55 protein-coding genes, 2 tRNA genes and 2 riboswitches (1 of these 59 cut by a window edge) are annotated in these 56,006 nt (G+C 57.5%); of the genes, 24 read left to right on the top strand and 33 right to left on the bottom strand.

Annotation, left to right across the window (positions count from 1 at the left end; genetic code table 11):
• On the bottom strand, positions 1–607 hold the beginning of the coding sequence (gene nifJ / locus H8709_RS07640) for a pyruvate:ferredoxin (flavodoxin) oxidoreductase (RefSeq protein ID WP_262397790.1). 2,939 nt of this gene lie to the left of the window's left edge; the window shows 607 of its 3,546 coding nt (coding positions 1–607); it begins with the start codon at positions 605–607; its stop codon lies beyond the left edge, outside the window.
• Positions 608–1,437: 830 nt separating this feature from the next.
• Here nifJ and H8709_RS07635 point away from each other — a divergent pair.
• The 4 genes from H8709_RS07635 to H8709_RS07620 all read left to right on the top strand — a co-directional run bounded on the left by H8709_RS07635 (position 1,438) and on the right by H8709_RS07620 (position 6,022).
• Complete coding sequence (locus tag H8709_RS07635) at positions 1,438–2,796, top strand: hemolysin family protein (protein WP_262397789.1); 1,359 nt, start codon at positions 1,438–1,440, stop codon at positions 2,794–2,796.
• Between the two features lie 160 nt (positions 2,797–2,956).
• Positions 2,957–3,041: riboswitch (cyclic di-GMP riboswitch) on the top strand.
• 96 nt (positions 3,042–3,137) lie between these two features.
• Positions 3,138–3,220, top strand: a riboswitch (cyclic di-GMP riboswitch).
• An 84-nt stretch (positions 3,221–3,304) separates the two neighbouring features.
• Positions 3,305–4,945, top strand: a complete 1,641-nt coding sequence (locus H8709_RS07630; protein WP_262397788.1) for a hypothetical protein — start codon at positions 3,305–3,307, stop codon at positions 4,943–4,945.
• 346 nt (positions 4,946–5,291) lie between these two features.
• Positions 5,292–5,783, top strand: a complete 492-nt coding sequence (locus H8709_RS07625; RefSeq protein ID WP_262397787.1) for a helix-turn-helix domain-containing protein — start codon at positions 5,292–5,294, stop codon at positions 5,781–5,783.
• Positions 5,780–6,022 (top strand): hypothetical protein, encoded by a 243-nt coding sequence (locus H8709_RS07620; protein ID WP_262397786.1) that lies wholly within the window; start codon positions 5,780–5,782, stop codon positions 6,020–6,022. The genes H8709_RS07625 and H8709_RS07620 overlap by 4 nt, the downstream gene beginning before the upstream one ends.
• Positions 6,023–6,109: 87 nt before the next feature.
• On the opposite strand, the gene H8709_RS07615 is transcribed toward H8709_RS07620, so the two are convergent.
• From H8709_RS07615 to H8709_RS07605, 3 genes are read right to left on the bottom strand one after another with little or no spacing between them, the layout of a single operon-like run.
• The gene (locus tag H8709_RS07615) at positions 6,110–6,262 is read right to left on the bottom strand and encodes a hypothetical protein (RefSeq protein ID WP_262397785.1); all 153 of its coding nucleotides are present in this window, start codon (positions 6,260–6,262) and stop codon (positions 6,110–6,112) included.
• 37 nt (positions 6,263–6,299) lie between these two features.
• Positions 6,300–7,445 (bottom strand): nitrilase-related carbon-nitrogen hydrolase, encoded by a 1,146-nt coding sequence (locus H8709_RS07610; RefSeq protein ID WP_262397784.1) that lies wholly within the window; start codon positions 7,443–7,445, stop codon positions 6,300–6,302.
• The gene (locus H8709_RS07605) at positions 7,442–8,158 is read right to left on the bottom strand and encodes a hypothetical protein (RefSeq protein ID WP_262397783.1); all 717 of its coding nucleotides are present in this window, start codon (positions 8,156–8,158) and stop codon (positions 7,442–7,444) included. Before H8709_RS07605 ends, H8709_RS07610 begins: the two co-directional genes overlap by 4 nt.
• 599 nt (positions 8,159–8,757) lie before the next feature.
• Here H8709_RS07605 and H8709_RS07600 point away from each other — a divergent pair.
• The 6 genes from H8709_RS07600 to H8709_RS07575 all read left to right on the top strand — a co-directional run bounded on the left by H8709_RS07600 (position 8,758) and on the right by H8709_RS07575 (position 12,803).
• Positions 8,758–9,111: a DRTGG domain-containing protein gene (locus H8709_RS07600; protein WP_262397782.1), complete on the top strand. Its 354-nt coding sequence runs from the start codon at positions 8,758–8,760 to the stop codon at positions 9,109–9,111.
• Entirely contained in the window at positions 9,108–9,536 is a 429-nt protein-coding gene (locus H8709_RS07595) for an ATP-binding protein (protein ID WP_262397781.1), read from the top strand. Before H8709_RS07600 ends, H8709_RS07595 begins: the two co-directional genes overlap by 4 nt.
• 71 nt (positions 9,537–9,607) lie before the next feature.
• Positions 9,608–10,936: a [Fe-Fe] hydrogenase large subunit C-terminal domain-containing protein gene (locus H8709_RS07590; RefSeq protein ID WP_262397780.1), complete on the top strand. Its 1,329-nt coding sequence runs from the start codon at positions 9,608–9,610 to the stop codon at positions 10,934–10,936.
• Positions 10,933–11,283, top strand: a complete 351-nt coding sequence (locus H8709_RS07585) for a hypothetical protein (RefSeq protein WP_262397779.1) — start codon at positions 10,933–10,935, stop codon at positions 11,281–11,283. Before H8709_RS07590 ends, H8709_RS07585 begins: the two co-directional genes overlap by 4 nt.
• Positions 11,284–11,464: 181 nt before the next feature.
• Complete coding sequence (locus H8709_RS07580; protein WP_262397778.1) at positions 11,465–12,004, top strand: flavodoxin family protein; 540 nt, start codon at positions 11,465–11,467, stop codon at positions 12,002–12,004.
• A 136-nt stretch (positions 12,005–12,140) separates the two neighbouring features.
• A complete protein-coding gene (locus H8709_RS07575; RefSeq protein ID WP_262397777.1) occupies positions 12,141–12,803 on the top strand; it encodes a PHP domain-containing protein in 663 nt (220 codons plus the stop codon).
• A 301-nt stretch (positions 12,804–13,104) separates the two neighbouring features.
• Here the strand turns inward: H8709_RS07575 and H8709_RS07570 are convergent, their stop codons facing one another.
• The gene (locus tag H8709_RS07570) at positions 13,105–14,004 is read right to left on the bottom strand and encodes a M14 family metallopeptidase (RefSeq protein WP_262397776.1); all 900 of its coding nucleotides are present in this window, start codon (positions 14,002–14,004) and stop codon (positions 13,105–13,107) included.
• 536 nt (positions 14,005–14,540) lie between these two features.
• Here H8709_RS07570 and H8709_RS07565 point away from each other — a divergent pair.
• From H8709_RS07565 to H8709_RS07540, 6 genes are all read left to right on the top strand, one after another.
• Complete coding sequence (locus tag H8709_RS07565; protein WP_262397775.1) at positions 14,541–15,086, top strand: NUDIX domain-containing protein; 546 nt, start codon at positions 14,541–14,543, stop codon at positions 15,084–15,086.
• A 555-nt stretch (positions 15,087–15,641) separates the two neighbouring features.
• Positions 15,642–16,139, top strand: a complete 498-nt coding sequence (locus H8709_RS07560) for an NADH-quinone oxidoreductase subunit NuoE family protein (protein ID WP_262397774.1) — start codon at positions 15,642–15,644, stop codon at positions 16,137–16,139.
• 3 nt (positions 16,140–16,142) lie between these two features.
• Positions 16,143–16,700, top strand: coding sequence for an ATP-binding protein (locus H8709_RS07555; protein ID WP_262397773.1), 558 nt, complete (start codon positions 16,143–16,145; stop codon positions 16,698–16,700).
• Positions 16,701–17,078 carry a (2Fe-2S) ferredoxin domain-containing protein gene (locus tag H8709_RS07550; protein WP_262397772.1) on the top strand — a complete coding sequence of 126 codons (378 nt, stop codon included), beginning with the start codon at positions 16,701–16,703 and terminating at the stop codon, positions 17,076–17,078.
• 18 nt (positions 17,079–17,096) lie between these two features.
• Entirely contained in the window at positions 17,097–18,887 is a 1,791-nt protein-coding gene (gene nuoF / locus H8709_RS07545) for an NADH-quinone oxidoreductase subunit NuoF (protein ID WP_262397771.1), read from the top strand.
• A gap of 21 nt (positions 18,888–18,908) precedes the next feature.
• Positions 18,909–20,648 (top strand): NADH-dependent [FeFe] hydrogenase, group A6, encoded by a 1,740-nt coding sequence (locus H8709_RS07540; RefSeq protein ID WP_262397770.1) that lies wholly within the window; start codon positions 18,909–18,911, stop codon positions 20,646–20,648.
• 323 nt (positions 20,649–20,971) lie between these two features.
• Here the strand turns inward: H8709_RS07540 and H8709_RS07535 are convergent, their stop codons facing one another.
• From H8709_RS07535 to H8709_RS07525, 3 genes are all read right to left on the bottom strand, one after another.
• The gene (locus H8709_RS07535) at positions 20,972–21,418 is read right to left on the bottom strand and encodes a hypothetical protein (RefSeq protein ID WP_262397769.1); all 447 of its coding nucleotides are present in this window, start codon (positions 21,416–21,418) and stop codon (positions 20,972–20,974) included.
• 14 nt (positions 21,419–21,432) lie between these two features.
• Positions 21,433–21,882 (bottom strand): LytTR family DNA-binding domain-containing protein, encoded by a 450-nt coding sequence (locus H8709_RS07530; RefSeq protein ID WP_262397768.1) that lies wholly within the window; start codon positions 21,880–21,882, stop codon positions 21,433–21,435.
• Between the two features lie 145 nt (positions 21,883–22,027).
• Complete coding sequence (locus H8709_RS07525; protein WP_262397767.1) at positions 22,028–22,918, bottom strand: class B sortase; 891 nt, start codon at positions 22,916–22,918, stop codon at positions 22,028–22,030.
• A gap of 361 nt (positions 22,919–23,279) precedes the next feature.
• Here H8709_RS07525 and H8709_RS07520 point away from each other — a divergent pair, with 361 nt between their 5' ends.
• Positions 23,280–23,441 (top strand): hypothetical protein, encoded by a 162-nt coding sequence (locus H8709_RS07520; protein ID WP_262397766.1) that lies wholly within the window; start codon positions 23,280–23,282, stop codon positions 23,439–23,441.
• Between the two features lie 248 nt (positions 23,442–23,689).
• Here the strand turns inward: H8709_RS07520 and H8709_RS07515 are convergent, their stop codons facing one another.
• The 7 genes from H8709_RS07515 to H8709_RS07485 all read right to left on the bottom strand — a co-directional run bounded on the left by H8709_RS07515 (position 23,690) and on the right by H8709_RS07485 (position 31,024).
• Positions 23,690–25,453: a sensor histidine kinase gene (locus H8709_RS07515; protein WP_262397765.1), complete on the bottom strand. Its 1,764-nt coding sequence runs from the start codon at positions 25,451–25,453 to the stop codon at positions 23,690–23,692.
• 44 nt (positions 25,454–25,497) lie between these two features.
• Positions 25,498–26,187, bottom strand: coding sequence for a response regulator transcription factor (locus H8709_RS07510; RefSeq protein ID WP_262397764.1), 690 nt, complete (start codon positions 26,185–26,187; stop codon positions 25,498–25,500).
• A 340-nt stretch (positions 26,188–26,527) separates the two neighbouring features.
• The gene (gene phoU / locus H8709_RS07505) at positions 26,528–27,190 is read right to left on the bottom strand and encodes a phosphate signaling complex protein PhoU (protein ID WP_262397763.1); all 663 of its coding nucleotides are present in this window, start codon (positions 27,188–27,190) and stop codon (positions 26,528–26,530) included.
• A gap of 33 nt (positions 27,191–27,223) precedes the next feature.
• Positions 27,224–27,967 (bottom strand): phosphate ABC transporter ATP-binding protein PstB, encoded by a 744-nt coding sequence (gene pstB / locus H8709_RS07500; RefSeq protein ID WP_449354451.1) that lies wholly within the window; start codon positions 27,965–27,967, stop codon positions 27,224–27,226.
• 229 nt (positions 27,968–28,196) lie between these two features.
• On the bottom strand, positions 28,197–29,051 hold the full coding sequence (gene pstA / locus H8709_RS07495; protein WP_262397761.1) for a phosphate ABC transporter permease PstA: 855 nt from the start codon (positions 29,049–29,051) through the stop codon (positions 28,197–28,199).
• Positions 29,052–29,966, bottom strand: coding sequence for a phosphate ABC transporter permease subunit PstC (gene pstC / locus H8709_RS07490; protein ID WP_392391671.1), 915 nt, complete (start codon positions 29,964–29,966; stop codon positions 29,052–29,054). It lies immediately after the preceding gene.
• Between the two features lie 191 nt (positions 29,967–30,157).
• Positions 30,158–31,024, bottom strand: coding sequence for a phosphate ABC transporter substrate-binding protein (locus H8709_RS07485; protein WP_262397759.1), 867 nt, complete (start codon positions 31,022–31,024; stop codon positions 30,158–30,160).
• Positions 31,025–31,531: 507 nt separating this feature from the next.
• Between H8709_RS07485 and H8709_RS07480 the strand changes: the two genes are divergently transcribed.
• The 4 genes from H8709_RS07480 to H8709_RS07465 all read left to right on the top strand — a co-directional run bounded on the left by H8709_RS07480 (position 31,532) and on the right by H8709_RS07465 (position 33,834).
• Positions 31,532–32,005 (top strand): PH domain-containing protein, encoded by a 474-nt coding sequence (locus tag H8709_RS07480; RefSeq protein WP_262397758.1) that lies wholly within the window; start codon positions 31,532–31,534, stop codon positions 32,003–32,005.
• On the top strand, positions 32,002–33,513 hold the full coding sequence (locus tag H8709_RS07475) for a PH domain-containing protein (protein WP_262397757.1): 1,512 nt from the start codon (positions 32,002–32,004) through the stop codon (positions 33,511–33,513). The genes H8709_RS07480 and H8709_RS07475 overlap by 4 nt, the downstream gene beginning before the upstream one ends.
• 134 nt (positions 33,514–33,647) lie before the next feature.
• Positions 33,648–33,724, top strand: a tRNA-Met gene (locus H8709_RS07470).
• A gap of 35 nt (positions 33,725–33,759) precedes the next feature.
• Positions 33,760–33,834, top strand: a tRNA-Glu gene (locus H8709_RS07465).
• A gap of 336 nt (positions 33,835–34,170) precedes the next feature.
• Here the strand turns inward: H8709_RS07465 and H8709_RS07460 are convergent.
• Together H8709_RS07460 and H8709_RS07455 are read right to left on the bottom strand one after the other, a co-directional pair.
• Entirely contained in the window at positions 34,171–34,878 is a 708-nt protein-coding gene (locus H8709_RS07460; protein WP_262397756.1) for an ABC transporter ATP-binding protein, read from the bottom strand.
• Between the two features lie 382 nt (positions 34,879–35,260).
• Positions 35,261–35,449, bottom strand: coding sequence for a hypothetical protein (locus H8709_RS07455; protein ID WP_262397755.1), 189 nt, complete (start codon positions 35,447–35,449; stop codon positions 35,261–35,263).
• Between the two features lie 107 nt (positions 35,450–35,556).
• Between H8709_RS07455 and H8709_RS07450 the strand changes: the two genes are divergently transcribed.
• Positions 35,557–35,829 (top strand): helix-turn-helix domain-containing protein, encoded by a 273-nt coding sequence (locus tag H8709_RS07450; RefSeq protein WP_262397754.1) that lies wholly within the window; start codon positions 35,557–35,559, stop codon positions 35,827–35,829.
• A 119-nt stretch (positions 35,830–35,948) separates the two neighbouring features.
• Here H8709_RS07450 and aroE read toward each other — a convergent pair whose 3' ends face one another.
• The gene (aroE, locus tag H8709_RS07445) at positions 35,949–36,803 is read right to left on the bottom strand and encodes a shikimate dehydrogenase (RefSeq protein ID WP_262397753.1); all 855 of its coding nucleotides are present in this window, start codon (positions 36,801–36,803) and stop codon (positions 35,949–35,951) included.
• Between the two features lie 362 nt (positions 36,804–37,165).
• Between aroE and H8709_RS07440 the strand changes: the two genes are divergently transcribed.
• Complete coding sequence (locus H8709_RS07440) at positions 37,166–38,668, top strand: hypothetical protein (RefSeq protein ID WP_262397752.1); 1,503 nt, start codon at positions 37,166–37,168, stop codon at positions 38,666–38,668.
• A 170-nt stretch (positions 38,669–38,838) separates the two neighbouring features.
• Here H8709_RS07440 and guaB read toward each other — a convergent pair whose 3' ends face one another.
• The 15 genes from guaB to H8709_RS07365 all read right to left on the bottom strand — a co-directional run bounded on the left by guaB (position 38,839) and on the right by H8709_RS07365 (position 54,165).
• Positions 38,839–40,317 carry an IMP dehydrogenase gene (guaB, locus tag H8709_RS07435; RefSeq protein WP_262397801.1) on the bottom strand — a complete coding sequence of 493 codons (1,479 nt, stop codon included), beginning with the start codon at positions 40,315–40,317 and terminating at the stop codon, positions 38,839–38,841.
• 443 nt (positions 40,318–40,760) lie between these two features.
• Positions 40,761–41,507: an acyl-[acyl-carrier-protein] thioesterase gene (locus H8709_RS07430; protein WP_262397751.1), complete on the bottom strand. Its 747-nt coding sequence runs from the start codon at positions 41,505–41,507 to the stop codon at positions 40,761–40,763.
• Between the two features lie 273 nt (positions 41,508–41,780).
• Positions 41,781–43,052: a serine--tRNA ligase gene (gene serS / locus H8709_RS07425; RefSeq protein ID WP_262397750.1), complete on the bottom strand. Its 1,272-nt coding sequence runs from the start codon at positions 43,050–43,052 to the stop codon at positions 41,781–41,783.
• Positions 43,053–43,066: 14 nt separating this feature from the next.
• Positions 43,067–43,924 carry a ParB/RepB/Spo0J family partition protein gene (locus H8709_RS07420; RefSeq protein ID WP_262397749.1) on the bottom strand — a complete coding sequence of 286 codons (858 nt, stop codon included), beginning with the start codon at positions 43,922–43,924 and terminating at the stop codon, positions 43,067–43,069.
• 12 nt (positions 43,925–43,936) lie between these two features.
• Positions 43,937–44,704 (bottom strand): ParA family protein, encoded by a 768-nt coding sequence (locus H8709_RS07415; protein ID WP_262397748.1) that lies wholly within the window; start codon positions 44,702–44,704, stop codon positions 43,937–43,939.
• 353 nt (positions 44,705–45,057) lie between these two features.
• Positions 45,058–45,891: a ParB/RepB/Spo0J family partition protein gene (locus H8709_RS07410; protein ID WP_262397747.1), complete on the bottom strand. Its 834-nt coding sequence runs from the start codon at positions 45,889–45,891 to the stop codon at positions 45,058–45,060.
• A gap of 147 nt (positions 45,892–46,038) precedes the next feature.
• Complete coding sequence (gene rsmG / locus H8709_RS07405) at positions 46,039–46,755, bottom strand: 16S rRNA (guanine(527)-N(7))-methyltransferase RsmG (RefSeq protein WP_262397746.1); 717 nt, start codon at positions 46,753–46,755, stop codon at positions 46,039–46,041.
• Positions 46,748–48,640 carry a tRNA uridine-5-carboxymethylaminomethyl(34) synthesis enzyme MnmG gene (mnmG, locus tag H8709_RS07400; protein ID WP_262397745.1) on the bottom strand — a complete coding sequence of 631 codons (1,893 nt, stop codon included), beginning with the start codon at positions 48,638–48,640 and terminating at the stop codon, positions 46,748–46,750. The genes rsmG and mnmG overlap by 8 nt, the downstream gene beginning before the upstream one ends.
• Positions 48,641–49,277: 637 nt before the next feature.
• Positions 49,278–50,645, bottom strand: a complete 1,368-nt coding sequence (gene mnmE / locus H8709_RS07395) for a tRNA uridine-5-carboxymethylaminomethyl(34) synthesis GTPase MnmE (RefSeq protein WP_262397744.1) — start codon at positions 50,643–50,645, stop codon at positions 49,278–49,280.
• Between the two features lie 127 nt (positions 50,646–50,772).
• Complete coding sequence (gene jag / locus H8709_RS07390; protein ID WP_262397743.1) at positions 50,773–51,648, bottom strand: RNA-binding cell elongation regulator Jag/EloR; 876 nt, start codon at positions 51,646–51,648, stop codon at positions 50,773–50,775.
• Between the two features lie 61 nt (positions 51,649–51,709).
• A complete protein-coding gene (locus H8709_RS07385; RefSeq protein ID WP_262397742.1) occupies positions 51,710–52,831 on the bottom strand; it encodes a YidC/Oxa1 family membrane protein insertase in 1,122 nt (373 codons plus the stop codon).
• Positions 52,832–52,899: 68 nt separating this feature from the next.
• Entirely contained in the window at positions 52,900–53,166 is a 267-nt protein-coding gene (yidD, locus tag H8709_RS07380) for a membrane protein insertion efficiency factor YidD (protein ID WP_262397741.1), read from the bottom strand.
• A 7-nt stretch (positions 53,167–53,173) separates the two neighbouring features.
• Positions 53,174–53,698 (bottom strand): ribonuclease P protein component, encoded by a 525-nt coding sequence (gene rnpA, locus H8709_RS07375; protein ID WP_262397740.1) that lies wholly within the window; start codon positions 53,696–53,698, stop codon positions 53,174–53,176.
• Positions 53,699–53,841: 143 nt separating this feature from the next.
• Positions 53,842–53,976 carry a 50S ribosomal protein L34 gene (gene rpmH, locus H8709_RS07370; RefSeq protein WP_262397739.1) on the bottom strand — a complete coding sequence of 45 codons (135 nt, stop codon included), beginning with the start codon at positions 53,974–53,976 and terminating at the stop codon, positions 53,842–53,844.
• Positions 53,977–54,018: 42 nt separating this feature from the next.
• The gene (locus H8709_RS07365; RefSeq protein WP_262397738.1) at positions 54,019–54,165 is read right to left on the bottom strand and encodes a hypothetical protein; all 147 of its coding nucleotides are present in this window, start codon (positions 54,163–54,165) and stop codon (positions 54,019–54,021) included.
• 426 nt (positions 54,166–54,591) lie between these two features.
• Here H8709_RS07365 and dnaA point away from each other — a divergent pair, with 426 nt between their 5' ends.
• A complete protein-coding gene (dnaA, locus tag H8709_RS07360) occupies positions 54,592–55,932 on the top strand; it encodes a chromosomal replication initiator protein DnaA (protein WP_262397737.1) in 1,341 nt (446 codons plus the stop codon).
• Positions 55,933–56,006: the final 74 nt, after the last annotated feature.

Here is a 56,006-nt window from a genome sequence, read left to right as displayed (position 1 = left end):
ACTCTGCCACAGCGTCCATATCCAGCATCTCAGCCAGATCGTCCTGATCCCACATCTCGATCTTCTGGATCTCATGGGAGGTGCGGAAGCCGTCGAAGAAGTGCAGGAACGGGACCTTGCCTTTGATAGCGGCCAGATGGGCGACAGCGCCCAGGTCCATGACCTCCTGGGGGTTGGTGGCGCACAGCATCGCAAAGCCGGTCTGACGGCAGGCATAGATGTCGGAGTGGTCGCCGAAGATGCTAAGCGCGTGGCTTGCCACCGCACGGGCGGAGCAGTGGATGACGCCGGGCAGCTGCTCGCCGGCGATTTTATACATGTTGGGGATCATTAAGAGTAAGCCCTGCGAAGCGGTATAGGTGGTGGTCAGCGCGCCTGCTGCCAGAGAACCGTGTACGGTACCGGCGGCGCCCGCCTCGGACTGCATCTCTACGACCTTGACCTGCTGGCCGAAGATGTTTTTGCGGCCCTCCGCACTCCACTTGTCAGTGACCTCTGCCATAACGGAAGAGGGAGTGATCGGATAGATGGCCGCCAAATCGGTGAACGAATAGGATACGTACGCCGCGGCGTTATTGCCGTCCATGGTCTTCATTTTTCTTGCCATGTTTGTTGTTCCTCCCTTTTGGAATTCTTTTGGCCGGATGGAAATTCCACCCTGTGCGCATTTAACCCTGTCCCAAGCGCCGGGCATTGGCGCAAAAAGACAAGGTCCACATGAAAAGGGCCTCCAGGGCCTGCTTCCACTTGTGTTTGCTACCTTCAAATTTTATCATCTTTATGGCGCAAAGTAAAGTATCTCTCACTCTTATTTTCCCCCTTTTTCAGAAATCTTCCACCTACCGGTGGAGGATGTCGCGCTGTGGTGCGTCGGCAACCCAAGCGCGGGGAACGCGACGGTGGACCTACCGGTCAGGACATCGCGCTGTGGCGCGTCTGCGACTTTAACGCGAGGAACGCGGCGGTGTCCTCGATCAAACTCAGGGCGCGTCATCCCGCCCCGGAGGGGCCCACCTGCCGGTGGAGGACATCGCGCTGTGGTGCGTCGGCAACCCAAGCGCGGGGAACGCGGCGGTGGACCTACCGGTCAGGACATCGCGCTGTGGCGCGTCTGCGACTTTAACGCGAGGAACGCGGCGGTGTCCTCGATCAAACTCAGGGCGCGTCATCCCGCCCCGGAGGGGCCCACCTGCCGGTGGAGGACATCGCGCTGTGGTGCGTCGGCAACCCAAGAGCGGGGAACGCGGCGGTGGCCTCGATCAAACCAAGAGCGCGACATGCCGACCGCAGGTCCGCGTCATGCCCGCCGCAGGTCCGCGTCGTCCCGCCGGCAGGCGGCGGGCAGGGGTTTGACGGGGGCGGCGGCACGATGTATAATATAAGGTAATTGTAGCTGTATCTAAGCCCTAAATTATCTACAACGAAGGAGTTTTGTGAGTGGACCCCGACGGAAATCTGATTCTCTGTTTGATTCTGCTGGCTGTGGCCTTATTTCTCAAGGCCTTCATCATGTGCAGCAAGACCGCCATTGTCCTGTTCCCCGACGCCCGCATCCGCAAATTGTGCGAGGAGGGTGACGAGCGTGCCCAGCGCATCGCCCGTCTGACGGGGGAGCCGACCCATTACAATGACGCGACGCTGCTGCTCTCCCACTTTTTCACCGTCCTCATCGCCATCCTGGCCACCCTGGTCGCCTACCGCACCGCCTGGCCCTGGCTCATTTCCCTCTCCCTGCCCCAGAGTGCGGCCGGTGTGGTGCTGGTGGCCGCGGCCGCTCTCCTCACCTGCTTTTTGGTACTGGTGCTGGCCACCTACCTGCCCAAGAACATCGCGGGGAAAAACCCGGAGCGGATCTCCTTGTCCACCGTGGGCCTGCTCTCGGTCATCTTGCAGATCACCCGGCCCTTCCGCTTTTTCACCGTCAAATGCGCCGACGCCCTCTCCAAGCTGCTGGGCTTTGACCCGGCCAGCCAGGTGGAACTGGTCACCGAGGAAGAAATCCGCATGATGGTGGATGTGGGCAATGAAAAGGGCGTCATCGAAGAGAGCCAGAAGGAAATGATCAACAACATCTTCGAGTTCGACGACACCACCGCAGAGGAGATCATGACCCACCGCACCGAAATTTCCGCCGTGCCCGTGGACTGCTCCTTAAACGATATTCTGGACATTGCCATCACCGACGGCTATTCCCGCATCCCGGCCTACCGGGAGGACATCGACAACATCGTGGGCGTCATCTATGTCAAGGACCTGCTCAAGCTCCTGGGCGGCGGCGCTCCGGAAGAGTTTCACGTGGAAAGCTATCTGCGGCCGGTCTTTTTTGTCCCCGAATCCAACCGCCTGCGGGAGCTCTTTACCCAGTTCACCGAGCGCAAGGTCCAGTTGGCCGTGGTAGTGGATGAATACGGCGGCACCTCCGGCATCGTCACCATGGAGGACGTGCTGGAATCCATCGTGGGCAATATCCAGGACGAATACGACAACGAGGAGGAGGAATTCTCCCGCATCGACGAGAACACCTGGTCCATCGACGGCGGCGCCTCTCTGGACGACGTGTCCAAGGCGCTGGGGGTGGAATTGGTGGAGGAAGACGCCGACGTGGACGTGGATACCTTGGGCGGACTCATCATCGACACCTTGGGCCGCATCCCCGGGGAGGAGGAAACTCCCACCGTGGAAATCGCGGGGGTACGCCTCACCGCTGTGAGCATTGTGGACCGGCGCATCGCCAGAGTCAAGGCCGTCATCCTGCCTCCCCCGGAAGGCCCGGAAAAAGCGGGCAAAGACGCTTAATCTACCGGTCACAGATTTCACACGCCCCATGGCTATAGATACAATTGCTGATTATGTGACTAGAATTTCTATAAAACTCGTCCCCTTTCCGATTGACATTTCGCCTCACCGCGCATAGAATGAGGGCATAGGATGGCTGCCGTGCGTGACAGTCCTCCGAGTCAATATTTGGCAAACCCGGCGAAAGCCGGCGGCGCAAAGCTAAAGGGCCTTACCTCTCACCAGGTTGGCAGCCAGTTGCAATCGGAATACAGGAACGTACCCTTTCTGTTTTTGATTCTACCAAAGGCTTTGCGCTGTGCGCAAAGCCTTTTTTGGCGTCAGAATTTGTGCAATACAAGAGGTGATTTTGGCAAACCCGGCGAAAGCCGGCGACGCAAAGCTAGAGGGCCTTACCTTCCCCGGTTGGCAGCCAGCTGCACTGAGGGGCAAAATTCATCTGTGCTTCCTCAGTCGAAAGCGAAACGCACCCGCAAAGCTATCCGCGTTTCGTAGAAAGGGGAAAACCATGAAAAAGAATAAAAGATATTTCGTCATCGCGCTCGTTCTTTTGCTCATGCTCTGCATCGCTCCGGTGCTTAACGCATTCCAGACCACCGTCGAGATGCCCGCATCCGATCCCGCCTCCCGCCATCTGACCCAGATTGGCGATGAGGAAACCCCGCTGGCGCAGCTCCCCACCACCTTAAACGGCGAGGACGCTTCCATGGCGGCCCCTGCCGCTCAAGCCGTCGCCGTCCAGCGGACCCAGCCTTTGGCAAACACGGTCGCGCAGATCACCGCCCCCCGGGTGGAAGCGGCCGAGACCGCCTACCAGCAGGCCGAAACCGCGTCCTCCAGCGCCTCCATCCAGGCGTCGGACGCAGCGGCCAAACGGGAAGAAGCACGCCAGAAGGCAGAAGCAGCAAAAGAGCAGGTACGCATCGCAGAGGAAGCACTCTCTCAGGCGCAGATAGCCGCCGACGAGAAGGCGCAGGCATTGGAAGATGCCCTCTCCGCGAAAGATGCAACCGCCGATCAGGTGGAAGCCGCGAAATATGAGGCGAAAAAAGCCGCCCAGGCGAAAGACGACGCCACAAAGGCCGCCGATGAGAAGGCGAATGCCGCCAAAGACGCCCAGGCCGCTGCCGACAAGGCGGCTGCCGAAGCGAGCGACGCCCGCGCAAAGGCCGATGAGGCCGCTCAGAAGGCCGCCCAGGCAAAAAAAGCCTACGACGATGCGGTCGCAGCCGCCGGCAAGGCGCAAGACGCCGCCAAAGACGCGGAGCAGTCCCTGGCCGACGCCAAAGCGGACAGCAAAGTCTACGATGTCATCGCCTGCCTGCTGACTGGTATCGACGAATCTGAGATCAATGCGCTCTCCCACGTCTATCACGATGGGAAAGACTACTTTGAGTGGATCAATTCTCTCAATTCCAACGGCCAGATCTATGCGGTGGCACTCAACGAATATCTGGACAACAGCGGTATCCTGGCCGATGGCGACGCATACACCTATCGCCTTTTCAAATGCGATGGCAGAACGGAAAAGGGCTTTAACGTATTCATCACCATGACTTCCGTCGTCGACGAGGCCAAAGGCACCACCGTCGCCCATGTCATCAAGTACAACACCGCGACCGGAGTTTATTCTGACGGCTCCACCGAGGTGGACTACGACAATCAAAACAACAAGATCATCAGCGGCGGAAAATACACCGTCGAGAAGGACGTCACCGACGAAGCCAACGCGGCCATCCAGGCCAAACAGGACGCCCAGACCCAGCTCGATGAAAAAAATGCCGCCGTCAAAGACGCAGAATCTGCAAAAGAAGAGGCTCTCATCGCCTACAACGACGCACAGGCGAAGGCAGACGAGGCCGATCAGAACGCAGCTTCTAAAGAAGATGCCGCCAAACACGCCCAGGACAAGGCTGATGCGGCAGCCGCCGACGCCGAGGCCGCGCAGAAAGACGCCGAAGATGCCGCGCAGGCTTCCGACAGCGCCGAGGAGCGGGTAAACGACGCCATTGCCGCCGATCAGGACGCCCAGCAGACCGTTTCCGACGCACAGTCGGAGAAGGACACTGCCGACGAGGCCGTTTCCGACGCACAGTCGAACCTGGAGAGCGCCCATGAGGCTCTCAGGGACGCGGAAGCGGCTCTATAACCCATCATGACTAACAGCCGCCATCAGGCGGCTGTTTTTCTGCCGCCTGCCGGCGGGGCGGCAAGTTGCCGCTGACACACCGCGTTTGAACGTATTCGCGACCCAACGCGGGTCACGCGACAGTGGTTCGAACTAGACCCAGAACGCGTCATGCCGACCACAGGTCCGCGCTATCCCGCACCGGCAGGTGCATTTTTAGGGAAAATACGGCAATAACAACCAATGGTTTCATATTTTGCAACTAACGGTAGGGCAGTTCAACCGCCACTCCCTTCCTTTTTGCCCGGCTATCCCCTATGATAAGGATACGGACAACAACCGATGAATGAATGAAAGAGGTAACGATATGAAAAGAACCATTGGCGAAAAAATTAATGATCTGAGAAAACAGAAAAATATGACCCAAGACGAGCTGGCGGAAAAGATGGGGGTCTCCTCCCAGGCAGTGAGCAAGTGGGAGAAGGACCTGAGCATCCCCGATCTTCCCGTCCTCATCGAGCTGGCCGACTTTTTCCACATCTCCCTGGACGATCTGGTCCGGGAACGGAAGGACATCGTGGAGTTTGTGCCCGCCGAACAGCGCAAGAATATCAACGAAATGTTTTTGCGGGTCAACGTCCAGACGGTGAAGGGGGATAAAGTCAAGATCAACCTGCCCCTGGCCTTCGTAAAAATCGCGGCGGACATGAAGATCGAAATTCCTCAGTTTAACGGCAGCGATATCCTCAAAGCGCTGGATCTGGATATGATCATCACCCTCATTGAAAGCGGGATGATGGGCAAAATCGTGGAAGTGGAAAGCAGCGAGGGGGATATCGTGGAAGTCACGGCCGAATGATGAAAATTAAAATCCATACCGAAGAAATGCGCGCCACCTTTTATCTCCCCACCTCCCTGGTGCTCAGCCGCCTGGGCCTCTCCATTGGGCTATATGTGGGCAGAAACTATGTCAGCGTCCCCGACGAGAAAAAAGCCGGTCTGCTGCTGCAGCTCAGGACGCTGCGCAGGCGGCACCGGGGGCTGTGCCTTGTGGACATCCACACCAGCGAGGGAGAAGAAATCGTCGTGACTCTGTAATTTACTCCCTTGCTGCGTGCCTTAATCAATCTCAGCTTTCCACCAAAAACCCCCGGGCAAGCCGTTGGCTTGCCCGGGGGTTTCTCTTTATTCCTGTGTAATACAGGCTGTCAGCGAGAAGACGAGCCCCAATCCCCCCACCACATAGGAAAGGGGCGTCTGGGTCATCACGGCCAGCAGCAGTCCGAACAATAACAGGGAAATGCCCCCAAGGGCTAGCTTCTGCGCTAAATTTTTCATAGAGCCTCCCTTTATTCACGGAGCTTTTCGCGTCTTCCTAGCGGACGCCCGCCGTCTCCCGGCGGGACGGCTCCTGTTCCTCCCTGTCTTCCGTTTCCTCCCGCGGGCCGTTTATTTTAGGCGCGGCGGGCGGCGCCACCGATAGGAGCATGTATCCCCGGGGCGCGTTCTTCCGGCAGAGAGCCGGGTTGTGGTCGGAGGTATAGATGTCCCTCGCATACTCCAGCCGGCTCAAATCCAGGCTGGCTGTGAGAACCGCGTCGTGCTTATAGCTGTCCGACTGCGCCAGCACCCCGGACAGGTCGCTGGTACAGGAGAAGGGGGCGTAGATGCCCGATTTGGCGTAGAGCTTCACATCAAAGGGCAGTTCTCCCAAGAGCACCGACTTGACCCCAAAGACGCCGGTTTCCTGCACCCGCATCTCCATGCCCACCTGGGCGCTGTAGGGATTAAACGGCCCCATGGAGAGGTCGCAGCCCAAGAGAATCTGCGCTCCTTTTTTTACGGCGATGTCCGCTACCTCGAAATAGTTGGCGTCCGCCCCAATAAGGATGGCGAGCTTCCCGATTTCGGTGTCGGCAACCACCGTCTCCTTGCCGCAGGAGAGCCCCATTCTCTGCTCCAAAGCGGAGAGGAAGATTTTGTCCTGGGTGGCGGCCAGATAGCCGAAGTGGTCAAAGAGGTAGGCCCGGTTATAAAGCCGGTCCTCCTCCCTCGTCAGGATGGAACCGCTGAGGATATAGAGATCGTGAAGTCTCGCAAGTTCTGAAAAGACGGTGAGATAGACTTCCGACACCGCTTCCGAGAGCTCCTCCATCATGTCCAGCGCCCGCCCGAGTCCCTCCTCCAGATCCCCGGCGGAGAGCACTTCCTTCTGGAATTTATGCCACACCGGCAGGGCGGAGAGAATCAGCATCCCGGCGTACTCGGGGAAGACCACCAGCTGAGCGCCCTCCTCCCGGGCCTTTTGGATGTAGGCGTTCATGTCCGCGATATAGTCAAACAGGCTCTGATAGGGCTTGACCGTCATGCTTACGGCGCTGACCCGGATGTCCTGGGGGCTAAAGCGGGCCATATTGCCGCTGGGGGTAATTTCTAGGTTATCAATGAGCTCCAAGAGCTTCTTGGGCTTTGCTTTGGAGAGGATCTTTTTTCGCGCCATGCGCAGGGAAAATCCATTCATCTGCCCTTCCCTCCCATCAGATACTCGGCGTTTTGTTTGACAAATCCATGGGCTGTCAATCCCGGAAGGGAGTAGTCAAAGATGGCGGGCGCGGACGCGGTGACGTCCACCGAAGCCGTCAGCTCCAGGGTGGGGGTGGGATAGACCACAAACCCGCTTTTGTCCTCAGTGGCCTCGCAGGGCGCGGTGACGCAGCATCGCTTATTGCTGACGCTGACCACCGTGAGATTGTTCTGCTGGGCCGCGTTCCAGGGTCCGGAGAGAATCCGTCCCCGGTTGTAGTCCCGGTTCTGTAAATGCTGGGCGGAGACGAGCAGCTGGGCCCCCATCATTTTGAGCATCCGCACCTGGAAGGGGTGATAGATGTCCACATCCACGCACAGGGCGATAGCGCCCAGCTCGGTGGGAAAAATCTTGAGATTTTCCGCCTTGCGGAAATGGCTCAGGGAAAGGGAGTTCAAATGGACCGCCCGCTGGGCGCCCAGGATATTCCCCTCCCGGTCGATCAGGGTCATGCATAGGTAGTCGAAGGCGGAAAACACCGACGGCACCAGATAAACCGCATATTTCATAGCGTATTCCATGCACTGGGAGAGATAATTCTTGGTATCGTATTCGGGGATGTAGTCCTTGGCCGGAGAAAACACCACCAGATCGCTGGCAGGGTCCGGCTTTTCAAAGGGCGGCACCACGGCTATCTTACATTCTTTCATGCGTACCTCCATCCGCCGCTGGCAAAACCCATCCCCCCATAGGGGGCTGGGCTTCCCGGCCGGCTGCCGCTGACGCGGGAGCTTTCACATCGGTTCTAGTGAAATGACCGCGTGAGATTCACGCGATCATTGTTGTCATTCCTGGTTGTCCCAGCCGCTGACAGGTTTATCCCAACGGCCGGTGCTGCCTCTTTCCCCATCCAGGGAAAGCGACAAAACTATACAAATTAAATTATACATGCTCGTTCCATAGAGTGCAATATTTTTCCTGGATTTCTTCCCCGCTTCTCCCCCTGGAAACATTTTCCCACCTGCCGGTGGAGGGTGTCGCGCTGTGGTGCGCCACCTGCCGGTGGGGGGTATCGCGCCGTGGTGCGTCGGTAACGGCGGCGCGGGTGACGCGACGGTGTCTCGAATAAACTCAAGTCGCGTCATGCCGACCGCAGGTCCGCGTCATCCCCCAGCGGTAGCTGGAAATATGAGTTGCCCCGGTGGGAAGTCAATGGTATAATCGAAGGTAAGAGAAACAGGCGTGTCCCGATGCCTGGAATAAGGTTTCAAAAGCATCCACCATTTTGCATCAAGCTAGGAGGATCCATATGACAGTATCTGATGTTCAAAAGATTTTAAAGGCACAGGTCATCTGCGGGGAAGACAGCATGGACCGTGAAGTGCACACGGCGTGCGGCAGCGATATGATGAGCGATGTCCTGGCCTTTGTCAAGGACCAGTCGGTGCTGCTGACCGGCCTTGTCAACCCCCAGGTGGTGCGCACCGCCGACATGATGGATATGGTCTGCATCATTTTCGTCCGGGGCAAACAGCCCGACGACGCCATCATTTCGTTGGCCAAAGAGCGGGACATCGTACTGATGGCCACTCCTTACCGCATGTTTACCGCTTGCGGCCTGCTCTATGAAAATGGCCTGAAGGGAGGCTGTGACATCGTATGAGTGCTCCAGTCAAACTCAAATACACGGTGCCCGGCGACGATTTCACCCGGGCGGGAGAAGCCTCCGGTTCCGTCAAAAAAGCCCTCAAAAAGCTGGGCGTGTGCCCCGACGCCGTGCGCAAGGTAGCCATCGCCATGTACGAGGGCGAAATCAACATGGTCATTCACGCAAACGGCGGCGAGATCACCGTGGAGATCACCCCCGAGGCCGTGGACATGGTCCTACGGGACCAGGGCCCCGGCATCGAGAACATCGACCTGGCCATGCAGGAAGGATATTCCACCGCGCCGGACAATGTCAGAGCCCTGGGCTTTGGCGCGGGCATGGGCCTGCCCAACATGAAAAAGTACACCGACGAGATGAAGGTGGAAAGCGAAGTTGGCGTGGGCACCACCGTGACAATGCGGGTCTATATCAAACAATAGCCCCTTTTGCCGCGAGCACAACGGCCGTCTTCTATGAAAAATAGGACGGCGGTGAGGAGTGACACGAAGGAATGGGAAATAGATTTCATTCGGTGACTTTGGACACCGACGCCTGCAAGGGCTGCATCAACTGCATCAAGCGGTGCCCCACCGAAGCCATCCGCGTGCGAAATGGAAAAGCGCACATCATCACAGAACGCTGCATCGACTGCGGGGAGTGCATCCGCGTCTGCCCCAACCACGCCAAGAAAGCGGTCTATGACAGCCTCTCCATCCTGGACAATTTTACTTATACCATCGCCCTGCCCGCCCCCTCCCTGTACGGACAGTTTAATAACCTCGACGACAAGGAGATCGTGCTGGACGCGCTCATTAAAATGGGGTTCGATTCGGTCTACGAGGTGGCGGCCGCCGCCGAAATCGTCTCCGACGCCACCCGCAAGCTGATGAAGCAGGGGGCGCTTAAGCTCCCGGTCATCAGCTCCGCCTGTCCGGCGGTGGTCCGCCTCATCCGGGTCCGGTTCCACGAGCTGATCCCCAACATCCTGCCCATCCACGCCCCAATTGAGCTGGCCGCCCGCATCGCCAAAAAGAAGGCCGCCCGTCTCACCGGGCTCCCCATGTCCGAGATCGGCGCCATCTTCATCTCCCCCTGTCCGGCCAAGGTGTCGGCCATCCGCTACCCGCTGGGCACGGAAAAAAGCTACGTGGATGGCGCCGTGGCCATCAGCGAGGTCTACCCGCCCCTCATCCACCTGATGAAGGAGGTCCAGGGCGAGGAAGAATCGGAATACGTGGTGGGCGCCGGGCGCATGGGTGTCGGCTGGGGCTCTTCCGGTGGAGAAGCCGCGGCCCTCATCAACGAAAAGTACCTGGCGGCCGACGGCATCGAAAACGTCATCAAGGTGCTGGAGGATTTGGAGGACGAGAAGTTCTCCGACCTGGAGTTTGTGGAGCTCAACGCCTGCAGCGCGGGCTGTGTGGGCGGCGTCCTGACGGTGGAAAATCCCTACATCGCCAAGGCGAAGCTCAAACGCCTGCGGAAGTATCTGCCCGTCTCCTGCAACCATCTCCGGGACGAGCGGATGAGCACCCTGGAATGGGACGAGGAGCTCAAACAGAGCAACGCCCTTCAGCTCGCCGACGACATGGCGGGAGCCATGGAGAAGCTCAACGAAATGGAAGAGATCGTCGCCCGGCTCCACGGCTTGGACTGCGGCTCCTGCGGCGCGCCCTCCTGTATGGCGCTGGCCGAGGATGTGGTCCGGGGTTTTGCCACCGAAGACGCGTGTATCTTTAATATGAAGGAACAGATGCAGGGCATCCTACAAAAGATGACCCAGGAACAAAGCTACATCAAGCCCCCGTTTTCCGTCGCTCACGAGGAGGAGAAAAAATGACTGTCAAAGAACTCATAGAACGTACCGGTTTCTCCCCCATCTGCGAGGGGGACCTGACAAGAGAGATCCAAAGCGTCTACTGCTGCGACATGCTTTCCATCGCCATGGGCCGGGCCCCTGCCGACAGCGCCTGGGTCACCGTCATGGGCAATGTAAACTCTGTGGCGGTGGGCGCCTTGGCCGACGTCAGCTGTATCCTCTACGCCGAGGGCGTACAGCCCGACGCCGAGTGCAAAACCCGGGCCGCTCAACAGGGGATTACCCTGCTGGGCGCTGATCTGCCCGTCTTCGACGCGGCCCTCAAAATCCACCAGCACCTACTGGCGCGGGAGGATGAGGCGCTCTAGGTTTTTATTCAAGTCACAGCCGCGCCAGCTGACACTGGAGGACGACGCGCTCTAGGTTTTTATTCAAGTCACCGCCGACCCAGCTGCCACTGGAGGACGACGCGCTCTGGGTTTTTATTCAAGTCACCGCCGACCCAGCTGCCGCCGCGATCAGGAAACAGCACGATAAGGAGGTATTGTCATGAAAATATTGGTTCTCACTGGAAGTCCTCACAAAGAGGGAACATCGGCACTGCTAGCCGATGCGTTCATCGCAGGGGCCAGGGAAGCGGGCCACGAGGTCTCTCGCTTTGACGCTGCGTTTCATATGATCAATCCCTGCCTTGGCTGTGACCACTGCATGGAGCATAACGGCAAATGCGTCTACCGGGACGATATGGACGCTTTGCGGCGGGTGATTGTGGACGCGGAACTCATTGCCTTTGTGACGCCGCTCTACTACTTTGGCATGACGGCCCAACTCAAACGAGTCTTGGACCGGTTCTATGCCTTTAACGGTCAGCTCATGGACTCGCCCAAGAAGGCGGTGCTCTTGGCCACCGGTGCGGACACCGACCCCGCCGCCTTTGGGGCACTCGTTTCCCACTACGCCGCCAACTGCCGTTATCTGGGCTGGGAGGACGCCGGACAGGTGCTGGCCTTGGGCGTGGGCGTGCGCTCCGACATCGAAGCCACCCACTTCCCCCAAGCGGCCCGGGATTTGGGGAAATCGATCAAATAGCACGAAGAGGGCCCGGGAATCCTATCCCGGGCCCTCCGCCTAAAAGTCCGATTTTGCAAAGGAGGGAACCGCCATCAACCGGGTATTCTATGATCTCCATATCCATTCGGCCCTTTCCCCCTGCGGGGACAACGATATGACCCCGGGTAACATCGCCGGAATGGCGGCCCTCAAGGAGCTGGACGTCATCGCCCTGACCGACCACAATTCTTCCAAAAACTGCGGGGCTCTGATGAAGGCCGCCACCCCCTATCCGCTGATTGTCCTGCCGGGGATGGAGCTTTGTACCAGCGAGGAAATCCATGTGGTTTGCCTGTTCGATACTTTAGAAAAAGCCATGGCCTTCGACGCCTATGTGGCCGCACACTCCCCCGATGTGAAGAACCGGCCCGATATCTTCGGGGAGCAGCGCATTCTCGATGAGAACGACGAAATCGTGGGTGCTGTGGATCAGCTACTCATCAACGCCTCCCTCATTTCGGTCATGGAGGTGGGGCCTCTGGTGGAGTCCTTCGGCGGCGTGGCCTATCCGGCCCACATCGACAAAAGCGCCTATTCCCTACTCTCGAATTTGGGCTTTATTCCACCGGAGTGGCGGTTTCCCCTCTTTGAAGTCAAGGATAAAGGGAAGCTACCCAAACTACGGGAGGAGCACGACTATCTGGGCACCATCAACAGCGTCACCAGCTCCGACGCCCATTATTTACAGGACATCTCCGAGCGGGAAAACTCGGTGGAGTTGGGGAATCTTACCACGCAAGAATTTTTTACGGCGCTCAAAAACGGCTTCCAATTATAATAGGAAGGAAGAAGCCGCCGGGCCATATGGCCCGGCGGCTTCTTCCTTTATGTTGTGAGGGCCTTTTGGGCCCGTTGCTCCTCTTCCCGGCGTACGAAGATATGATATTCTTCATTCCCGACCCGTGTGGCTATGATGCCCGAGGGAACGGCGGCCCGGGCCGTCATACCCGCAGTCTTCACCCGAGCGGCAAGTTGCCGCTGACACGCCGCGCTTGAACGCATTCGCAACCGCAACGCGGGTCACGCAACAGTGGTTTGAACTAGAAGACCCAGGGTGCGTCATCCCGTCCCGGTAGGGACTAGAGAATCATGGCCAGAGTGAGCATCTCCCGGATTTTCTCGTAGATGGCGGGGGCGTCGGAATCGGGGAGGGGATTGCGTCCCTTCCCCACTTCGATAGTAAAGCCTGGACGGCTGTACTTCTGGATAAAATAGTCCTTGAGCCCGCCGTGGGAGGCAATCCCCTCCGGCTCGGACAGGGTATATCCGCTGGACGAGGCCAGAATCTGGGCCATCAGCTTGGACTGGTGGGGGGTATTGGGGCCGTAGTGGTAGTAAATTTCCTCCCCCTGGCTGTGAAAGCTATAAAGCGTCTTGACGTCAAAGGAGGAAATGAGCTGGGCGATGGCCTTGGTTTCCGGCTCGCTCATGGGCCGGTGCCCGCCGAACCGGGTGGGAGCGGGTTTGAGGATGTCGTAGGAAATCTCCATCTGTTTGAGGATATCCCAGCCCGCATCAAAATTGTGGTTGAGGTCCACGCCCCGGGCATTGGCCTGCCACTTTTCAAAGTGCCCGTCGCAGATCTCATAAATGCGTTTGGCCAAATGCATGCATCCCTTGGCCCCATGTTGGGCGATCTCTACCCCGTCGGGGTTGAGCATGGGCACGATGATGAGGCCTCTAGTCTCCTCCACCTTGCGCGGGTCCACGGCGCACAGACTTTTCCCTTCTTCCAGCGCCTCCATCAGCTCACCGGCAAACATCATGAGCAGACGGGACGTGACCCACTCCAAGCCGTGGGTGGCGCCCACCATTAGCGCCGCCTGACGCAGCTTCCCCATACCCAGCGCGTAAATATTGCGCCCCAGCACCGTCTTTCCTATGGTAAAAGCCTTCACCGGGCCGCCCTTTTTCTTGATGGCTAAAATTTGCTCCTCCAGCTGCGCGTATCCAAACGGTTGTTCCCTCGATTGTTCCATGGCAGACACCTTTTCCTCGTTTCGTTAGTACCCATTCTATGAAAAAAAGCTTGTCTATATTCAACTATCCCCGGAATATGCTATAATACAAGCATCGCCACCTGCTGAAGGGCAGCGGGCAATGCCCGCTCCTACACCGCGCTGCGGGCACAAATCAAAACATAAACGCGGGCGACGCGGCACTGTTGCCGATAAGGCCGAAGGGCGCGGCATGCCCGTCCCGGCAGGGGCCCCGCCGGTAGGCACAGCGGGCAATGCCCGCTCCTACACCGCGCTGCGGGCACAAATCAAAACATAAACGCGGGTGACGCGGCACTGTTGCCGATAAGGCCGAAGGGCGCGGCATGCCCGTCCCGGCAGGGGCCCCGCCGGTAGGCACAGCGGGCAATGCCCGCTCCTACACCGCGCTGCGGGCACAAATCAAAACATAAACGCGGGTGACGCGGCACTGTTGCCGATAAGGCCGAAGGGCGCGGCATGCCCGTCCCGGCAGGGACCCCGCCGGTAGGCGCGGTAGGCGCAAAGAGGATATCAATATGAAAACTTTATATGAAGAAACCATTGGCAGCGAACGCATCTATGAAGGCAGGGTCATCAACCTGCGCCGGGATACGGCCCGGCTCCAAAACGGCGCCGAAGTCACCCGGGAAGTGATCGAGCATCCCGGCGGCGTGTCGGTGGCGGCCTTTTTGGGCGACGATCTGCTCATGGTGCGCCAGTTCCGCTACGCGCCCAAAAAAGTGCTGCTGGAAATCCCCGCCGGCAAGCTCAACTACGGCGAGGACCCCCTTGATTGCGGAAAACGGGAGCTGGAGGAGGAAACCGGCTACCAGGCGGATGAGTTCATCTCCCTGGGCAAGATGCTCCCCACCTGCGCCTACGACGAGGAGGTCATCCACCTCTACCTGGCCAAGGGCCTGCACAAGACCCATCAGCACTTGGACGACGACGAATTCCTGGACGTGGAACCCATGAACTTCGAAAAGCTGGTGGACATGGTGCTCGCAAACGAGATCGAGGACGCCAAGACCCAGGTCATCATTTTAAAGCTCAAGCTGCTCCGGGATGCCGGAAGAATATAAGCCTCAGAGGGCGGACGGTGTCCGCTAACATATCGCGCTGTTCTCGTCGGCAACGGCAGTGCGGGTGACGCGGCAGTGCTGCGAACAAAACTTAAGTCGCGTCCTGCCCGCCGCAGGCGCCCCACCTGCCGGGCGGACGGTGTCCGCTGACATATCGTGCTGTGGCTCGTCGGCAACGGCAGTGCGGGCCACGCGGCAGTGTTACCAACAAAACTAAAGTCGCGTCATGCCCGCCGCAGGTCCGTGATGAACAGGACAATTGTTTAAAAATTCACAATCTTCGTCTGTCGCTTTTCGTAAAAGGCCGGGCGCAAAGAATGGAAAAAATATGAAATCTGTCCGGGATTCCGTTGTTTTGTGGGGGATTTTACCTGAACCTTTGTCTATTTTCCACAGAATTTCTGCTTTTGTTTGTGGCGCGGCGATATGGATTTTTATGAACCCCTATGATATAATTTTCATAATGCGCCGGGACTGCCATGGGGGTGTTGGGCCCATGGATCGTTATGAATTTAACAACCCCCGGCTACATCCGCTAAGGAGGTTAAACTTAAAATGGCTAAAAGCAATTCGACTGTTCCATTTAAAGGAACAAAAGAGCAGGAAGCACAGCTTAAACAGGTCATTGCAGAGCACAAAGAGCAAAAAGGTGCTTTGATGCCCGTGCTGCAAAAGGCACAGGACATCTATGGCTACCTTCCCCTGGAAGTGCAGGAAATGATCGCGCTGGGGCTGGACATTCCCCTGGAAGAGGTGTACGGCGTCGTCACCTTCTATTCCCAGTTCTCCCTTTATCCCAAGGGCCAGTACAAAATTTCCGTATGTCTTGGAACCGCTTGCTACGTCAAGGGCTCGGGCGACGTCTATGACAAGCTCAGCAGGAGCCTGGGCATCAAGGGCGGCGAGTGCACCCCCGACGGCAAGTTCTCCCTGGAAGCCTGCCGCTGCATCGGCGCGTGTGGTCTGGCCCCTGTTATGACCATCAACGACGATGTCTACGGACGTCTCACCACCGATGAAATCGACGGCATCCTGGCAAAATATCAGGACTAAGCCATGCAAGAGCTATCTTTAAACGTGCTGGACATTGCCCAAAACTCGGTCGTCGCGGGGGCGACCCTCATCCGCGTCAGCGTGGAGGAGGACCGCAGGGCGCACCGCATGGTCATCGTCATCGCGGACAACGGCTGCGGCATGGATGAAGAGACGGTCAAAAGGGTCATGGACCCGTTTTATACCACCCGCACCACCCGCAAGGTGGGTCTGGGCATCCCGTTTTATTCCATGCAGGCCAAAATGACCGGCGGCGATTTCTCCATTCAGTCGAAAGTGGGCGAGGGCACCACGGTGACCGCGTCCTTTGTGACAAATCACATTGACTGTCTGCCCCTGGGAGACATCAATGCGACAATTGTCTCCTTAGTCCAGTGCAATCCGGATATTGATTTTCTCTTTACCCGGAAGATCGACAGCCAAGCGCTTGAGATGGATACCCGGGTCTTCCGGGAAATTTTGGAGGGGGTTCCCCTCAATACGCCCGAGGTCATCGCCTATATCAGCGATTACCTCACCGAACAAACCCAAATCATCCAAGGCGAAAGGAATGAATCGTAGATGAAAAGTTTAGCTGAGCTTCAGGCAATCAGAGATAAAATGAAAGGCTCCGTCGGACTGCGCAAGGAGGATGGCGAAGACACTATCCGCGTCGTGGTCGGTATGGCTACCTGCGGCATCGCCGCCGGCGCCCGTCCGGTCCTGGCCGCCTTCACCGAAGAGGTCGCCAAGAGAAACCTGCACAACGTCATGGTCACCCAGACCGGCTGCATCGGCATCTGCCAGTATGAGCCCGTCGTGGAAGTCATGGCCCCGGGCAAGGACAAGGTCACCTATGTCAAAATGACCCCGGATAAGGTCGCCCGCATTGTCAGCGACCACCTGGTCAACGGCAATGTGGTCACTGAGTACACCATCGGCGCCAGCGCCAAGGCATAAGAAGAAGGAGGAAATCACATGTTTCGTTCTCATGTACTGGTCTGCGGCGGTACCGGTTGTACCTCCTCAGGCTCCGAGCAGATTATTGCGACTCTCGAAAAAGAGATTGAGCGCAATGGTCTGAAAGATGAAGTCAAGGTCATCAAAACTGGATGCTTCGGCCTTTGCGCGCTGGGTCCCATCATGATCGTCTATCCTGAGGGCTCCTTTTACAGCATGGTCAAACCCGAGGACATCCCCGAAATCGTCACCGAGCATCTGCTGAAAGGACGCATCGTCAAACGCCTGCTCTATCAGGAAACCGTGCAGGAAGACGACACCATCGAATCGCTCAACAACACCAATTTCTATAAAAAGCAGCACCGCGTCGCCCTGCGCAACTGCGGTGTCATCAACCCCGAAAACATCGACGAGTACATCGGTGTGGACGGCTACCAGGCGCTGGGTAAAGTCCTGACCGAAATGACCCCGGAAGAGGTCATCCAGGTGGTTCTCGATTCCGGGCTTCGCGGCCGCGGCGGCGCGGGCTTCCCCACCGGCCGGAAATGGTCCTTTGCCAGAGCCAGCGTCAATGAGCAAAAATACGTGGCCTGTAACGCCGACGAGGGCGACCCTGGCGCGTTTATGGACCGCTCCGTTTTGGAAGGCGACCCCCATGCGCTCATCGAGGCCATGGCCATTGCCGGTTACGCCATTGGCGCCAACCAGGGCTATGTCTACGTGCGCGCGGAGTACCCCATCGCGGTCAAACGCCTCCAAATCGCCATCGACCAGGCCAAGGAATACGGCCTTCTGGGTAAAAACATCTTCGACTCCGGCTTCGACTTCGACTTGGAGCTGCGGCTGGGCGCGGGCGCTTTCGTCTGCGGCGAGGAAACCGCGCTGATGACCTCCATCGAAGGCCACCGCGGCGAGCCGAGATGCCGTCCTCCCTTCCCGGCGGTCAAGGGCCTGTTCGGCAAGCCCACCGTCCTCAACAACGTGGAAACCTACGCCAACATCCCCCAGATCATCCTCAATGGGGCGGATTGGTTTAACTCCATGGGCACCGAGAAGTCCAAGGGCACCAAGGTCTTCGCCCTGGGCGGCAAGATCAACAACACCGGCCTTGTGGAAGTTCCCATGGGCACCACCCTCCGGGAGATCGTCGAAGAAATCGGCGGCGGCATCCCGGGCGGCAAGAAGTTCAAAGCGGCCCAGACCGGCGGCCCCTCCGGCGGCTGTATCCCGGCCGAGCATTTTGACATTCCTATCGACTACGACAACCTCCTCTCCATCGGCTCCATGATGGGTTCCGGCGGACTCATCGTCATGGACGAGGACACTTGTATGGTAGACATCGCGAAATTTTTCCTGGAATTTACCGTCGATGAATCCTGTGGTAAGTGCTCTCCCTGCCGCATCGGCACCAAGCGTCTTCTCGAGATGCTCGACAAGATCACCAAGGGCAACGCCACGCTGGAAGACCTGGATAAGCTGGAAGAGCTGTGCCACTACATCAAGGAAAACGCTCTGTGCGGCCTGGGCCAGACGGCCCCCAACCCCGTCCTTTCCACCCTGCACTTCTTTAGAGACGAGTATGTGGCCCACATCGTGGACAAAAAATGTCCCTCCGGCGTGTGCAAGGCCCTCTTAAGCTACGAGATTCAGGCCGATAAGTGCAAGGGCTGTACTTTGTGCTCGAGAATCTGCCCGGCGGGAGCCATCTCCGGCGAAGTCAAGAAAGTACATACCATCGACAAGCAGAAATGCGTCAAGTGCGGCGCATGTATGGAAAAATGCCGCTTCGGTGCCATCGTCAAGAAGTAAGAAAAGGAGTGTACCTCACCCATGGAGAATGTAAATATCAAAATTAACGGTATGCCCCTGTCCGTGCCGCAGGGCTCTACCATTCTTGAAGCTGCACGGTATGCGGGTATCCATATTCCCACCCTTTGCTACATGAAGGAAATCAACGCCATCGGCGCCTGCCGTATCTGCATGGTGGAAGTCAAGGGCGCCAGAAGCCTGGTTGCCTCCTGCGTCTACCCGGTCAACGAGGGCATGGAAGTCTTCACCAACACCCCCAAGGTGCTCTCCTCCCGGAAAATGACCTTGGAGCTCATCCTTTCCACCCACAACAAGGCGTGCCTCTCCTGCGTGCGCTCGGGCAAATGCGAACTGCAGACCCTGTCCCAGGAGTTTGGCTGCGACGCCAACTACTTCCAGGGCGAAAACGAAGTCTATCCCATTGACGACTCCGCCGCCCACATGATCCGCGACAACTCCAAGTGCGTGCTCTGCCGCCGCTGCTCCGCCGCCTGCGCCAATCTGCAGGACATCGCGGTCATCGGCCCCAACGAGCGCGGCTTTAAGACCCACATCGGCTGCGCCTTTGAAAACAATTTGGCCGACGTGGCCTGCATCTCCTGCGGCCAGTGCATCGTGGCCTGCCCCACCGGCGCCCTGCACGAGAAGGACCAGACCGACAAGGTTTGGGAGGCCCTCAGCGATCCCACCAAGACCGTCATCGTCAACACCGCCCCTTCCATCCGCGTCACCCTGGGCGAGAGCTTCGGCATGCCCATCGGCACCAACGTCAAGGGCAAGATGGCCGCGGCGCTCCGCCGTCTTGGATTTGCCGGTGTATTTGACTGCGACGTGGGCGCGGACCTGACCATCATCGAGGAGGCCAACGAGCTCATCGAGCGGGTCCAGAACGGCGGCAAGCTCCCGATGATCACCTCCTGCTCCCCCGGCTGGGTCAAATACTGCGAGCACTACTTCCCCGAGTTCATCGACAACCTCTCCTCCTGCAAATCGCCCCAGCAGATGTTCGGCGCGGTCGCCAAGACCTGGTACGCCGAAAAGATGGGCATCGATCCCAAGGATCTGGTGGTTGTCTCCGTCATGCCCTGCACCGCCAAGAAGTTCGAGACCGGCCGTGACGACCAGGATGCGGCGGGCGTTCCCGACGTAGACGTGGCTCTCACCACCAGAGAGCTGGCGCGGATGATTCAGCGCGCGGGCATCGACTTTGTGAACCTTCCCGACGAGGACTTTGACGCGCCTCTCGGCATTACCACCGGCGCGGGCGCTATCTTCGGAGCCACCGGCGGCGTCATGGAAGCGGCGCTTCGCACCGCTGTCGAAACCCTCACCGGCGAAGAGCTGCAGAAACTGGAATTTAACGAAGTGCGCGGCACCGCCGGCATCAAAGAGGCCTCTTACAACGTGGCCGGTATGGATGTCAAGGTGGCTGTTGCTTCCGGCATCAAGAACGCGAGAAAACTGCTGGAAAACATCCGCGACGGCAAAGCGGACTACCAGTTCGTCGAGATCATGGCCTGCCCCGGCGGCTGTGTCAACGGCGGCGGTCAGCCCACCCAGCCCGCGGAGGTCCGCAACAATGTGGACCTGAAAGCCAAGCGCGCGGCCGCCCTCTATGCGGAGGACGAGAACCTGCCGCTGAGAAAGTCTCATGAGAGCCCGGTCTGCAAGGTCCTCTACGACGAGTACTTTGGCAAGCCCGGCAGCCACAAAGCCCACGAAGTGCTCCACACTTCCTATGTCAAACGCGATAGATTCTAAGCCATATTATAAAGTTTAACCAAAGAAGAGGGCCGGTCTCCATCTGGAGACCGGCCCTCTTCCCACCTACCGGTGGGGGATGCCGCGCTGTGGCGCATCAGAAACAAAAAACGCGTGTGACGCGGCGGTGTCGCCAATGGAACCCAAGGGCGCGACATGTCCGCCGCAGGCGCGGCGGCGAGTCGCCGCTCCCATACCGCGCCACGGCCCGTAGGAAGCCTAAGCGCGAACAACGCGGCGGTGTCGCCAATGGAACCAAGGGCGCGACATGCCGACCGCAGGTCCGCGACATGCTGACCGCAGGCGCGGCGGCAGGCGCGGCACTAGGCGCGCGGCTGGGACTTTTTATAGGCGTCGAGCATCTGGGTGTACTTCTTGCCCGCCAGTTGGAAGCTGATCTGGAACGCGGCGGTGATGATGGCGATCAGTGCGGCCGCAATCAGGAGGAAGATCATCCAGTCTCCCAGCTTTTCCAGCGGGAACCAGTGAAACAGCACCGCGTACAGGCACAGCACCGCCAACATGGTCAGACTGCTCAGGAGAATTCGGCAGCCGTAGGCCATCCGCTTGATGACCACATCAGAAAACGCGATGAAGTGGAGCACCGCCGCGGTGGCGGCCACGACCAGAATTTCCAATAGACGCAGATAGGAGATGGCGGTGACGCCGCAGAACAAAAATGAGACCACGCCGTAGACAATGAGGATGCCGCCGAAAACCAAGGCCATGTAGCTTTTGATTCCCAGCACGATTTCTATAAACTTTTTCATGGATGTACCTCCCCCTATGCAATCCCGATTTTCTCTCGGAGCGCGGGCGCGTACTGTCGGGATACCAGCACCCGTTCCCCATTTTCCAGACTGAGCTCCAACCGTCCTCCAAACTCCGGACGCAGGGAGCTCACCCGTGCCAGGTTGACGATGGCCGACTTGCTGATGCGGATAAAGTCGGACCCCGAGAGCCTTTCTTCCAGCTCATAGAGCCGCAATGGCGTCTCATAGACCTCTTTGTCCTGATAGAGGAATGTCTTTTTATCCACCGTATCAATATAAAGGACCTCCCTCGTGTCCAACAGGAAGGTGCGGCCCTCCCGCCATCCGGTGAGCTTGTGCTCGAACATCCGCAGGGCCGCCAGCATCCGCAAAACCTCCGCGCTTGTCTCCCGGCACTTGATGACGATCTCCGTCTCTTCCAGTTGGGGCACCTCTTTGATCTCGATTTTCAGTACCCTCACCGCCCTTCTCTATTTCTCTCAGCTGATGCCCTTATCATAGCCCGGTTTCCCCGCCCTGACAAGGGCTTTTTCCCCAGCTGCACTGGGGCGCTCCTAAGATGCAAAAAAGCCCGCGCTTGTCAGCGCGGGCTTTTCTTTCTTTATCTTACAGGTTCGGTCGGACGGGATCGGGATTGGCGGTCACCGCATAGGGAACGGCCTTTTCCTCCTGGCGCAGAAGTCTCGCCATCACCACAAAGCGCTGGCGGTCGGTGCGGCCGAAACGGCGGGTACAGGTGGACAGGGTGATGATCTTGTCGTCCTTGTCGACCAGCACGTCATAGTCGTGTTCGCTGCGCTCACGGGCGCTTTCCACCACGGCCATGAACTCCTCGTCGGACTGGTTGGGGTAATAGTATGGAAAGGTGTCCTCGGTATAGAAAGACGCGAAAATCTTGTAGGTCATGCTCTGTTCTTCGGTGGTAAAGTGGATAAACAGATTTTCTTTGGCAAAATCTAAGTGCTGGAACGCCGTCAGCTGGGCGAACATGACGTCGTTTTCGTTGCCAATGCGAGGATCAGCGCTGTAATTGGTCCAGTTGTGCCCGTAGATGACCATATTGCGGGACATCTGGGAAGCATTGCCAAGGATATCCTCGTAATCGGCCCAGATGACGCCGTTGAAGCTATAATTTTTATCGTAGCCCAGGGACAGATAGGTGCTGTTGTTCTTATAATGGACTACGGGATAATCGATATTCGTGCCCTCTACCGTCAGCCAGCCCTTAACATCGCTGTTCTTGTCGCTGTATTCCTTGATTTTCTCAAACATGGTAGCATCCACATAGGGGGAATTTTCTAAGTTGCCGGACCCAGGCAGCATCTCCGCTTCGGTCAGCTCCGGCTTCGAGCTGGAAGAAGACGAGGAAATGGAGGAAGAACTGCTCGACGAACTGGAACTGGGCTCCTCCGGGGCTTTGAATACCACGTGGAAGACAAAACGATCCAAGACGGCGGCCAATAGAAGGAAGAGGACAAAGGCTGTGACAATCAGCACATTCCGATTGCGGAAGAACGCGCAAATCTTATTCCAAGGATCACTGGGGGACTTTTTATTCACTTTTTTCTTCAACTCCTACCCAAAGTATGATATCATTTCCGCCCATCAGGCTTTTTGGCAGAATCTTGTTCTATTATAGCACAAAATGGCCCTGCAATCGCGGTTTACAGCGAAATTTTTACAATTTATTTGTAAATTCCGGGCCGTCTTTGGTGGAAAAATTTTCATAATACATGTATTTCTTTTACATAATTCCCGTATCAATTTTACATCCATCGCATATACTAATAACTAGCCCGTCAAAAAGGGCGTCTATCATGACATGAAAGGAGTTTTCCCTCAGGGGGCGATGAACACAATGGAACACAACAATACTACAACTTATGCGGCCAGCCAGAACAATAATTACTCCACGTTGCATCAAAACCGATGGTTTGCCGTATCCGGCGACATCGACGACTTTATCTTTTATGATGAAACCGAGGATGGATATGAACATACTTACGTCAGTGAGAAATAGTCCTGCCGCCGATCCCCATGAATAAACCCGGAAGAAATGAAGTTTCATTTCTTCCGGGTTTTTTTATAGCCTTCAGCGGACCTGCGGTCCGCATGTCGCGCAATGGGCTTTCTACACCGCCGCCGCGCCCACGCTCAAGATTTTAACGAGCTATGCCGCGGTTTCCCCCGGCGGAGCCAGCCGGCATGACGCGCCCTTGGTTTTAGTCGCGACACCGCTGCGGCGCCCGCGCTCAGGGTTGCATCGTATCACAGCGCGATCTCCCCCCCACCGGTAGGTGGTGGCTGGGGTAAGGTGATGGTAATGGTAGTGCCCTTGCCCTCCCGGCTGCGCACGGAGATCTCCCCGCCCAGGCTGGCCGCCACGTGCTTAACGATAGAGAGCCCCAGTCCGGTGCCGCCGACCTTCCGGCTGCGGCCCTTGTCCACCCGGTAAAACCGCTCGAAGATACGGCCCTGGTGCTCGGGCGCAATGCCGATGCCATTGTCCTCCACCACGATCTTGGCCTTGTCTCCCACGCGGTGGACTCGCACCTTTACATAGCCCCCGGGGCGGTTATATTTGATGGCGTTATCCATGAGGTTGGAGATCATCTGATAGATGTCCTCCCGGCAGGCGGTCAGGGTGATATTTTCCCCCTCCACGGTGACGGCCACCTGGGCCTTTTCCGCTTCCGGAGCCATATGTTCCGCCGCCTCTTTGGACACGTCGATGAGATCCACCTGGCTTCGCGGCGGATGGTATTCTTCGGCTTCCAGGCTGGAGAGCTTCAATATGTCCTCGATGATGCTGGTCATCCGCTGTGATTCATCCCGTATCCGCAGGAGGTATTCATGGGCCTTCCTATCGTCCCGCACCAGCCCCGCCGCCAAAAGCTCCGCAAAGCCTTTGATGGAAGTGATGGGGGTCTTGAGCTCATGGGAGGCGTTGGCCACAAACTCCCGGCGCATTTCGTCCATCTGGCGGGACTGGGTCACGTCGGTGAGCACCACCACCGCGCCCCGACGCTCCGCTTTGCCCCCGCCAATCCAGCTTTCCCGCACCGGCGAAACCCGAACTTCCACAATGGCGCCCGCCGTGCGCCGCAAATCTAAGTCAAAGATGCAGGAACGCCCCTCCTTGACAGCCAGGGAAACGCTGTCATACAGCTTCATCTCCCGGGTCAGGTGGATAAAGTCCAAGCCCTCGGCCTCGCCCTGCTCCCCTAGAAAGCTGCGGGCGCTCACGTTGACTAAGATGACTTTCATGCCCGGGTCCACAAAAATGAGGCCCTGCTCCATACTGTCGAGAATGAACCGGTTTTGGTCCCGCTGGGTGGAGAGCTTGTTCCGGGCCCGGGTGATGTCCTCGTTCATCTCATCGATGGTCCGGATGAGGGGTGAAATTTCCTCCAAGGAGCTGGTGTCCACCGTCCCGATCCGATCGCCGGTCGGGTTCATCTGGACCGTGACCGCATCCACCGTCTCTAAGAGAGGCCGCATGGCCCGGTTGGCCGCGTACCGGGAGAGGAGGAGGGCCACTGCCAAGGCAACGCCTACGGCCACCAGCGCCATGGGCCAAAGCCCCAGCAGGGTCTGGGTCACCTCCCCGTTAGTGCGGGCCATCCGGTAGATGTTGTCCCCCGATTTGACCGCCACATAGACCATCCGTGTCAAAAAGGTGTCGGACCGGCGCTTGGCAACGCCGATGCCCTTGGTTTTGGCCTCCTTGATTTCCTCCCGGCCGCCATGGTTTTCTAGCGCCTGGGCGTTTTCGTCCGAGTCCCCCAGCACCGTGCCGTCGGGCCCCACGATGGTAATGCGGCTCCCCGAAAGCTCCTTCATCCGGGCGGCCAGCGTCTCCCCGTCGGCCGTGGTGTCACACGCGCCGATCATGATGCCTAGGCTTTCTCTCATGTTGTCCACGATATCCCGTTCCTTGGTGACTGCAAACATGCCCGCCATCACCGCGCACACCAACAAAATTACCACGGCGCAGGTGATGAATATGCGCAAAAAGATGTCTTTTTTCAAGCTTCACTTCTCCCCCCTTGTTCCCGGGCACTGGGTCCGGCCCGCTAGCCGATAAACCGATACCCCACGCCCCGGACGGTTTTGATATAGCGCTGGGTTTCCCCGTTGTCCCCCAGCTTATTGCGCAGGGTCCTGACATGCATGTCCAGGGTGCGGGTCTCCCCCACATAGTCATAACCCCAGATTTCGTCGAGGAGGGTCTCCCGAGGCAGCACCCGGTCCTTGTTCTCCATGAGCATTTTGAGCAGCGCAAACTCCTTGAGGGTGAGTTCCACCGGCGCTCCCGCTTTGGATACCGTCCGCTTGTCCACGTCCAGGGTGATTTCGCCCAAGGTGATGACCTCGGGCTTTTGCGCCATGGTCTCCCCCTTCCGCAGCGCCGCCCGGACCCGGGCCGCCAGCTCCAGTATGCCAAAGGGCTTGGTGATGTAATCGTCCGCGCCGCTGTCGAGCCCCGTCACCTTGTCCACCTCGCTGGACTTAGCCGTGAGCATGATGACCGGCACCGGCGCGGTTTTCTTCTGTGCCTTGAGCTTCTTGAGAGCCGCAATGCCGTCCATTCCCGGTAGCATGATGTCCATGAGAATGAGGTCCGGCGGGCTTTGTTCCGCAGCCGCCAAACACTCCTCCGCGCTTTCAAACGCCTCGATCTCATAGGAAAAGGACTCCAGCGTGCACTGGATCACTTCCCGGATATCCTCTTCATCCTCCGTGATGAATATTCTCTTGGACAATCCTTCTCACCCTTTTCATTATTCTTAACCACCTACCGGTGGGGGATATCGCGCCCTTGATTTTCTCCGCGACACTGTCGCGTCACCCGCGCCAGGGTTCCTGCGAGACGCAACGCGGCTTCCCGTCCCGGCAGGGGCCGCGGACCTGCGGTCGGCATGACGCGCCCTTGGTTTTCTTTGCAACACCGCCGTGGCACCCGCACCCAGGGTTCCTGCGAGACACAGCGCGGCTTCCCGCCCCGGCAGGGGCCGCGCCCTTGGTTTCCTTCGCAACACTGCCGCGTGGCCCACGCTCGGGGTTCCATCGCGCTACAGCGCGGCATCCTCCGGCGGTAGGCGGTTAGAGGATTTGGGTCTTTTTGTGCAGACCGGTGGAATAGAAAATCACCCACTCGCAGACATTGACGGCGTGATCGGCAATGCGTTCCAGATATTTGGCCACCATGAGCGTGTCAATGGCGTCGTCGGCCAGGTCCTGGTTTTGAGAAATCTTTTCAATCAAGTCGTTTTTGACACTGACAAACAAGGCGTCCACCTCGTCGTCCCGCTTGATGATGGCGCCCGCGTGGGCGGGGTCGTTATGAATATAGCTTTCCACACTCTCATGCACCATGGCGCTGGCAATGGAGGCCATGGCCTCCAGATGCTCGGAGACCTGCATGGCGCTCTCCTCTTCAAAGCGCATGGAGAGGTCGGCGATGTCCGCCGCCTGGTCCCCGATGCGCTCTAGGTCCGTGATCATCTTCAGCGTGGTGGAGATGGCCCGCAGATCCCGGGCCACCGGCTGCTGGCGCATGAGCAGGCGCAGGCTTCTCGCTTCGATGGCCTTCTCTATATCGTCCACCTGCCGGTCCTGGTCGATGATCTCCCGCGCCATGTCGCGATTACTGGTGCCCAGCGCCTCGATGGATTTGGTGATGGCCTCCTCCACCATGGCCGCCATTTTGATAAGGTCTGTATTCAGAAGCTCCAGCTCCCGGTCAAAACTGAGTCTAGCTGACATCTGTGTTCCTCCATTATATCATAATCAGCGCTTTTATCCAAAGCGACCGGTGATGTAATCCTCGGTGCGCTTGTCGCTGGGCATGGAGAACATCTTCTCCGTGTCCGCATACTCCACCATCTCCCCCACTAGGAAAAAGGCGGTGTAATCGGAGATGCGGGCCGCCTGCTGCATGTTATGGGTGACAATGGCCACTGTGTATTTCTCCTTGAGCTCCACCATGAGGTCCTCGATCTTCATGGTGGAGATGGGATCCAAGGCGGAGGTGGGTTCGTCCATCAGGAGCACCTGGGGGGATACCGCCAGGGCTCTGGCGATGCACAGCCGCTGCTGCTGCCCGCCGGAGAGTCCCATGGCGCTTTTTTTAAGCCGGTCCTTGACTTCGTCCCACAGCGCCGCGCCCCGCAGGGAGGTTTCCACCAGCTCGTCGAGCTGGCTCCTTTTCTTGATGCCGTGAATGCGCGGGCCATAGGCCACATTGTCATAGATGCTCATGGGGAAGGGATTGGGCTTTTGAAACACCATCCCCACCCGCTTTCTTAGCATGGTCACATCCACTTTGGGGTCGTAGATGTCCTGACCCTCCAACAGCACCTGTCCTTCGATCTTTACATGTTCGATGAGATCGTTCATCCGGTTGAGGGTCTTTAAATAGGTGGATTTTCCACACCCCGAAGGCCCGATGAGGGCTGTAATCTTATTTTTCCTCATCTGCAAATTGATGTTCTTTAAGGCTTGGTTGTCCCCGTAATATAAATGGAGGGACTTGGTTTCCATTATATTTTCCATAGACTCTCCTTTCTCTGCCTACCGGCGAGGAAGACGCGCAACTGGGTTTCCTTTGCGACATCGCCGCGTCACCCGCGTTTATGGTTCCATCGCGTCACAGCGCGGTTTCCCCCGGCGGAGCCGGTCGCGTCGCCCGCACTCAGGGTTCCATCGCAACATCGCCGCGTGGCTCGCGCTTATGGTTCCATCGCGACACAGCGCGGCATGGGTGCGGGTACTACCCGCAGCGGAAGCGGCGGGCCAGGCGCTTGGTAGCGAAGTTGATGAGCAGTACGATGATGACCAGCACCGCCGCGATAGCAAAACTCACGCCCAGGTCCTCGCCGCGCATGGCGTACTGATAAAGCTGTACGGTCAGGGTGGCGCCGGAGGTCTCTAAATGCTCGAAAACGCCCGCCGGGGTCAGTTTGAGCATCTTGACGCCGATACCCGCTGTAAAGATGAGGGCCGCCGACTCACCGACAATTCGCCCGATGCTCAGGATGATGGCGGTGATGATACCCGGCATGGCGCTGGGCAGGAGGACCGTGCGAATCATGTGGACGCGGGTAGCGCCGATGCCCAGGGCCGCCTCCCGATAAAGGGGATTGACGGACTTTAAGGCCTCCTGGGTGGTGCGGATGATGGTGGGCAGTACCATAATGGACAGCGTCAGCCCACCGGCGAGGATGGAATATTGCAGCCCCATGAACACCACAAAGAACATGAAGCCAAACAGTCCATAGATGATGGACGGGATACCGGCCAGCGTTTCGGTGGTAAATTCAATGATTTTGACAAACTTGCTCTTTCCGCCGTACTCGGTCAGGTAGATGGCCGCGCCAATGCCGATGGGGGTGGAAATGAGCAGGGTGATAAGGACGATATAGAGGGTGTTGATGATATTGGGCAGGATACCGATGGTCCCGGTGAGCTCACTGGGCGCGGTGGTGAGAAAGCTCCAACTGATGGAAGGTACGCCGCGCACCAGAATATAGGCGAGGATGCCCACGGTCATCAGGATGGTGACGCCGGCGCTCAACCAGATGAGCCCCCGCAGAAAGAGGTCCATCGGTCTCAGCTTTTTGTACATCTACTCCGCCCCCTTCTTGAGCACTGCATTCAGAATCAAATTGAGGACCATAATGAAGACGAAGAGCACAAGGCCGATGGCAAAGAGGGCCTCCCGGTGGAGTCCGGAGGAATAGGACATCTCCTGGACAATACCGGTGGTCATCAGCCGGACACTGCCGAAGAGCTCCGGGCGGTTGACCACATTGCCCGCCACCATAATGACTGCCATGGTCTCCCCCACCGCCCGGCCGATGCCCAGCACCACGCCGGTCATAATCCCCGACCGTGCCGCTGGAATCTGCACCTTGAAGATGGTCTGCACCTGGGTGGCTCCCAGGGCCAGGGATGCCTCTGTCAGCTCCCGGGGCACGGCCTTGAGGCTCGTTTCTGAAATGTTGACGATGGTGGGCAATACCATCACCGCCAGAATGAGGATGGCGGAAAACAGACACATACCCAGCGCCAGTCCGAAGATCTTGGCCACCAGGGGCACGACGACGATCATGCCGATGAGGCCATAGATCACCGACGGGATACCGGCTAAGAGCTCCACCGCCGCCCGCAATGCCCCCCTCATCTTTTTCGGCGCGATTTCCGCAATGAAGACGCTGGTGAGGAGCCCGATGGGCACCCCCAATAGGATGGCGCCGAAAGTGCCGTAGATGGAGGCCAGAATCATGGACAGGATGCCGAATTGGGGGTCCGCCGCCGTGGGCGCCCAGACTTCCCCGAATAAGAATTCCTTCACCCCGATTTTGCCAATGGCCGGTCCGCCGGAAAAGATCATATACGCGGTTATGATGACGACGCTGATCACCGCCACCAGGGCGCACAGAATAAAGATGATCTCAAAGACCGTCTCCACCGCCTTTTTGTTCCGGCGGCTTTTATAAATTTCCTCCCGCTGGGCCTGTTTCGGGAGCTCCAGAATCATCGCACGATCTTGACGCAAAATTCCACCGCCTTTTATAAGGTCTTGTTCTTTACATTTTGTTTACAATCTTTTATAAATCACTATTTGTATATTTCCCTTCTTAGACGGAAAACTCCATGCAGCAAGTGCACAGAGTTTTCTCATAGGGAATCTGGTAAAAAGAAGAGGATTTAAAAAAGTGGGAGAGTTTTTTAGTTAACAGGGATGCAGCCGATGGATTTCGCGACCTCCTGGCCCTCGTCGCTCAGGGCAAAGGTGAGGAACGCCTGCGCCAACGCGCTTCCCTCGCCTTTAGTGACCATGAGGAAGGGGCGCTGGAGGGTGTAGCTGCCGTCTTTGACAGTCGCCTCTGACGGGGCGACACCGCCGACTTTGAGCGCTTTAATGGAATCGTCCACATAATCGAGGGAGACGTAACCGATGGCATTCTCGTTGGTGGCCACCAGGTTTTTGACTTGGCCGGTCTCATTGAGCTCGCTCTGGTATTTGGCCGCGTCCTTGACGCCGACGATCTCTTCAAAGCCGTCGCGGGTGCCGGAGCCGGCCTCTCTTCCAACCACAACGATGGAGGCGTCCTTACCGCCCAGTTCGCTCCAATTGGTGATGTTGCCCAGGAAAATGTCCTTGAGTTGGTCGATGGTCAAATCTTCCACCCCGTTATTGGGGTTGACCGCCACGGCGATACCGTCGAGGGCCACAGTGTTTTCCGTCAGTCCGTTCTTTTCCTCGTCCTTGAGCGCGCGGCTCAGATTGCCGATATCGGAAACGCCGTCATTGACATTGGTCACCGCCGCGCCCGAGCCGCCCAGCTGCACGTCCACGGTCACATCCGGGTTCTTCGCGGTGAACGCCTCGCCCCAGGCCTTGGCCACCTTTTCCATGGAGGTGGAGCCCGAGAGCTTCAAAATACCGGAGAGGGCGGCGTCACTCTGGGAACTGCTACTGCCGGCGGAGGAGCTATTCTCCGAAGGGGTGCTGCTGTTTTCTTTGCTGGCGCATCCAGCAAATGCCGTGGTGATCATCGCGGCCGCCAAGAGGGCCGCCAAAAGCTTTTTCATTCAACAAAACTCCTTACTCCTTGCAATGAAATTTTCGCAGCTTTTTGCTGCTTTTACCTTGACTATCCTTTATTTTTGGGAACAATGCTATCATACACGGCCCCGCTTTTGTGTAAAATCTAAGTTACTGATAGCTTTTGTAAAGTTTACGTAAACCGGCTGCGCCGGGGCGTGTCGCGCTGTGGCGCAATGGAACTATAAGCGCGGGTGACGCGGCAATGTCGCCAAGGAAACCAAGTGCGCGACATCCTCGCCGGTAGGCGCGCGGCCGGCTCCGCCGGGGGATACCGCGCTGTGGCGCAATGGAACTATAAGCGCGGGTGACGCGGCAGTGTCGCGAAGGAAACCAGTTGCGCGTCTGCCTCGCCGGTAGGCGCGCGAGTGACGACGCGGCAGTGTCGCGGAGGAAGCTAAGTGCGCGACATCCTCCGCCTCGTAGGTGCTGATTTTTAGGAAAAGCTATGGTATAATAAGGAAAACTCGATCGCAGAGAAAGGAGGACGCACCATGGAACTGCACCAGATTGTCAAGCCACCCCGCCGCGCGCTGGCCCTGTGGCGCGTCCGCGCCCTGCTGCTGGCCTTTTTGCCCGCCTTCCTCTGCTCCCTCCTGTTTGAAGTCATGTCCCTGCTCTGGCTCATCGCCAACGGGGTCTGGATTGCCGTCTTCCTCTATTTGTATTGCTTTTGGTACCCCATCAAGTGGAAGAAACTCAGTTTTTGCCTCACTGAAAAAATACTATATATTAATAACGGAGTTGTTTATACGCACCGTAGATTTATTCGTCTGCAAAATGTCCAATTTGTCAGCACTTATCAGTCACCGCTGATGAAATTGGCGGGGCTTGCCTCGGTAATCATCCGGGCCCCGGGCGTCTCTATGTACCTGCCCTCCCTCTACAAAGAGGACGCGGAATCCCTCTACGAAGCCCTCACTGTTTTCTGCCTCACGCGGGAAGAAGAGGGGGGCATCGGCCGATGAAAGAACTCCATCGCTGTCATCCCATCTTTATCGTCAACAGTATGGCCCGCTACCTCTACCTGCTGCTGATCCCCCTGGCCCGCGGCTTTCTCTCCTCCCTCCGGGGCGGATTCACCGCCTGGCTTTCCGGCGCCTGGATGGACATCATCATTGTCCTCCTCATCGTGTCCATCGGCGTGCTGATCTGGTGGAATTTGGTCTTCTGGTTTGATAAAACCGGCCTGACTGTGAAGACCGGCGTCTTCCTCCGCCAGCGCATCTTCCTGCCCGCCTCCCGTCTTTCCACCCTGTCGGTGACCCGGCAGTACTGGCTCAAACCCATCGGCGCCGTGGTCCTGCGGGTGGACACCCTGGCCGGCGGAAAACGAAACGCCGATTTAACCCTCATCCTCCGCCGCACCGACGCCCAGCAGATCTTCGGCACCCTGCGGCAGGACCGGCAGGCCGAGGGCTTCACCATCCGGGAATATGTCCCCCGGCAGCTCTATGTCACCGCCCTTTCCGCCATCCTATCCAACTCCTTTGCCGGCGTCGTCTTTGTGGCCACCTTTATCTCCTCATTGGGCCAGATTTTGGGTAAGGAAATCCAGACCCGGATTGTAGGCACTTTCGAACAGGTCACCAAGGCCTTCGCCTTCGGCATCCCGCCCTTTGCCGCGGCCCTGGCCTACGTCATCCTGGGCGGCTGGCTGGTGGCGTTTTTGCTCAATCTCTTCCGCCACAAGAACTTTTATGTCCGCCGCTCTTATAACAATCTGTATATACATGGGGGTATTTTTACTAACCGTAGTTACAGTTTGGCCATGGATTCCATCAATTACCTGGATATCCGCCAAAGCGTGCTAACCAAAATCCTCCGGCTTCACACCGCTTTTATCCACTGCGCCGGGTTTGGCAAGGACAAAAGCGACGTCTCCGCCGTCATCCCGGCGGTCACCGAGCGGGAGCTTCACCGCACCCTTCATCTGCTCCTGCCCGAGTTTACCCTTTCCAAGCGGGAGGCAAAACCCAACCTGGGCTCCATCTTCAAATTCATCATCGACCCATTCTGGCCCTGTCTGCTGCTTCCGCTCGCCACCCTGCTGCTTTGCAATATCTTCCCCAGTTGGAGCGACCTGATTGGCTTTATCGGCCTCATGGCCTCCATCCCCTCTTATTGGTGGATGATTTTACGGATTGAAGATTTTGCCAGCTCCGGCATCGGATTTGACGGTTCTTGTTATACCTTCCGTTATTCAACCGGGTTTTATCTACACACTGTAGTAATCCCTAAGAACAAAATTGTCTCACTGCGGGTACGGCAAAGTATCCTGCAGCGTCCTGACGATCGGTGCGACGTCATCATCCACACCTGTGCCGAGGGTTGGCAGCGGCACCACTGCAAAAATCTCTTGCGCAGTGAGGTGGTGGCGCTTTTCGGCACGACCGATCCCTACTGTCCCCATTTTGTCAAGACCGGTTTTTTTGGACAATTTGCCTTCTTTCGCCGCTCTGACCGCGCCCGCTGACCTATCCAGGTCGATTTCCGGCGTTTTCTTCCTCTGTGAAACAAATTTCCACGGGAGATAGCGGAAAAAGTGTTGACAAACAAAAAAATGTAGTGTAGAATATAATTCGCTCAGTAACTTTACGGGCGTTTTATGGCGGCATAGCTCAGTTGGCTAGAGCATTCGGTTCATACCCGAAGTGTCGATGGTTCAAATCCATTTGCCGCTACCATTCATACCCATCCTCCAATAGGAGGATGGTGAAACGGCCCGTTGGTCAAGTGGTTAAGACACCGCCCTTTCACGGCGGCTACACGAGTTCGAATCTCGTACGGGTCACCAAAAAAGCAGAATGCAATTTGCATTCTGCTTTTTTTATTCCGCCTACCGGCGAGGATAGCGCGCTCTTGTCTTGCCCCGGCGCAGCCGGTGGCGCGCACTTGGTTTCCCCGCAACACTGTCGCGTCACCCGGGCTTAGGTTACCGTTGCGCCTCAGCGCGGCTTGCCCCGGCGCAGCCGGTGGCGCGCACTTGGTTTCCTCCGCAACACTGTCGCGTCACCCGGGCTTAGGTTACCGTTGCGCCTCAGCGCGGCTTGCCCCGGCGCAGCCGGTGGCGCGCACTTGGTTTTTCTCCGCAACACCGCTGCGTCACCCGGGCTTAGGTCACCGTTGCGCCTCAGCGCGGCTTGCCCCGGCGCAGCCGGTGGCGGCGGTCCTCGGTGACCTTGCCGTCAAAGAGCTGGATGGCCCGGGGCGCGGACGCTGCAATCTCGCTGTCGTGGGTGATGAGCACCACGGTGTGCCCCTCGTCGTGCAGGCCCCGCAGGATTTCCATGACCTCCTGCCCCGCGGCGAAATCCAGGTTTCCGGTGGGCTCGTCGGCCAGCAGGATGGGGGGCTTTGCCGCGATAGCCCGGGCGATGGCCACCCGCTGCTGCTGGCCGCCCGACATCTGGCTGGGCCGGTGGTCGAGCCTTTGCCCCAATCCGACACGGCAGAGGCTTTCCCGGGCCAGTTTGTGACGCTCTTCCCGGGGGATGCCCCGGTAAATGAGGGGCAGTTCCACATTTTCCATGGCATCCAGGCTGGGTATCAGGTTAAAACCCTGGAAGATAAAGCCGATTTTCCGGCCGCGGATGCGCGAGAGCCGGTCGTCGTCCATATGGGATACCTGCTCCCCCGCCAGCAGGTATTCCCCCGAAGAAGGGATGTCCAAACAGCCTAGGATGTTCATCATGGTGGATTTGCCTGAGCCCGAATGGCCAATGATGGCGGCAAATTCCCCTTGGTCAATGGCGATGGATACCCCATCCAGCGCCCGGACCTCGCTCTCCCCTTCGTTATAAATTTTATAGACATCTTTGAGTTCTATTAAATGTTCCACGTGGCATTTCCCCTTCCTGACAACTGACGCGGCGCCTAAATTGATCAAAATGCGTGGCAGACCGCAGCGCTCTGACGTTGCTTCTTTTTTATTATGGGGAATTTCCTCCTATTTAACCAAGCAAAAAGCGACCGGAACGTTCCGGCCGCTTTCGCTTTTTTATCGGGGCGGCGCTGATGTCCGCTTGTGTTCTCACGCCCTGCGCTTTGCTTTTTAGTAGAATTTTCGCCGCGCTCTTAAAGGCTTTCGCGTTTCACGTTCCGCCCTATGCGCAAACAATAGCCGCTCAGGCGGCTACTTCCGCTTCGCTCCAAACACTCATGCGCTGAGACATCGGCGTCTCACGCAATGTCCTTTTGCGAAAAAAAGCCGCAGAAAGCGGCTATTTTTCCTTGCCTTTTTCCTTGCCCAAATGCATCTCGATTTGTGTTTGTAATCGCGCCATCTGACGCTGACTCGCATGCCAACCCGCAAGGAAAGCACGGCGGCTGATTTCCTTGGAATCAACTCCCTTTCCCAGGTCATCATTCTCTCGCAAATAAGACTCAAACTCTTCATCGAAGGCTGACATTTTTACACCTCTTTTACTAACAAAGTTCCTTAATCGGACCTACAGTCCGATTATAACACTTTTTATTACCTATAATCAAGTAAAAGGCATTGATGTAGGTGCAAAAAATGAAAGAGGATAAAAATTTGATTGGCATGCGTCTGCGGCAGGCTCGTCTGTCGGAGTCGCCTAAAGCTACCCAAAAGGATATTAGTGCCCGTCTGCAAGTGTTGGGCATCAAACTGACCGACAGCTCCATCGGGAAAATCGAGGCCGGGACCCGACCGGTGACCACAATCCAACTGGTTGCCTTGGCCAAGGTGCTCAAAGTCTCCGCCGCTTGGCTCTTGGGTGAAACAGATGACCCCAAATTTCCCGGTGCTTCCTCCCCTACTGCTTGAGGTGAAACTGGGGAGCCAGGGTGCTATCCTGTGCTTTTTCTCCCGTTATCCACCGTTTCTCCATAATAACTATTACAAAAAGGGCGCTATCTTATAGATAGCGCCCTTTTCTTCGCCGATTAAAGGCCAAATTCATCTTTGAGCGTCTGGGTCATCACGTCGATGGGCGCCTCCACCCCTGTCCAGAGGGTGAAATTGACCGCGCCTTGATTGACCAGCATCCCCAGGCCGTTGACCGTCTTGGCCCCTCTCTTCTCCGCCTCTTGGAGAAAGAGGGTGTGGGGATCATTGAAAATGACATCGCTGACCACCATCCGGGAAGTCACTGTGTCATAGTTGACATCGGGTTTGTCATTGACATTGGGAAAGAGCCCCACCGAAGTGGCATTGACAAAGATATCGGTGTCCGCCGGCACCTCCACCGGCCGGTCCCAGAGAATAAAGGCTCCCTCCGCCGGGGTTTTATCGCTGATGAGCTTTGTGAGCTCTTCTCCCCGCTCCTTATCCCGGTTGGCGATGGTCACCTTTTTCGCCCCCGCCAGCGCACATTCCACCGCAATGGCCCGCGCCGCGCCGCCGGCGCCCAGGACGGTGATATTTTTCCCCTCGATGCCGACGCCCGCGTCCTTTAGGGAGGTAATAAAACCTTTGCCATCGGTATTTTCGCCGAAGAGCTTGCCGTCGTTATTGATGATCGTATTGACGGCACCGATAATGGACGCCGCTTCCGACAGCTCATCCAGATACTCTAATACCTTCACCTTGTGGGGTATGGTACAGTTGACGCCTCTCATATGAAAGGCGCGCACCGCCTCAATCGCCGGCTTTAGATCGCCGTCGTTGACTTTGATGGTCAAGTAGCGGTAGTTGAGGCCCTTGGCGGCGAAAGCCGCTTCTTCCATTACGCCGGTGGGATTTTCATCAATGGGGCAGCCAAACGCCCCTACCAGCTCCGCACGATAACATTTTGCCATGGTGATCTCCTTTTCTCCGGCGCAACACCGTTTTCTCCTGTCCGTTCCCTGCCTTCCGCCGGGTTAAGCGCGAGGGAAACCCGCCGTCCTATCAGGTTCCATTTGACGGCTCTTTCGTATCTTTAGTATACCACGGCAAAACGCTGGGGGCAATCATCTCCTCTTTTTCACAAACCTTCCATGGCATGGTGGAAAATGAGAGGTGGCGGATGCTCCGTCACATCATTTGGTTAGAAGTTATTTTATTTCTAAAAATTTCTCCTAAATTTTATATTTGTGACCGCTCTGTGACCTGTAAGGAGTATCATAGAGTCATAGAAACAAGAATCAAACGCTTTATCATACACAAAGAGGTGACCATTATGAAACAGACAAATAAAAAGTGGCGCAACCGAATCAAAACTGTGGTCTCTTCCCTTTTGTTGCTCATGATCATGGGTGTTTCCATCTATGCGCAGCCCGCACTGAGCCAGACAAATGGCGATCAAATCCGCATTGAGGATCAGCAGATCCCCCAGGCGCAGCAGCCCCAGGGACTGACGGAACTCAGTGAGAATCCGGTGCCGCAGGCCGCCCTTCCCAACACCCAGGCTGCCGCTCCGGCAGCGGCCGTCACCACTGCGAACCGCGCTGCAGTTGGCGCCCCGACCACGGAAGCCGACGCTCCCCAGACGAATGCCGACAATGATATCCCGGTGACCAGACGTCCGGCCACCACGACATCCGCAGCCGTCACAACCGCACCGCAAGTCACTACGATTCCCGCCGTCACCACGACTCCGAAAGTCACCACCACTCCCGAAGTCACTACCACTCCGAAAGTCACTACCACTCCGGAAGTTACCACGACCCCGAAAGTCACCACCACTCCCGAAGTCACTACCACTCCGAAAGTTACCACGACCCCGGAAGTTACCACCACTCCCGAAGTCACCACCACTCCGAAAGTCACTACCACTCCCGAAGTTACCACCACTCCGAAAGTTACCACTACCCCGGAAGTTACCACCACTCCCGAAGTTACCACGACCCCGGAAGTTACCACGACCCCGGAAGTCACCACGACCCCGGAAGTTACCACCACTCCCGAAGTCACCACCACTCCGGAGCCCGCGCCCAATCCTTCCAAGGTTCTGGCTTCCACCTGGTATGAATATGCGCTGGAACTGATCGACCAGTTCAACGCCTGCACCACCAACGACGAGCGCACCGAGCTGCTCGGCAAATTCTACGCCTCCAACGACCTGTTCCGCGACAAATTGGTGGCCGATCACGGCGAAGAGGGCATCTTCTGGGATTCCCTGGGTTCCGCCTTTGCAGAGGCCACGCTCCATCACAAGAGCGAAGACCTTTACCTCCACGTCTACTTCACCCCCTACAAGCTGGATGACGGCACAACCCAATGGACCCCCATCGTTTACGCCAACACCTCCGGCGTCGTCCGCAAAGGCACCCAGTGGTTTACCAACCTGGTCTGGAACCCCGACGACAACGTCTGGTATGAGTACACTTCCTTCAATCAGTGGGGCAAACTGGAACACACCTCCCTCTCCGGGTTTAAAGATGCCAATACCGATTGGTGGGCGAAACTCCAGGAAGAGATGACCACCGATACCGAGCATTGGTCCCCCCTACCCGACATCGAGACCATCAATGCAAACGATGAAGTCGTCCCGATGAGCGAAGAAGTGGGCGACGAACCCGGCACCGAGACCCCAAGCAACAGCCTTCTCACTGACGGCGATAACGCCGCAAGCGATGCTCCACAGATAGACACTGATAACACTTCTTCTTCTCATTCTTCCGGCGCCGATGCATCTTCCTCCGAAGCTGGCACTACCACCAGCACCCCCGACGCCGAATAAAACAAAGAAAGGACCACCCTTTTGGGTGGTCCTTTCTTTGTCCGGGCGTTGCAAACGATGGAATGCCTGGTCGGCGCAAAGATATAGCTCGTTTCCTCCAAGAATTTAAATCGCGCTGTCAAAAAGGCCGCGGTCCAAACGGACCGCGGCCTTTATCATGATGAAAAGCATTAGGGATTTAAGGAGTAGTTGGGCGCTTCCTTGGTGATATAGATGTCGTGGGGATGGCTTTCTTTGAGTCCAGCGCCGGTGATGCGGACAAACTGGGCCTTTTCATGGAGCTCCTCAATGGAGCGGCAGCCACAGTAACCCATGCCGGACTTGAGTCCGCCCATGAGCTGATAGACGGTATCGGACACAGCTCCCTTATAAGGCACCCGGCCCTCTACGCCTTCGGGCACCAATTTTTTGTTGTCCTCTTGGAAGTAACGGTCCCGGCTACCGTTTTTCTGCGCCATGGCGCCCAGGCTGCCCATGCCGCGGTAGACCTTGAACCGGCGGCCCTGATAGATTTCGCTCTCGCCTGGGGATTCCTCGCAGCCGGCCAGGATGGAGCCGAGCATGACGGAGGAGCCGCCGGCCGCCAGCGCCTTGACGATGTCGCCGGAATATTTGATACCGCCGTCAGCAATGACGGGGATGTTATATTTGGCCGCGACACAGGCCGCATCATACACCGCGGTGATCTGGGGCACGCCGATGCCCGCGACCACACGGGTGGTGCAGATGGAGCCGGGGCCGATGCCCACCTTGATGGCGTCGGCGCCCGCGCTGATCAAATCCTCAGCCGCAGCCGCGGTGGCGATGTTGCCCGCGATGAGTGGCACATGGGGGAAAGCCTTCTTGACCTTTTCCACGCAATGGAGGATGTTCATGCTGTGGCCGTGGGCCGAGTCCAGACACAGCACATCCACCTGGGAGTCCACCAGGGCGCCCGCCCGGTCGAGGACGTCGCTGGTCACGCCGATCGCGGCGCCGCAGAGCAGTCTCCCCTTGCTGTCACGGGCGGAGTTGGGATACTGGACCGCCTTTTCAATGTCCTTAATGGTGATGAGGCCCTTGAGATAGCCCTGGTCGTCCACCAAGGGCAGCTTCTCGATCTTGTGCTGGCGCAAAATCTCTTGCGCTTGGCTGAGCGTCGTGCCCACCGGCGCAGTGATCAGATTCTCGTGGGTCATCACGTCTTTGATTTTTACGTTAAAATCGGTCATGAAGCGCAAGTCCCGGTTGGTGAGGATGCCAACCAGCTTCCCCTTTTCGCAGATGGGGACGCCGGAAATTTTATATTTCCCCATGAGCTCGTCCGCGTCAAAGACAAAATGCTCGGGGGACAGGGAGAAAGGATTGACAATAACGCCATTTTCGGAACGTTTGACCTTATCTACCTCATCAGCCTGCCGCTCAATGGACATATTCTTGTGGATGATGCCAATGCCGCCCTCTCTGGCAATGCCAATGGCCATCTCTGTCTCGGTGACCGTGTCCATCGCGGCGGTGATAATGGGCGTATTTAACATAATATCCCCGGCAAGGCGTGTTTTTACCTCAATCTCTTTCGGTAGAACATCACTTTTGGCGGGGATCAGCAATACGTCGTCAAATGTCAAGCCCTCTTTGGGAAACTTCTGAGAAAAGTCTGTATTGAGCATCTGCGTTCTCCTCTCCTTTTTGTCTTCCATGAAAAAAATGTCCGTATGCGCTTTTTACCGCACCCGGATTTTCCTGCTGCTTCCAAGGCCGGACCGGATGGAAACCCTTTTCCTTGTATCCCGCCTCTATTTCCTGGGGTGCGAAAGCTGCTGCGTTCTCGTCGTTTTTCCCATGGCGTCCCTCATGTTTTCCTGCATTCCGCTCCCTCGGGGTTTAAAAAGTTTGTCTTATATTTTAGCACGAACCTTCTCTTAGTTCAATAGAAATTTGCGCTTTTTTTCGTAAAATGTGCCAAAAATTTATGATGCTTTCTCGCTTTTCCTTGATAAATAAGTGAACCACCGGCTCCTATTCCAAAGAAAGGAAGTTCCCTTCCTTTTCTTCCATACCGGGAAGCAAAAAGCGCCCGGTCCGGAGCTTTTCTCCGAGCCAGGCGCTGGTATCAACGTACTGGGACCGTATCCAAAATCCCCTCAAAACAGATGGTCTCGCCTACCCTGCCCTCCATCAAGACGCGGCCCTGTTCCCGGGCCGTGGCAATCTGAAGGGTCTGGCCAGGCAGGGCCTCGTGGACAAAGGAGAGATAAAAGCCGCTGACCCGCTCCTTTGTCAAATCCACGCCGCTATAATCACAGAGGATATCGGCGTAGACAGCGTTATTGAGATGACCGTTGCGGTCAATATCCGCATAGCGCACAACCCGCTCTCCTACCGCTGCCATCTGGACGGGCAGCTTCAGGCGTCCCAAATCCTCCACCGCGGCGGCAAAGGGCTGTTTGGGCGTCTCGAAACCCACCTGCTTGGGCCGCAGTATCCGCCGGGTGGTGGGATTGACCAACATCCACTGGGTGGTGGCTTCCGCTAACGGTTCCTCTCCCCCTGCGGGCCGGACGGAAAACTCACGGTTATAGAGAGGCCCGCTGGCCCCTCTCTCCCACGTTGTCACTTCCACGTCCTCGCCCGCCTGGGGCATGCGGGTGACGCGCACCGTCATGCGGGAAAGAAGAAATACCATGTCGGCCTCCATCAGCTCCCGTCGCCCCAAACCCATGGCGGCTACATGGGCGGAGGCAAACTCCTCCATCCACCGCAATAGATAAGAGGGCTTCATCCGGTCCGTCTGATCACAACAAAAGTCATAGATATGCACCGGATAGGTCTGAGGACCTATGGGGTGAAAGTCAATCATTCCTTTTCCTCCCTGCTACCCCCACCGGCAGGTGGGGGGTATCGCGCTATAGTGCGTCTGTAACGGCGGCGCGAGCAACGCGGCGGTGGCTCGAATGAACCCAAGTCGCGTCATGCCCGCCGCAGGCGCGCGGGGGACGCGGCGGTTGCGTCGATTAAGCCGAGAGCGCGTCTTCCTCGCCGGTAGGCGCGCGGGAGACGCGGCGGCGACTCGAATGAACCCAAGTCGCGTCATGCCCGCTGCAGGCGCGCATCATCCCCCGGCGGCAGCCGGCTAGCGTATGACGTCGGTGCCCATGTAGGGCCGAAGGACCTCAGGCACGGTGACAGAGCCGTCGGCGTTCTGGTAGTTTTCCAGGATGGCGGCCACAGTGCGGCCGATGGCGACGCCGGACCCGTTGAGGGTGTGGACAAACTGAGGCTTCTCCTTGGGACCGCTGCGGAAACGAATGTTGGCGCGGCGGGCCTGAAAGTCCTCGAAATTGGAGCAGCTGGAAATCTCGCAGTAGCGGTTGTAAGACGGCAGCCAAACTTCGATGTCATAGGTCTCGGCGCTGGAAAAGCCCAAGTCGCCCGAGCACAGCCGCACCACCCGGTAAGGAAGACCCAGTTGCTGCAGGACATACTCCGCGTCCTTGGTCAGGCTTTCCAGCTCCTCGTAGGAGTTCTCGGGACTCGCAAACTTGACAAGCTCCACCTTATTAAACTGATGCTGGCGGATGAGCCCCCTCGTATCCCGGCCCGCACTGCCCGCCTCGGCGCGGAAGCAAGCGGAATAAGCGCAGTATTTGAGCGGCAGCTCACTGGCGTCCAGAATTTCGTCCCGGTGCATGTTGGTCACCGGCACTTCCGCGGTGGGAATCAGGAAATAGTCCATGTTGGCCAGCTTAAAAGCGTCCTCCTCAAACTTGGGGAGCTGGCCGGTGCCGGTCATGGACGCGCGGTTGACCATATAGGGCGGGAATATCTCGGTATAGCCCCGCTCGGAGTGGGTGTTGAGGTAGAAGTTGATGACGGCGCGCTCCAATTTGGCGCCCAAGCCCTTATAAAAATGAAAGCGCGCGCCGGTGACCTTGGCCGCCGTCTCGGGGTCCAGAATGCCCAGATCGGCGCCGATGTCCCAGTGGGCCTTGGGCTCAAAGTCAAACTGCCGGGGCTCGCCAAACCGGCGAAGCTCTTCGTTTTCGGTGTCGTCCACCCCCTGCTTGACCGCTTCGTTGGGGATGTTGGGGATGCTCAGCAGAATATTCTTCTGCTTTTCTTCCAGCTCCGCAATCTGGCCTGCCAGTTTCCGGACATTTTCGGCAATCAGCTTCATCTCCACCATGATGGCGGTGGTGTCGCGGCCCTCCTTTTTGATGCGGGGGATCTCCTTGCTGGCCTTATTCTGCTGGGCTTTCAGGTTATCCGATTCGCTGGAAAGCTGGCGGCGACGCTCGTCGATGGCCAGAATCTCGTCCACCATGGCGTCCATATCCTTGTTCCGTTTCCTCATGGCCGCCTTGACCATGTCGGGATTGGTTCTGATGAGCTTAATGTCTAACATGTTTTCCTACTCCTTTATCTTTCTGTGCCGGCCAGACGGTTGGCTATGTCGGCCAGCTCCTCTTTATTATAAAATTCCAGGGTGATGGTCCCCCGGTCCTTGTCCGGATTTTTCACCTGGATGGCGATCTTCCGCCCCAGTTCCGCCGACAGTGCCAATTCCACCTCGTCATAGAAGCTGTCCCTACCGGTGGGCTTCTCCTTCCGGGGCTTCTTTTCCTGGGCCATCCGCTCGATGTCCCGGACCGATACCCGCCCCTTGGCCGCCTTCTTGGCAATTTCTATCATGGTTTCCTCATCAGGCAGGGCCAAAATCGCCCGGGCGTGCCCGCTGGAAAGGTCCTTATTGCGCACGAGCGTCATGACCTCCTCAGGCAGATGCAGCAGCCGCAGCGCATTGGCCACTGCCGGTCGAGATCGCCCTACCCGCTTGGAAATGTCGTCCTGGGTAAATTCATAGGTCTCCATCAAAGTCTGATAGCCCAAAGCCTCCTCGATGGGGTTTAAATCCTCCCGCTGCAGGTTCTCGATGAGGCCGATTTCCATGGTCTCCTGGTCGCTGAGCTCTTTGATGATGACCGGCACCTCGGAGATGCCCGCCATCCGGGCCGCCCGCCAGCGCCGCTCCCCCGCCACCAGCTGATAAGCGCCGTTTTCCAGCGGCCGCACCAAAAGCGGCTGGATGATGCCGTGCTCCCGGATGGAATCGGCCAGGGAAGCCAGCGCTTCCTCGTCAAAATCCTTCCGGGGCTGGCTTTTGTTCGGTTCAATCTGGCTGAGCCGCAGCTTGGCGGAGCTGTTGACATCCCCGGTGGAATTGTCGGTAAACAGCGCCTCCAGGCCCTTGCCCAGACCTCCTTTTCTTGCCGCCATGTCTTCCCTCCTCTATCCTTTGTGGTTTCCGATGATCTCCGCCGCCAACGCCTCGTAGGCCTTCGCCCCCTTGGACCCCCGGTCAAAATAGCTGACCGGCTGGCCAAAGCTGGGAGCCTCTGACAAGCGCACATTCCTGGGAATGGCGGTGGCGTAGACCTTCTCGGCAAAATACTTCTTTACTTCCTGCACCACCTGCACCGTCAGGTTGAGACGGGCGTCGTACATGGTCAGGAGCACCCCCTCGATGTCGATGTGGGGATTGTAGAGCCGCTTGACCTGCCGCACGGTGGCAATGAGCTGGCTAAGTCCCTCCAACGCATAGTATTCACACTGGATGGGCACAAGTATACTGCCGCAGGCCGTCAGCCCATTGAGGGTGATGAGGCCCAAGGAGGGCGGACAGTCGATGAGAATATAGTCGTAGTGCTCCATGACCGGCGCGATGGCCCGTTTCAGTCGGGATTCCCGGTGGTCCAATTCCACCAGCTCAATCTCCGCCCCCGCTAGCTCAATGTTGGAAGGCAGGATGTCCACATTTTCATAAGGGGTGTGGATGATCACATCCTTGACGTCCGCCGTGGAGATGATCAGGTCATAGGTGGACGCCTCGATCTCCCGCTTGTTGACCCCCAACCCGCTGGTGGCGTTGCCCTGTGGGTCGATATCGATGAGCAATACCCGTTTTCCCAATTGGCCTAGCGCCGCCGACAGATTGACCGCCGTGGTGGTCTTCCCCACGCCGCCCTTCTGATTGGTGATCGCAATGATTCGTCCCATCTTATCCATCCCTCCGGCCTCACTTGTTTCTACCTGATTATAGCACAGTTTCCCCTCTTTTAAAACTCCTTTGTCCCGAAAAGCCCCGAAAACGACCATGTTTCACATGAAACATTCCTGACAAGGGCCGGGGCTTTACAAATTGTTTCATGTGAAACATACTGCAACTGGACGGAAAAAGGCGGGGAAACCTTTCGGTCTCCCCGCCTTTTCTCCATCGGCTAAAAGGAAGTTTTATGGTCACAGCTCTTACAGAACTGATAACCGCGGATTTGCGGCCCAAAGTTGCAGGCAATGGGGCCGGGAGGTTGGCGGCCTTGCCGCCACGGCGTGGGGTGCTGATCGCTGGAAATTTATGCGGTAATCTTTCCTCTCTTTTGGGTGACTTTGGGAATCTTGATGGTATACTCGATAAAGTCGCCGTTCTCGATGCTGACGGCGGTGGCAGGAATGCCGGACGCTTTCATTTTGCTGAGGGCTTTGTTGATGGTGTTGATAAAGAGGCGGATGTCCTTGACCACTAAGATATTGCTGTGGGCCGCCTTGGGCTGTTGGGTCAGCAGGTCATCGATATATTTTTCCGTCTGGGAGACATTCCAGCCGTATTTGACAATGGATTCGGCCACATCCCGCATCTGCTCCTCGGTCTCCAGTTTGAGGAGGGCCCGGGCATGGCGCTCGGTGAGGTGATGCTCACAGAGATAGCGGAGAACTGGGTGGGGTAGTTTGAGAATCCGCAGCTTATTGGCCACGGTGGATTGGTTCTTCCCCAGCAGCCGCGCCACGTCCTCTTGAGTGTAACCATACTGAGCGATGAGCCGTTTGATGGCCAAGGCTTCCTCCACAAAGTTGAGGTCTTCCCTTTGAATATTCTCCACCAAGGACAGGACGGCGCTCTGGTTGTCGTCCATAGTCAGCACAATAGCGGGAATGACAGGGAGCCCCGCCAGCTTGGATGCCCGCAGCCGCCGCTCCCCCGCCACCAGCTCGTAGCGGCCGTCGACAGCGCGGACAGTGATGGGTTGCAGCAGTCCGTTTTCCCGGATGCTAGCCGCCAGGGAGGTAAGCTCCTCCTGGGAGAAATACTTGCGGGGCTGCATGGGGTTGGGCACGATCTGCTCCAATGGCAAATTGCGGATTTGCCGCAGATTCTGCGATTCTTTTTTATTTCGTCCGATCATTTTCATTGCTGTCACATCCTTTATCCATATTCTACCATATGTTTACAAAGATTTCCAGTCTTTTCCAGCGATTTCTGACCGCAAATTCTCTCATTTCTCGACAAACATAGAAAGCCCCATGGACTTTCTCCATGGGGCGAAAGGGTTCTTCTCTTATTGTAAAGGCTTCTTGGCCATCTTGGCGGAGGGGCGCGGATAGGCTTTGGGGGTGGGGATCCTTTTCGTTACGACCACCAATGTCCGCCGCTCGTCGCTCCCCGGCAGGGTGTAGGAACGGATGTCCTCCACCTCCCCACCCAGGAGGGAGATGGCCCGCTCGCTCTCCCGAAGCTCCGTCTCCATCTCCGGGCCCTTGAGAGCCAGGAACTTTCCGCCCACTCGGACAAAGGGCAGGCAGTATTCGCTCAGTTCCCGCAGATGGGCCACCGCCCGGGCGGTGGCGAAATCAAAACGCTCCCGGAATGCCGGCTGCCGCCCCGCTTCCTCCGCCCGGGCATGGATGGCGGTAACGGGGACGCCCAGCCGCCCGGCCAATGCCTGCAAAAACACAATGCGCTTCTGGAGGCTGTCGAGCTGGGTGACGTGAAGATCGGGCCGCGCTATCAAGAGCGGCGTGGACGGGAAACCCGCCCCCGTTCCCACATCGATGAGGGAGCTGTCCTCGGGGATCTTCACCTGGCGCAGGACGGACAGGCTGTCGGCAAAGTGCTTGCGAACGATGTCCTCCGGCGCGGTGATGGCGGTCAGATTGACCTTTTCATTGTATTCCACCAGAAACTGGGCATAGTCGTCGAGCTGTTCGAGCATCCGCCCACTCAGCTCGATTCCCAGCTCCTTAGCATAGCGTTCCATGAGACTTCGATCAATCATCCTGCGCTCCCCCTTTCCGGTTTTGCTGTCCGAGCCAGATGAGCAGCACCGAGATGTCCGCCGGATTCACCCCGGAGATGCGGGAGGCCTGCCCCAGGTTGAGGGGCCGCACCCGGTTGAGCTTCTCCTGGGCCTCCAGCCGCAGCCCGGCAATGGTCCGGTAGTCGATGTCCTGGGGCAAAGGCTTCCGCTCCAGCCGCCGCATCTGCTCCACCTGGGCCTGCTGCTTTTTGATGTACCCCTCGTATTTAATCTCCACTTCCACCCGCTCCCGCACGGCCCGGGGAAGTTCCGGCCGCTCCGGGTCAAAGGGGGCCAAATCCCCATAGCCAATCTGGGGCCGGCGGATGAGGTCCGCCAGCTTCCCCCCCGTTTTGAGGGGGGCTGTTTCATGTGAAACAAGCAAGGCGTTGAGGCTGTCGGAAGGAGGAACGCTCGTCTTTTCGAGCCGCCGGATTTCCTCTGCAATCTGCCGCTCCTTTTGCAGGAATCGTTCATACCGCTCGTCGCTGATAAGCCCGATTTCATGGCCCAGGGGGGTGAGTCTCGCGTCGGCGTTATCCTGCCGCAGGAGGAGCCTGTATTCGCTGCGGGAAGTCATCATGCGGTAGGGGTCCATGCACCCCTTGGTGCACAGATCGTCGATGAGGGTCCCGATATAGGAGGAGGCCCGATCCAAGATGACCGGCTCCCGGCCTCGGATGCTGCGGGCGGCGTTGATGCCGGCGATGAGGCCCTGGGCCGCCGCCTCCTCATACCCGCTGGTGCCGTTAAACTGCCCCGCTCCATAGAGCCCCCGCACCCGGATAAATTCCAGGGAGGGCAGCAGGTCCAGGGGGTTACAGCAGTCATATTCGATGGCGTAGGCGTTGCGCATGATCTTCACGTTTTCCAAGCCCCGGATGGTGCGGTACATGGCGATCTGCACATCCTCGGGCAGGGAGCTGGACATGCCTTGGAGATACATCTCCTTTGTTTCTCCCCCCATGGGCTCGATGAAAAGCTGATGCCGGGGCTTGTCCGCAAAGCGCATCACTTTGTCCTCGATACTGGGGCAGTACCGGGGACCGATGCCCTCAATCTTGCCCCCATAGAGGGGGGAGCGGTGAATGTTGTCTCGAATCACCTGGTGGGTCCTCTCGTTGGTATAGGCGATGTGGCAGACCTTTTGGTTTATAAGCTCCCCCGTCGTCTCAAAGGAGAAGGGGGTAATGGGCTCGTCCCCGCCCTGCTCCTCCAGCTGAGTGTAGTCGATGGAATCCTCGTGGACCCGGGCGGGGGTGCCCGTCTTAAAGCGCCGCAGTTCCAGCCCCAGGGCCCGCAGACTCTCGCTGAGCCGGTTTGCCGCGTGGGTACCGTCGGGGCCCGACTCATAGGCCACGTCTCCCACGAAGATTTTGCCCTTTAAATAGGTGCCGGTGGCCAGGATGCAGGCCCCCACCTCGTACACCGCTCCCAGAGCCGTCACCACCTCACGGATGCGGCCCTCCTTTGCCCGGACTTCCACGATTTCCGCCTGCTTGATGTCAAGGCCTGGCTGGGATTCCACCGCCCGCTTCATATAGACGTGGTAGCGCTCCCGGTCCGACTGGACCCGCAGGGAGTGAACCGCGGGCCCCTTGCCCCGGTTGAGCATCCGGCTTTGGAGGAAGGTGGCGTCCGCCGCCTTCCCCATCTCCCCGCCCAAGGCGTCCAGTTCACAGACCAGATGGCCCTTGGCCGTGCCGCCGATGGAGGGGTTGCAGGGCATGTTGGCGATGCCGTCCAAGGTGATGGTAAATAGGATTGTCTTGGCGCCCAAGCGCGCGGCGGCCAAGGCCGCCTCCACTCCCGCGTGACCCGCGCCCACCACGGCCACATCGTACCGGTCCGCCCTATATTCCATGGTTTTCTTCCTCCTTTATTTTCTTCCTTTTGCAGCTGTCTGGCCAGCCACCCGCCGATATCCACCCCAAGCAGGTTCAAGACCACGCTTATGAAAATATAAGCACCGTTCCAAAGGCGTTGTTTCCGCCTTCAATATTCCACCGTTGCCAAAGAAAAAGTGGAAAAGATGGGGAACTCAGCGGCAGGCGGCACGCCTGCGGCGAGCAGGACGGAACCGAGATTTTCTGCAGACTATCGCCGCGCGGCCCGCGATGCCGTCGCGAAGCAGCTACAGCGCGATGTCCCCCACCGGCAGGTGGTACGCCTGCAGCGAGCAGGACGCGACCGAGATTTTCTGCAGACTATCGCCGCGTGGCCCGCGCTGCCGTCGCGAAGCAGCTACAGCGCGATGTCCCCCACCGGTAGGTGGGGCGCCTGCGGCGAGCAAGACGCGACCGAGATTTTCTGCAGACTATCGCCGCGTGGCCCGCGCTCCGTCGCGAAGCAGCTAAAGCGCGATGCCCCCACCGGCAGGTGGCGCGCCTGCGGCGAGCAGGACGCGACCGAGATTTTCTGCAGACTAGCGCCGCGTGGCCCGCGATGCCGTCGCGAAGCAGCTACAGCGCGATGTCCCCCACCGGTAGGTGGGGCGGAGGTCACTTGCCCACACAGAAGCGGGAGAAGACCTGCTCCACCACGGCCTCGGAGGCGCGCTCCCCGGTGAGCTCCATGAGACAGGAGATGGCGTCCTCCACACAGACGTCCACGGCGTCCAATGTAAACGCCATCCGAAGCGCTTCCACCGCGCTCTCCACGGCGGCGCCCGCCCGCAGCACACAGTCCCGCTGCCGCTCATTGGCTACCATCGGGGCGCTGGGGTCCAGATGCTCGAGCCGCATCACCCGGCGGATGGCGGCGCTCAGCTCCTGTTGCCCCTCCCCCATTTGGGCAGAAGTATATACAATATGTTTAAATTTATCTTTAATATACGTTTCGTCTATCTTTTGTTCCAAATCTCGCTTGTTGATGACCGCAATGGCGGGTTTTTCCCCGCATTGGGCGATGATGGACCGGTCATCATCCGTGAGGGCCTCGGAGGCGTCAAAGACCGCCAGCACCAACGCGGCCTGGTCGATGCGAGCCCTGGCCCGCTCCACACCCAGCCGTTCCACCGGGTCGTCGGTATCCCGGATACCCGCCGTATCGGCGAGACGGAGAACCATACCGTCCACCGCCACCTGATCTTCCACCACGTCCCGGGTGGTGCCGGGGATGGGGGTGACAATGCTGTTTTGGGTGCCGGAGAGCATATTCATGATGGTGGACTTGCCCACGTTGGGTCGCCCCACAATGGCGGTGGGGATCCCTTCCCGGAGTAAGTGCCCCGTCTCAAAGGTGGCGGAGAGGGCAGTCAGTCCCTCCCCGATGGCGGTGAGCTCGGAAAGAAGGCTTTCCCCCTCCACATCCTCCACATCCTCCTCGGGATAGTCGATCCAGGCGGAGAGATGGGAAGCGAGCGCCACCAGGCTGTCGCAGATCTCCCGGCTCTTCCGGTAGAGCGCGCCCTCCTTGGCCGCCAGGGCGGAGGCGGCCGCCTGCCGGCCCTGGGCGCCGATGAGATCCGCCACCGCTTCGGCCCGGGTGAGGTCCAGCTTTCCGTTTAAAAAGGCGCGTTTGGTAAACTCCCCGGCCTGGGCGGGACGGGCGCCCGCGCGCACCAGGGCGGACAAGAGCCGCTCTAGGAGGTAGACGCCGCCGTGGCAGGAAATTTCCGCCACATCCTCGCCGGTAAAGCTGCGGGGGGCGGCAAAGAGGAGGACCACGGCCTCGTCAAATTCTCCCGCCTCGTCAAAGACATGGCCGAAGGTGGCCCGGTATCCCTCCATTTTTCTCAGATCATCCCCCAGCGCCGAGCGAAACACCCGGGCCGTGATCTCCCGGGCCCCCGGCCCCGACACCCGGATGGTGCCGATGCCGCCCACGCCCAAAGGCGTTGCTATGGCTGCAATGGTGGCTGTCTCCATATAATCCCTCCTCTTTTTTCCACTAGCGGCTGTTCCCTTGGTGGAAAATTACCACAAAAAAAGGGATTTCTCTTTCAAGAAACCCCTTTCGTCTATTCTTTCTTCCATTGGCCCGCTTCCAAAGACCTTAGTCGTCCAGCGTAATCTTGCCGAACAGGGGCGCTCCCTCGGCCTCCTTGGGCGGGTTGGCTCTCACCTTGTTCGGGTCAGGCGTCACCGTCCGGTTCTCTCTGGGCGGGCGGCCGTCGCGGTTGTCCCGGCGGGGAGGCCGTCCCTCTTTGTTATAGGGGCGCTTATTGTAACCGCCCCGGCCGCCGCGGTCTCCTCCACGGTCGGTCCGGGGACCACGATCCCGGTTGTTGTTATAGCGGGGCGGGCGGGGGTTTTTGGAGCTGATGACCACCCGGCGGTTGGGTTCCTCCCCAATGGAGGAGGAAGTGGCGCCCTCCACCTGCTGTACCGCGGAATGGATGATGCGACGCTCATAGGGGTTCATGGGCTCGAGGGTGGTGCTGCGGCCGGTTTTGACAGCGGTATTGGCAATTTTAAGCGCCAACTGTTCCAGGGTCTTTTCCCGTTTCTCCCGATAATTGCCGCTGTCGAGGGTGATTCTAAAGTAGCTACCCTCGCCCCGGTTGGCGACGAGTCCCGCCAGATATTGCAGCGCGTCCAGCGTCTCGCCCCGGCGCCCGATGATCAGGCCCAGTCCTTCGCCTTCCAGCACCAAAGTAGCGCTTTCTTCCTCTTCCTTGACGTCGATCTTCACATTGGTAAGCCCCATATGGCCCAGCACTTCGGTGACATAATCCACCGCCAGCTGGGATTTGGATGCCTTATGGGTCACTTTGACTTTGGCGGGCGTGTTTTTCAGTCCAAAGAAACCCTTTTTGGGCAGATCGATAATTTCGATTTCCACGTCGTCTCTTTCAACGCCCAGGCTCTCGCATGCCAGGGTGACGGCCTCGTCGACAGTTCTGCCTGTCATTTCAATCTCTCGTACCACCTTTTGCATCTCCTCTTCCTCAGGGAGTCCCCCTGTTATTCTACCGACCCGTTTCCCACAATTATTTGAGGTCCTCGTCGGTCACTTCCACGTACTCTTCACCGTATTTTTCCGCGTCCCGCCTTCTGGCTTCCGCCAGCTTCCGGCGGTTGATTTCCTTTTGGGTGAGCTCTTCGTCACTGAGGAATTCTTCCACCTTCAAGGGTTTGGCGTTTTTATTCTTGTTCTTCTTGGCGTTCTCGTTTTGATATTTTGCCGCTTCTTCCGCCGCCCGCTTGCGCGCCTCTAGGCGCTCCAAACGCTTGCGTTCCTTTTCTTCCTCTTCCTTGGCTTTGGCCGCGGCGATCATTTCCCGTGGATTGTAAATCTTATTGAGGATCAGAGACTGGATCGTTTGCAGAATATTGGAAAGAATCCAGTACAAGCCGACGCCGGCCGGCACCTGGAATGCAATGATGACCGAGAAGATCGGCATGATGAACATCATGCCCTTGGTCATGCCGCTGCCCGCCTGTCCTTCGGTCATGGGGGCGTTGGCCCGCATCATGATAATGGAGGAAAGCAGGGCTGTCAGGCCGGAGAGGATGGGGATGAGGATGAGCACATTGAACGCCCAGGTGGGCTGGCTGCCCAGGTTGATACCCAGGAAATTGAGGCTCACCGAGGAGAGCTTGTCCGTAATCTCCGCGCCCACCGAGGCAAAAGCCTGGGGATTGGTATGGAAAATATTGAGGATACTGATCTGGGGGCTGTAAGAGCTGATCGCCTGGCCGGTTCCCTGCGCGATGGTGGTGAGACTGGTGATCACATCCCCCGAAAGGTGGAGGATATGGGTCAGAGGCCGGTATATGACGTCAATCAAGCCAAATAGGATGGGGAGCTGAATGAGCATGGGCAGGCAGCCCGCCGTGGGGCTGTAATGCTCCTTCTCATAGAGCGCCATGAGTTCTTCCTGATATTTTTGCTTGTTATTTCCGTATTTTTTTTGCAGTTCCGCTATTTTGGGCTGGAACAAAGCCATCTTGACCGTGGACTTTTGCTGTTTAATGGACAACGGCAACAGCAAGAGTTTGGTGAGCAGGGTAAAAATAATCAGGGCAACGCCGTAATTCTTTACTACCGCGTAACAGGCCCACAGGATATACCCCAAGGGCACGCCAAAAATCGAATAGAGAAAATTCATTCGTGTTGTTCCTCCAAACCAGGCTCATGCCGCGCGATTTCTGATGTTTTTGAGCCTGTATGTCTTTCCTATAAAGCGGCCTCCTCAGAGGCGCCATGGGGTTTTTTGACCGTGGTCTGCCGCCGGAAGGTGAATTTTTCCGGCACCGGGTCATACCCGCCCCTGCACAACGGCTGGCATCGCAGCAGCCGGTAAAATGCAAGGAGCCCGCCCCTCACTACGCCGAACCGTGAAATCGCTTCCACCGCGTAGGAAGAACAGGTCGGATAAAACCTGCAGCAGGCAGGTTTTAAGGGGGAAATAAATTTTTGGTAGAGGTGGATGAGTCCCACCATGCATTTTTTAAACATGCGTTTTTTTCACCGCGCCAATGGCCCCCAGTTGATCGCGCATCATCTTTTTGACTTGTCCCATGGGAACCCGGCAAGTTTTGCCCCGCGCAACAAAACAAATATCCCAAGACGGGCTTACCTCTTCTTCCAATAGACGGTACGCCTCTTTAATCACCCGCCTGGCCCGGTTGCGCTGGACGGCATTTCCAATTTTTTTACTGGTCGTGATGCCGATGCGGTTATAGCCCCGCCGGCTTTTCATGCAATAGGTGACGAGCACACTGCCCGCCTTGGACTTTCCCCGGCTGTAAAGACGCCGGAAATCCCTGTTTTCATTGAGCATTTGGGTATGCTGCATTCCTACTCCTCCCGCGCGCCTACCGGCGAGGATGCGCCTGCGGCGGGCAGGACGCGTCCTTGGCTTTGTCCAAATCACCGCTGCGGCGCCTTCCGGCGCGGGTTGACGCGCCCAAAGCTTTGTCAAATCACCGCCGCGGCGCCTTCCGGCGCGGGTTGACGCGCTTTTGGCTTTCATCGCACCATTGCCGCGACACTCGCGTTTAAGTTACCGTCGCTCCACAGCGCGGCACCCCCCAGCGGTAGCTGGCGCCCGCCGCGGCATCCTCCACCGGCAGGTGGTGGTAAAAAGAAAGACCACAATGGCTGTGGCCCTTATGATTAGTAGGAGAGCTGCTTTCTGCCTTTGGCTCTTCTGCGCGCGAGGACTTTGCGGCCGTTTTTGGTCGCCATTCTCTTGCGGAAGCCGTGCTCTTTTGCCCGATGAATTTTCTTCGGCTGATAAGTTCTTTTCATTCTCCGTACCCTCCTTTCGAGGCGAAACCTTGCAAGGTTACATTATAAAGGATGAAACCCGGTTATGTCAATATAAAACCGCAGAAAATCCGCATTTTCAGCCAGTTTTCCTGTCCCCTTCCCTCCCCTTTTTCTCAGATTTTCCAGCCCTCCCCCCTCTTCTGGTGGGATTTTCTTTTCTTTTCCCACTATATGGAGTGCTTCCCTCGGATTAACGACCGTTTTTCTTTTATATAAAAGTAAGTAGGTTATTTTAAATCCCGCATCCGCTCTTTTTTTGCGCCCGGTTTTTTTTATTAACCCTTGTAAAAAACAAAGCCCTTTTCAATCTTTCCTATTTTCTGCCTTTCCCGCGCTGGAAAAATTGCCTGCGCCTATTTTTTATCACTTCCTATATATAATAACACATTTTTCGCCGGTGGAAAAACTTGATCGTCAGCGCAAAATATGCTACAATAAAGACCGGATAAGTTTATCCGTTTTTTTGTTTTCAAGAAAGTTTTACAGCGACTTTTCCACTGTTTCAACAGGTTTTCCACAGACTATCGTCATTTTCTGTGGATTCTTTCTTTCTAGCCAGGAAGCCGCTGTTTTATTAGGGGGATTACTGCCAAAATGGAATCATTCAAAGAGGTATTCGGACTGGTCAGCGATTATTGTAAAAACGAAATCTCTTCCGTTGCCCACGATCTTTGGATTAGCTGTATTGAACCGGTGGGGTTCGACAACGGTGTGGCAAAGCTCTATGTACGAAGCGAGTTCCAAAAAAACATCATTGAACAAAAATATTCCGCCCTCTTAAACCGGGCGTTTGAGGAGGTCCTGGGCTTCCCCGTCACCATCCAGATCACCTGTGATGAGGACAAGGTGGACTCGGAGGCCGCCACCAAGGTGCTCTCCACCTACTCCCCGGAGGAAGTGGAGCGCAGCGCCCAGGGCGGGGACTATGAATACACCTTCTCCACCTTCATCGTCGGGCCCTCCAACAAGTTTGCCCACGCCGCCTCCCTGGCGGTAGCGGCCAACCCCTCGGGAGCCTACAACCCGCTGTTCATTTACGGCGGCTCGGGCCTGGGCAAGACCCACCTGCTTTATGCCATCTGCGCGGAAATCCGCAAGAATAAGCCGGGCACCAACATCATCTACGTCAAGGGCGAGGAATTTACCAACGAGCTGATCGAAGCCATTGGTAACAAGACCACCCAGGACTTCCACAACAAATACCGCCAGGCCGACGTCCTCTTGGTGGACGACATCCAGTTTATCGGCGGCAAGGAGAGCACCCAGGAGGAATTCTTCCACACCTTCGAGGCCCTCTACACCTCGGAAAAACAGATCGTCCTCACATCCGACCGCCCCCCCAAGGAGATCAAAACCTTGGAAGAGCGGCTGCGCACCCGCTTTGAGTGGGGCCTTTTGGCCGACGTACAGCCACCGGATTTTGAGACGAGAATCGCCATCATCCGGCGCAAGGCGCAGCTTTTAGAAATTGAAATTCCCGACGAGGTGGCGGAATACATCGCCAACCGTCTTAAGAACAACATCCGGCAGTTGGAAGGCGCCGTCAAGAAGCTTAAGGCCTATAAGCTCTTGGCCAACACGCCGCCCTCCATCTCCATCGCGCAAAACGCCATCCGGGACATCCTCAACGACAATCAGCCCGTTCCCGTGACTGTGGAACGCATCATCTCCGAAGTGGCCCGGACCTTCTCCGTCTCCGCGGCGGACATCCGCTCCAACAAGCGCAGCGCCCCCATCTCCAGCGCCCGCCAGGTGGCCATCCACATCGTCCGGGAGATCACCCAGATGTCCATGTCCTCCATCGGCGAGGAGTTCGGCGGACGGGACCACTCCACCATCGTCTACGCCATCCAGCAGGTGGAAAAGAACATGGAACAGAACTCCCGTTACAAGGAGACCATCGAGGACATCATCAAAAACATCCGCAACTCCTAGCGGCACCTACCGGTGCGGGACATCACGGTCCTGCGGTCGGCTTGACACGCTGTGGTGCGATGGAAAGCTAAACG

It is taken from the genome of Zongyangia hominis, from assembly GCF_014385095.1.
GTDB lineage: Bacteria > Bacillota > Clostridia > Oscillospirales > Ruminococcaceae > Zongyangia > Zongyangia hominis.
This window is presented reverse-complemented; position numbering and strand designations above follow the sequence as displayed.

What these genes read in the sequence shown, in the direction of transcription:
- H8709_RS07630 (WP_262397788.1), top strand. Translation starts at nt 3,305, where the DNA reads ATGAAAAAGAATAAAAGATATTTCGTCATCGCGCTCGTTCTTTTGCTC.
- H8709_RS07625 (WP_262397787.1), top strand. Translation starts at nt 5,292, where the DNA reads ATGAAAAGAACCATTGGCGAAAAAATTAATGATCTGAGAAAACAGAAA.
- H8709_RS07620 (WP_262397786.1), top strand. Translation starts at nt 5,780, where the DNA reads ATGATGAAAATTAAAATCCATACCGAAGAAATGCGCGCCACCTTTTAT.
- H8709_RS07615 (WP_262397785.1), bottom strand. Translation starts at nt 6,262, where the DNA reads ATGAAAAATTTAGCGCAGAAGCTAGCCCTTGGGGGCATTTCCCTGTTA.
- H8709_RS07610 (WP_262397784.1), bottom strand. Translation starts at nt 7,445, where the DNA reads ATGAATGGATTTTCCCTGCGCATGGCGCGAAAAAAGATCCTCTCCAAA.
- H8709_RS07605 (WP_262397783.1), bottom strand. Translation starts at nt 8,158, where the DNA reads ATGAAAGAATGTAAGATAGCCGTGGTGCCGCCCTTTGAAAAGCCGGAC.
- H8709_RS07600 (WP_262397782.1), top strand. Translation starts at nt 8,758, where the DNA reads ATGACAGTATCTGATGTTCAAAAGATTTTAAAGGCACAGGTCATCTGC.
- H8709_RS07595 (WP_262397781.1), top strand. Translation starts at nt 9,108, where the DNA reads ATGAGTGCTCCAGTCAAACTCAAATACACGGTGCCCGGCGACGATTTC.
- H8709_RS07590 (WP_262397780.1), top strand. Translation starts at nt 9,608, where the DNA reads ATGGGAAATAGATTTCATTCGGTGACTTTGGACACCGACGCCTGCAAG.
- H8709_RS07585 (WP_262397779.1), top strand. Translation starts at nt 10,933, where the DNA reads ATGACTGTCAAAGAACTCATAGAACGTACCGGTTTCTCCCCCATCTGC.
- H8709_RS07580 (WP_262397778.1), top strand. Translation starts at nt 11,465, where the DNA reads ATGAAAATATTGGTTCTCACTGGAAGTCCTCACAAAGAGGGAACATCG.
- H8709_RS07575 (WP_262397777.1), top strand. Translation starts at nt 12,141, where the DNA reads ATGACCCCGGGTAACATCGCCGGAATGGCGGCCCTCAAGGAGCTGGAC.
- H8709_RS07570 (WP_262397776.1), bottom strand. Translation starts at nt 14,004, where the DNA reads ATGGAACAATCGAGGGAACAACCGTTTGGATACGCGCAGCTGGAGGAG.
- H8709_RS07565 (WP_262397775.1), top strand. Translation starts at nt 14,541, where the DNA reads ATGAAAACTTTATATGAAGAAACCATTGGCAGCGAACGCATCTATGAA.
- H8709_RS07560 (WP_262397774.1), top strand. Translation starts at nt 15,642, where the DNA reads ATGGCTAAAAGCAATTCGACTGTTCCATTTAAAGGAACAAAAGAGCAG.
- H8709_RS07555 (WP_262397773.1), top strand. Translation starts at nt 16,143, where the DNA reads ATGCAAGAGCTATCTTTAAACGTGCTGGACATTGCCCAAAACTCGGTC.
- H8709_RS07550 (WP_262397772.1), top strand. Translation starts at nt 16,701, where the DNA reads ATGAAAAGTTTAGCTGAGCTTCAGGCAATCAGAGATAAAATGAAAGGC.
- nuoF (WP_262397771.1), top strand. Translation starts at nt 17,097, where the DNA reads ATGTTTCGTTCTCATGTACTGGTCTGCGGCGGTACCGGTTGTACCTCC.
- H8709_RS07540 (WP_262397770.1), top strand. Translation starts at nt 18,909, where the DNA reads ATGGAGAATGTAAATATCAAAATTAACGGTATGCCCCTGTCCGTGCCG.
- H8709_RS07535 (WP_262397769.1), bottom strand. Translation starts at nt 21,418, where the DNA reads ATGAAAAAGTTTATAGAAATCGTGCTGGGAATCAAAAGCTACATGGCC.
- H8709_RS07520 (WP_262397766.1), top strand. Translation starts at nt 23,280, where the DNA reads ATGGAACACAACAATACTACAACTTATGCGGCCAGCCAGAACAATAAT.
- phoU (WP_262397763.1), bottom strand. Translation starts at nt 27,190, where the DNA reads ATGTCAGCTAGACTCAGTTTTGACCGGGAGCTGGAGCTTCTGAATACA.
- pstB (WP_449354451.1), bottom strand. Translation starts at nt 27,967, where the DNA reads ATGGAAACCAAGTCCCTCCATTTATATTACGGGGACAACCAAGCCTTA.
- pstA (WP_262397761.1), bottom strand. Translation starts at nt 29,051, where the DNA reads ATGTACAAAAAGCTGAGACCGATGGACCTCTTTCTGCGGGGGCTCATC.
- pstC (WP_392391671.1), bottom strand. Translation starts at nt 29,966, where the DNA reads ATGATTCTGGAGCTCCCGAAACAGGCCCAGCGGGAGGAAATTTATAAA.
- H8709_RS07485 (WP_262397759.1), bottom strand. Translation starts at nt 31,024, where the DNA reads ATGAAAAAGCTTTTGGCGGCCCTCTTGGCGGCCGCGATGATCACCACG.
- H8709_RS07480 (WP_262397758.1), top strand. Translation starts at nt 31,532, where the DNA reads ATGGAACTGCACCAGATTGTCAAGCCACCCCGCCGCGCGCTGGCCCTG.
- H8709_RS07475 (WP_262397757.1), top strand. Translation starts at nt 32,002, where the DNA reads ATGAAAGAACTCCATCGCTGTCATCCCATCTTTATCGTCAACAGTATG.
- H8709_RS07455 (WP_262397755.1), bottom strand. Translation starts at nt 35,449, where the DNA reads ATGTCAGCCTTCGATGAAGAGTTTGAGTCTTATTTGCGAGAGAATGAT.
- H8709_RS07450 (WP_262397754.1), top strand. Translation starts at nt 35,557, where the DNA reads ATGAAAGAGGATAAAAATTTGATTGGCATGCGTCTGCGGCAGGCTCGT.
- aroE (WP_262397753.1), bottom strand. Translation starts at nt 36,803, where the DNA reads ATGGCAAAATGTTATCGTGCGGAGCTGGTAGGGGCGTTTGGCTGCCCC.
- H8709_RS07440 (WP_262397752.1), top strand. Translation starts at nt 37,166, where the DNA reads ATGAAACAGACAAATAAAAAGTGGCGCAACCGAATCAAAACTGTGGTC.
- guaB (WP_262397801.1), bottom strand. Translation starts at nt 40,317, where the DNA reads ATGCTCAATACAGACTTTTCTCAGAAGTTTCCCAAAGAGGGCTTGACA.
- H8709_RS07430 (WP_262397751.1), bottom strand. Translation starts at nt 41,507, where the DNA reads ATGATTGACTTTCACCCCATAGGTCCTCAGACCTATCCGGTGCATATC.
- serS (WP_262397750.1), bottom strand. Translation starts at nt 43,052, where the DNA reads ATGTTAGACATTAAGCTCATCAGAACCAATCCCGACATGGTCAAGGCG.
- H8709_RS07420 (WP_262397749.1), bottom strand. Translation starts at nt 43,924, where the DNA reads ATGGCGGCAAGAAAAGGAGGTCTGGGCAAGGGCCTGGAGGCGCTGTTT.
- H8709_RS07415 (WP_262397748.1), bottom strand. Translation starts at nt 44,704, where the DNA reads ATGGGACGAATCATTGCGATCACCAATCAGAAGGGCGGCGTGGGGAAG.
- H8709_RS07410 (WP_262397747.1), bottom strand. Translation starts at nt 45,891, where the DNA reads ATGAAAATGATCGGACGAAATAAAAAAGAATCGCAGAATCTGCGGCAA.
- rsmG (WP_262397746.1), bottom strand. Translation starts at nt 46,755, where the DNA reads ATGATTGATCGAAGTCTCATGGAACGCTATGCTAAGGAGCTGGGAATC.
- mnmG (WP_262397745.1), bottom strand. Translation starts at nt 48,640, where the DNA reads ATGGAATATAGGGCGGACCGGTACGATGTGGCCGTGGTGGGCGCGGGT.
- mnmE (WP_262397744.1), bottom strand. Translation starts at nt 50,645, where the DNA reads ATGGAGACAGCCACCATTGCAGCCATAGCAACGCCTTTGGGCGTGGGC.
- H8709_RS07385 (WP_262397742.1), bottom strand. Translation starts at nt 52,831, where the DNA reads ATGAATTTTCTCTATTCGATTTTTGGCGTGCCCTTGGGGTATATCCTG.
- yidD (WP_262397741.1), bottom strand. Translation starts at nt 53,166, where the DNA reads ATGGTGGGACTCATCCACCTCTACCAAAAATTTATTTCCCCCTTAAAA.
- rnpA (WP_262397740.1), bottom strand. Translation starts at nt 53,698, where the DNA reads ATGAAAGCCAAAAGCGCGTCAACCCGCGCCGGAAGGCGCCGCGGCGGT.
- rpmH (WP_262397739.1), bottom strand. Translation starts at nt 53,976, where the DNA reads ATGAAAAGAACTTATCAGCCGAAGAAAATTCATCGGGCAAAAGAGCAC.
- dnaA (WP_262397737.1), top strand. Translation starts at nt 54,592, where the DNA reads ATGGAATCATTCAAAGAGGTATTCGGACTGGTCAGCGATTATTGTAAA.